Origin of the sequence: Burkholderia paludis (genome assembly GCF_000732615.1) — a bacterium.
Lineage (GTDB): Bacteria > Pseudomonadota > Gammaproteobacteria > Burkholderiales > Burkholderiaceae > Burkholderia > Burkholderia paludis.
On record NZ_JPGL01000067.1, the window covers coordinates 1 to 57,671 of the forward strand.

Here is a 57,671-nt window from a genome sequence, read left to right on the forward strand (position 1 = left end):
TACAATCATGAGCGCCCCAACATGGGCCTTGGTGGCGTAACGCCAAAACAGCGGCTGGCCATGGCCGCTTAGCCTCTACTTCTGACTCGCGTTAAAAGCGGGGGTATTACCATTGGCTCTCGATTCGCTTCATCCGTCAAGAGGCCTTGAACGTAGAGGCGGCGCCACGCCCACACCTGATTGGCATTAATGCCGTGCCTGCAGGCGTCATCCAGGCGCGGATGCCCGATCTGCCTGCTCAGGCCAGCAGCCCATAGGCACGCGCCTTGGCGAGCGCGGCCGAACGACTGCGCACGCCGAGCTTGCCGTAGAGGTTCCTGAGATGCCACTTGACCGTCGGCAGGCTGATCGAGAGCTGGTCTGCCAGGGTCTGATTGCTGAAGCCCTCGTTGACGAGGAGCAGGAGTTCAGTTTCCCGCTCGGTCAGCGGCTGGACCGGGTCGATGGATTCCATGGACGTATCGGCCGGATGAGCGCTGTCGGTGTCGTTCCCGTTGGGATATTGGCCGCAGATCTCGTGAAGCCTGGCGAGAAAATCGATCTCGTTCGGCCGAATCAGCCCGAAATCGCGGGCGCCGGTATTCTCGATGATTTTGCGGACGGCCCGCCGATACAGGATGAACGGGTAGACGAGCGACCCCGCGTGAGCCAGACCGATCGCGCGTGACAGCGCACGCGCCGCTTCCCGCGCGCGGCCCTCCCGGCTGAAGGCGTCCATGGCCGCCAGCAACAGCGATACGCGATCGTTCGTCCGCCCTTGAGTGGTGGCGCGTTTCATCGCCGCCTCGATCGCCTTGTGCGCGTCCTTCAGCAACCCGCGAGCGATCGTCAGCTCGATTCCGGCGAGCAAGCGGTCGCCTCGTTCATGCATTTCCTTGCCGGCCGGGCGCGTGCCGGCTTGTGCGACACCCTGGACAAACGCAGTCGTGTCGGCCTCGGAGTCGGAATGCAGCCGGACGCGCATGCGCTGCGCGGACAACGCGTCCATCACGCGAGGCGCATATCGGCGTGCGATCTCGCCAAGGGCTGCATCGGTCGCGCGGCCACGCTCGCTTTCGGTCGCGCAGGCCACGCACGCACCGAGCCCCAGCTCGGCGGTCAGCGCGATGCCGTGGTGATTGGCGATCTGCATGCTCCGCTCGATCAACACTTGCGCGTCGGAGAATTGGCCAAGGTCGACCAGCGCGCGTGCGTGCACACTATCGATGATCGCCAGGATGGAGGCGTTGGCGTCAATTTCCGCCGCGACACGGGCACGCATCGGGCCCAGGATTCGCGCAGCACTATCCGGACGCGCACGGGACAGTTCCAGGATGGCGCGCAGAATCGCCACCCACGCGCGAACGAACATGCTGCCGGATCGCTCGATCGCACCTTCCGCAACGTCCAGGTGTCGCTCGCACTCGTCGAGGTCGCCCCGGTTCACCGCGACCATCGCGGCCGCTGCCGCGACCGTGCCGACGTGCAGCGGGTCGTGGTGCTCGACATGGTCCAGCCACGACAGCGCCTGCGCGTGCGCTGTTTCCAGCTCGTCGGTCGCCACGGCAAGCACGATGCCGAGGAAATGAAGGTCGGCCGTATCGAGGGGCGCGGGCGGGAAAGGGAGGCTTTCGGCGATGCGTTGATCCAGCATCTGGAATGCCGATTTCGCCTTTTCGTATTGCATCAGGTGGCACAGGGCCCACACATACCAGCCCTGCGCCTGAATCGGCAAGCGGCCGCCCAGCTCGAGCAGGGTTTCGGCCCACGTGACGAATTTCGACATCTGCCCGCAGTCCGCGGCGACGTTTCGCGCGATTCGCCCGATCAGGCGTTCCGCCTGTTCGATGTCCGGCGCTTCCAGCGCGTACCCCAGCGCGCCGACGTAATCCTTGTGTTCCGCATGCCATGACGACGCACGTTTCAGGAGCGCCGTTCGCCTGTCGCGACCGATGCGCTCCTTCGCTTCCTGCAGGAAGTATTCGCGCAGGAGCGTGTGGAAACGAAACCAGCGGTGCCGGCCGCCCACCTCGAAGATCAACAGGTTGCGCTGCAGCAGGTCGTTCAGCCAGTCCCGGGTATCGACGTTGCCGGTCATGAATTCCGCCAGGTCCGCATTGAATTCGCGCACCAGGGCGATCTCCAGCAGGAAGCGCACGCGAGCGGGATCGATGATCGCGAGAACCCGGTCGGTCAATACCCGAGAGATGTCGCGCTGGTCTCCGCTGAAACCGTGAAGCGGGGCAGGTGGAATCTGCGCCGGAGAAAAAGCGCTGCGGAACTGCTTCTGTTCCGACATCAGTACCTGTGCCAGCCGCACGGCCGCCGGCCATCCTTCGGTATGTGCGTGGATGTCGAGAAGCGTGCTGTCGTCCAGCCGGGCGAAACCCGCGAGCGCGAACAATTGTCGTGTCTCGTTCCGGTCGAAGCCGAGCTCGGCCGTTCCGAGCAGCAGCCCGTCCACCTCGAGCTTCATTCGCACCAGGTCGATCGGAAGGTTTCTGACGCTGGAAACCACCAGATGCACGTTCGGCGCGCGATGAAAGGTCAGGCTTTCGATAAACGCCGGGATCATGGGGTCCGCGCATGCATCGAGGTTGTCGATGAAGATCACGGTACGACCCGGCAGCCGGCGCAAGTCGCCGACGATCGCCTGTAGCGCATGGCCCGGATCGGTCATCTCGATCGAATCGGTGAAACCGCCGGCCGTTTCGGCGCTCGGGTCATCGGCCTTTGCCGCCGAACCGGTCATGCCGCGGCGAAGCAGCGCAAACACGGCACGAATATCCCGCTCGCGTTCGTCGAGACCCAGCCAGATGCACCGCTCGCCGCTTGCGCACAGCCAGCGATAGATCGAGCTCAACAGGACGGTCTTTCCATAACCCGATGGCGCGGTCACCACGGTAAGGCGGGGCAGCGATCGCGACCGCAGCAACGTGAGCGCGCGAGTGGGGACGCGCTCGAAGCAGAAATCAGGGGGCGTCACTCTTCCTCGGGACCAATCGTCAGGGTTCATTCGCTTCCGTGTCGTTATCGATGGACGGCGTCGCGCGGCTTGCCGCGGATAGAGGTGCCTCGGCATTGCGTGCTGCTGTTTTGCGGCGCACAAGTTCTTGCGGAGCCGCCACGTGTTCACGGATTTTGGACGCGTACCCATTCGTCGGAACTTCGGGTTTTTCCTAGGAATCAGCCTGTCCTTTAGGATGGGGTCGCGGTATGCGAGCCCGCTTTAAATTGCCCAGTAACGGACGCGTCGACGTCACCCGTGCAAATGACTCAGGGGTGCCGTTGCACGACATTCGGACGGCCACGCCGGGGTGACACGCCCCGATCGTCGATCAAAAGACGGAATGGTCTGTTTGTTACGCGTTGATCTGGATAAACGTCAATTTGGAGCGAGATGATGAGGCTGGAAGGTAAGGTGGCGATCATTACCGGTGCGTCGACCGGTATCGGCAATGCAATTGCCAGGATGTATGTCGTGGAAGGCGCAAAGGTCGTGATTGCCGACGTGCGCGGTGCGCAAGCGGCCGCGTCCGAACTGGGCCAGGACGTCGCGATCGGGGTCGACACCGACGTGGCCGATCCCGATAGCACTCGCGAGATGGCCGCGGCAACCCTGGAGCGCTTCGGCAGGATCGACGTGCTTGTCAACAACGCCGGCATTTTTACGGGGCTCAAGGGCACGCCGATGGAAACGATCTCGGTCGACGACTGGGATCGGCTCTACGCAGTCAACGTCAAGGGCCCGTGGCTGTGCACCAATGCGGTGTCCGGTGCGATGCGTGAAGGCGGCGGCGGGCGGATCGTCAATATCGCGTCGGTCATTGCGCACGTCGGCGTGCCGTTCATGCTGCATTACGTATCCAGCAAGGGTGCCGTCGCGGCGATGACGCGCGCGATGGCGCGCGAGTTCGCGGCGACCCAATCCCGGATCTCGGTCAATGCGATTTCCCCCGGCTACACCCATTCCGCGAACGCGGTGGCCAACGCGCAGCAGCACGAGCAATTCGAAGGCGTGGCGTCGCAGATGCGCACGATCGCGCGCCCGCAGGTCCCGGCCGATATCGCCGGCGCGGCGACCTGGCTCGCGAGCGGCGAGGCGTCGTATGTCAACGGGCAGAACATCATCGTCGACGGCGGCATCTTCATGAGCCTCTGATCGCCTGCCCGAATTTTCGCTATCGCACCTTATCGCGGAGTCAAACACCATGAATGAAAGCCCGACGCGCCCCGCGGCCCCGACCCGATTCCAGAACCGGAACCTGATCGGCGGCCGATGGACGGAGGCGCTTGCCGGCGAATCGATCGGCGTCGAAAACCCGGCGACCGAAGCAATCGTGACGGACATCCCCCGGGGCGGGAAAAGCGACATCGACGCCGCCGTCAAGGCCGCACGATCGACGTTCGAGTCCTCCGCCTGGCGCCGGATGAGGCCCATCGATCGCGGCCGGATGCTCGAGAACATTGCCCGGAAGATCGAGGAACATGCCGGGGAACTGGCGCTGCTGGAGTCGCTGGATACCGGCAAGGCCCTTTCATTTGCCAAGATGATCGATCTGCCGTCGACCGTCGATGTGTTTCGCTACATGGGCGGCTGGTGCTCGAAGCTGGGCGGTACGACACCGCCGATTTCCTTCGACGGGAAGGAATACCACACGTACACGCGCCGCGAACCCGTCGGGGTCGTCGGCGCCATCACGCCCTGGAATTACCCGCTCGCGCTCGGGTCCTGGAAGATTGCGTCGGCGCTGGCCGCGGGTTGCACCATGGTGCTTAAGCCGACCGAGCTGACACCGCTCAGCACGCTCCGGCTGGCCGAGCTTTGCCTGGAGGCCGGTTTGCCGGAGGGGGCGCTCAATATCGTCAATGGCTATGGTCATGAGGCGGGCGAAGCGCTGGCATGCCATCCGGACGTCGACAAGATCACCTTTACCGGATCGACCGCGGTCGGCAAGAAGATCGTCGAGTACTCGCTCGGCAACATGAAGCGCGTGACGCTCGAGCTGGGCGGCAAGTCGCCGAGCATCGTATTCGACGACGCGGATCTCGGTCAGGTGGGGCTCGGCGCGGCGCTAGCGGTGTTCTTCAATTCAGGCCAGATCTGCTTTGCCGCCAGCCGGTTGTTCGTGCAGGACAGCGTCTATGACCGTGTCGTCGACGCGATTGCGGCGGTGGCGTCGCAACTCAAGGTGGGCAACGGTCAGGACGCCGACACCGTGCTTGGCCCGCTCGTCTCCCGCAAGCAGCAGGAGCGGGTGCTGGGTTACGTGCGATCCGGCATCGAACAGGGCGCCAGTCTCGTGTACGGCGGCCAGAAGGTGGGGGACAAGGGTTATTTCGTCCAGCCCACCGTCTTCGCTGATGCCGATCCGTCGATGAAGATCGCGCAAGAGGAGATCTTCGGGCCGGTCGTGAGCATCATCCGCTTCAAGGACGAGGCGGAAGCCATTCGCCTTGCCAACGACACGACCTATGGCTTGGCCGCCAACATCTGGACGCGGGACATCAAGAAGGCGCATCGCGTGGCCCACCGCCTGCAGGCCGGCTCGGTGTGGATCAACTGTCACGGCGTGATCGACCCTGCGGCGCCGTTCGGCGGCTTCAAGCAGTCGGGCTGGGGCCGCGAGGTGTCGGAAGAGGGGCTCGTTGCCTACACGGAGACCAAGACGGTCTGCGCATTGCTGGACGATTGACGGCACATCGCTGCAAGGCGACGTGTTTCGATGGAACTGGAGACCTCAAATGTGGGAATACATTAAGTACTACTTCGCTCCCCTGGTGCAGGTGCTGGCGATATGGGGATTTTATCGGGGGGGCGATTTCACCTGGATCGCGATCGGGGCGTTTCCGGCGATTGCGATTCTCGACGCGCTGCTTCCGCTCGATCTCTCGGAGCGCAGGATGAAGAGTCACTTCTGGGCCTATTTGCCGGTCTGGATTTCGACGGTCCTGCTTCCCGTCATGTACTTCATCTTTGCCCGGTCGGTCGGTCTGCACAACATGACCGCGCTGCAGATGGCGGGGGGCGTCGCGGGGCTGGCATGGCTGTCGGTCGTGCCCGGCGTGCCGGCGACGCACGAGCTGTATCACTCGCGCGGGCGTCTCGCGCGCTTCGCGGGCCGCTATGGTCAGGTCGCGTTTCTCGATTCCATGCGAATGGAAGTGCATGTGGTCGGCCATCACCGGGACGTCGGCACCGAAGAGGATGTCGACACGGCACGGCGGGGAACCAATCTGTACCGCTTCGTCGCCCGCTCGATGTGGGAATCGACGCGCCTGGAACTCAAGCTCGATTGCGATACGCTCGAAAAGCGCGGCCACTCGCGCTGGTCGATCCGGCATTCGCTCTGGCGCGCGATCCTGGCCGTCGTCGTGTTCCTGGGCATCAACTACGCGATCGGAGGCGGGCAGGCGGCCGGCCTGTGCCTGATTGCGATGGTGATCGCGCGCTTCTGGGTCGAGGCCTTCAATTACTACCAGCATTTCGGCCAGGTCCGGGTGGTCGGCACGCCGATCGAGAAGCGGCACGTGTGGAATCACTACGGCACGCTGTCGCGCCTGTACGCGTTCGAAATCACCAACCACGCCGACCATCACCTGAATTCCTACATTCCGTACTACAAGCTCGTCCCGGACAAGGACGTCGTCATGATGCCGAGCATCATCGTGTGCTTCCTGTCGGGTTTCATTCCGCCTTTGTGGTACGGCCGGATCATCAAGCCGGCACTGCGACGCTGGGACAACGAATTTGCGTCGCAGGCGGAGCGTCGCCTGGCCATGGAGCAAAACCGCAGCGCGGGGTGGGACGACTGGTTCGACGAACCGCCGACCCGACCCGGCGCACCGAAAAAGACGGCATGGGCCGGAAGCTGAACGGATACGGAACGGAGACCTGTGTGACGACAACCTCGACTCTCGCGCAGAGCCAGGCCAGAACCCTCCAGCGGCACATGATCGGGCACGGCATGCTGATCCTGCTGGTGGGTCTGCTGGCCGGGGGCGGCCTGCTGGTGAGCCTGACTGGCGGGCTGGAAGTGTGGCCGGGCCGGCTTCTGGCGGTTCGCGTGCCTGGCGACAGTGCGGCGTGGGTCCGCTTCCATATCGGGCAATTGCTCAACGCGTTCCTGATCGTGATGGTGGCGCTGATCCTGCCGGTGCTCGGTGTCGCGCTCACGCTCGCGCGGCGCGTCGGATGGCTCATCGTGGGGACCGGCTGGGCCAATACGCTGTTCTATGCGGCCGCGCTGTTTGCGCCGAACCGGGCGCTCACTTTCGGCGGCAACCGATTCGGGGCGGCCAACGGCGCGTCCTTCATCGGGCTGGTTCCGGCGTTGGTGTTCGCGGTCGTTTCCATCGTCGCGGTTCTGGTCCTGGCCGCGCAGTCGTTCCGACGCCCAGTGTGGCCGGCGACTCAAGATAGGGGGGGTATTTGATGCGAGATTTTCTGAAGGCCGCCTTTGGCCGATCGAAACCCAAGAAACTCCGAATCCTGCCGCAGGATGTGACGGTCGAGGTCGGGCAAGGGCAGACGCTGCTGGAAGCCGCGCTGGCGGGCGGCATTGCCTATCCGCATGACTGCACGGTCGGCACATGTGCGTCCTGCAAGACCCGCCTGAAGCAGGGTAGGGTCCGGGAAGCGACGCCGTTCGGCTATACCTTGTCCAAGCAGGAACTCGACGCGGGGTACGTGCTCGCCTGTCAGGCATTTCCGCGCGACGAACTCACCGTCGTGGAGATCGAGGCGGTCTCGGCCGATCTCCTGCCGGCCGAGAAATTCGTCGCGACGATCGTGGCGACCGATGCGCTGACGCACGACATCCTGAAGGTGACGGTCCAGACCGATCGTGCGGTCAACTACGCGGCCGGTCAGTATGCCAACTTGACGAAGGCGGATGGCGAGCGGGCGCGCTCCTACTCGTTTGCGAGTGCGCCGCAACGCAAGGGTCGGACGACGCTGGAGTTCTATATCCGCAAGGTGCCGGGCGGCGAATTCACCGAAGCCCTCTTCAATGGAGAACTGAACGGGAAATCGCTGGAGATGGAAGCGCCGCTGGGCACGTTCCACCTGCGCGGAGGCGACGCGCCGATGGTGTGTATCGCCGGCGGCAGCGGCCTGGCGCCACTGGTGAGCGTGCTCGAGCATGCCCGGGCCAACCGCATCAAGCGCGAATGCACGCTGCTGTTCGGCGCGCGTACCCAGGGCGATCTTTACCAGCTTGACGCCATCCGGAACATTGCCGGCAACTGGCAAGGCAACTTCCGGTTCATTCCGGTTCTGTCGCACGAACCGCTGGGCAGCGATTGGCGGGGTGCGCGAGGGCTGGTCACCGATCACATCGAGCCTGGGTTCTGTGCGGGCGCCGAGGGCTACCTGTGCGGGCCGCCCGTGATGATCGACGCGGCGATCGCGAGCCTGGCGAAGCAGGGTGTCCCGATCGACAAAGTGTTCTACGACAAGTTTACCGACGGCAGAACAAGCCAGGCGTGACCCGTCAGCCGCGCGGGAAACCACTTCACGTTCCCGGCGGAAGGTGACGTGCGATTGAGAACCACCCGTTGTACCGGAGCGGTGTATCTCGATCGAAAATAATTCGATATCCGAATAAATATTTGAATTGGCGGAACAGCCAGTCATCCCCAACAACGAAGAAAAGACCGGAAGGAGCGGAGGCAGAGCATGAAGGGATCTTATGTCGCCTTGTCAATCGGGTATCTGTTCGCCCAATTGTCGAGCCCGACCGCCAGGGCGCAGGATGCGTTCAACTTTAGTGCCTATGGCGCGGCTTCGCTCGCGATGGGCGGAACGGCCGCGGCCAACAATATCGGATTGTCCGGCGTGATGGTGAACCCGGCAACGCTGGCGCTCGTCGGCGACGGGAACTATGCACAGGTCAGTGCGGGAGTCGTCGTCGCCAATATCAAGGCCAGGAATGAAGCGACAGGAGAGATTGCCGACTCGCGCTCCCGAGGCAGGAACAACGGGCCTTATTTCGCGCCGGACCTGACCTACTTGTGGCGGCAAGGGCGTTACGCAGTGGGAATCGGCGCGTTTGCTTCTTCCGGTGTCGGTGCCGAGTACGGCACGGGAAGTTTCATCTCGCGAACAACGACGAATGGCGTGGATACCGGGCTGTCGAATTTTTCCCGGCTCATGGTGTTCAAGATCCCCTTGTCGGCTGCGTACCAGGTGACCGACAAGCTTACTGTCGGCGGAGCGGTGGAAGCCGTGTGGGGCGCGGCGAACATGGGGTTGTTGTTCGACGCATCCCAGCTTGGCCTGCTTGCTGCCCAAGGCAGGCTGTCGGGCGCGTTGCTGCCGTCGTTGATCGGCATGCCGGGGCTTTCAGGCGCGCAACTCCAGTTCAGCAACAACAAGATCGCCGGCGGCGCGGCCGAGGCCTGGGGCGTGAGCGGCAAGCTCGGCCTGACCTACCAGGCAACGCCACGCACCCGGGTGGGGCTCGCATACCAGTTCAAGACGCACATGGGCGACTTGAGCGGGCACGCCCTGGTTACCGCGGTGAGCGCATCCGCCGGCAATATCCCGATCGGCGGCACCGTTTCCCTCGTCGATTTTCAGATGCCGGCCTCGGTGACGGCAGGGATCAGTCATGACCTGACGAACCGGCTCACCGTTGCGGCGGACTTCCAGCGCGTGTTCTGGCATGACGTGATGAAGGATCTGCGCGTCCGCTTCTCGCAGGACGGATCGGGGCAGGACCTGACGCTCGCGCTGCCGTTGAACTACCGGGACACCAACGTATTTTCCGTGGGGCTGCAATACCGGTATGACGCGAGCTGGGTGTTTCGTGGCGGTTTCCACTATGCGCAGGAGGCGACGAGCAGTCCAGGCCTGGTCGCGATCATTCCGTCGACCCCGACCACCAGCCTGACGGCCGGCGGCGCCTATACGTTCAACCGGGGTGGAACGATCGACTTCGCCGTCGGATATTCGCTTCCCAAGCGCGTATTCAGCAGTGGCGGGATCGGAAGCAGCGTGCCCATATCGGTAACCGATTCGATGTTTCATGTCGCGTGTTCCTACACGGCGCGTTTCTAGGTCTGTTCTGCGATCGCATCGCGGGAGTGAATCATGCACGAAGTCGCTTCAAGTTTTGACGTCATTGTCGTTGGCGCGGGTGCCGGCGGTTTATGCGCGGCCGCCCGGCTCGCGCATCTGGGGTATCGGACGCTGCTCGTCGAGACGCTCGAGCGTGTCGGCGGGCGCGCATCGACCCGGGACGTCGATGGTTTCCTGTGCAATACCGGCGCGCTGATCATCGAAGTGGACGGCGCCGTCGCGCGGACCTTCGAGGATCTGGGCCTTCCGCTCGATCTCCATGTTCCGCGACGCGCGTCGACCGTCCTGCGCGTCGCCGGGAAGGACGTGAACGTGTCGGAAGGCATCGGCGGGTGGCTTCGACATGCCGGGCCGAAGGCGATCGCTGCGATCACGCGTCTTTTCCCTCGGCTTGCGCCCGCCGCGGGGGAGTCGGTCTCGTCGTGGTTGAGCCGGTTTACGCACAGTCCGGCGGTTCGCGGCCTCATTGACAACGCGATCGGCGCGATGTTTGCCGCGAACAGCACGATCTTTCCCGCGGACGTCTTTCTGCACTACTTCACGAAAGACACCGCGTTCCGGAAATTCGGGTTGCCGCCTGGCGGGACGATCGAAGTGTGGAAGCCGCTGGTCGATCTCATCGTTTCCAGCGGGGGAGCCGTCTGGCTCGGGGCTTCCGTGCAGGCACTCACGTTTTCCGACGACGGGTTGGTCAACGGTGCCGTCATCGAGCAGGACGGCGTCGTGCGGACGGTGTCGTGCAACGTTGCGGTAAGCAACATCGGCCCGCTTCACACCGCGCAACTCGCCGTCGACGCAAGGTTTCCCGCGGGCTACGTGCAGTCCGTGTGTGCCGCGACCAATCCCGCCGCAATCATCACGGTTCACTTTGCCAGCCAGCGGCCGCTTGCACGATTTCCCGGGCTGGCTTTATTCGCCAGGACGCGGCGCATGGTGTACGCAGCGAATTTCAGCGCGCCCGAACTCCGGCGAGCACCGGCCGGATGGAACCTGTACTGCGCCGCGTCGGTCCCGCGCCCGCCCTGCGGCCCGTTCGACGTCGAGAAGGAAACGGCCATGTTGCTGGACGACATTCGTGACCATTTCCCCGGCTTCGAGCGGGCGAAGATCGTCGCCATCGACGTCACCGCGCACGAATGGCCTGCGCAGCGGGCCGTGGCGGGATACGACTTGCCGAGGGAGACGCCGGTCGCCAACTTGTGGAACGTCGGTGACGGCGTCAAGCCGTGGGCATCGGGCGGCACGGCGGCTTGCGCGGAAGTCGCGCGGCTCGTGGTCGAAGACGTCCGGACGCGCTACCCGCTGGAGGCGCTGCGCTCGAGCCTGCCGGTGCGTACCGGCGGCGAACATGCCGCCGTACAGGATTGAATCGGACGGGCTCGTCCCGATCGCTGACGACGTACAGGTCAACTGGAGAAGAAATGGTGAAGGTCGCTGTCATTGGCGCCGGCCCGGCCGGATGTACTGCCGCATACACGTTGCGGAAACACGGGCACGAGGTCCTGTTGTTCGAGAGCCAGGAGCAGGTGGGCGGGCGAACGCAACAGGTCCATCGTGACGGATTCAACCTTGGCTCGGGTGCCTTGTTCCTGATGGGCGGCATCTATCCGAGAACCAATGCCATTCTCAAGGAACTCGGACGTTACGGGGATCTGGTTGCCTGGGATGCCAGGACGCATGTCGTGGATTGGGACCGGCAGCGCTACACGGTTGCGTTCGACCAGATCCTGAGTTTCCTGAAACTGCCGGTCTTCGGCGTGTTCGACAAGCTCCGGCTCTGCCTCGGTGTCCTCGGGCAACTGCTGGCTTCCGGTCCGAAGTCCTGCTTCGATGGCGCGGAACTCGCGAAATACGATAACGGCGAACGGCTGGAGAGCTGGTCGTTGCGTGTCCTGGGGAAGAAAGGGCATCACTACATTACCGTTCCGTACATGGGTTTCCTGTACGCCGTGCCGATGAACTGGCTTTCGACACCCTTGTATCAGGCCATCATCCAGCAGTTTTACAAGCTGTCGCTGAAGGTGCCGCCGAAAGGCATGGGGCAAATCTGCGACTGGCTCATTGAAGGCGCGCATGGCCTCGACCTGCGTCTGTCGAGCCCGGTGACGGCGATCCGCAAGCGCGGCCACGATGGCAGCGGCTACAGCGTCGCGTCTAACGGAGAACTGCACGCGGTGGACGCCGTGATTCTGGCTTCCGAGCCCGGGGTATCCGCCGACTTGCTTGACGGGATTGCAGCGGCACAGTCCGCCGAGAAGCTCAGGCAGTGCCTGTATTCCGAGTATGCCCATGTCCAGGTCTGCTATGCGACGAACCCGTGGCCCGATTTCCCGGTAAGCGTTGCGCTACCCGCGAACGATCTCCGCAATTGGGGGGCCTGTGTCCTGCAGAGCAAAAGGCATCCGGATGCGGTGCCGCCTGGCGGGGAAGCCGTGGGGGTGTACTTCTACACGCCGCCGCTGGCGCAAATGACGGATGACGACATCAAGCGTGAAGCCCTGCTTGCGGTAACGGAGGTGTTCGGCGCAGCGCCGGAACCCACGTTCGTACACCTGTTCCGCTACAAGCGAGGGCTCTCGATCGCGGGGCCGGGGCACTACGCAATGCTGAACTCGCTGCATCGCGAGATGCCGGAAGGAATCTATCTGGCAGGTGATTATTTCGCTCACGCAGGTGTTGAGGCAGCCGTGTTGAGCGGCGAGCTGGCTGCGAACCGCGTGATGGGACACGCGTAGGTCCATCGCGTGTCACGAGCGAATGATCTCGTACTGACGATAAATGGAGGACTCCATATAAACGAGAAAACGACGATATTGCTTCCGACTTAACGAGGGATGCTCGGCGGAGTTCCGATGCCGTTCAAGGCATCCTCATGCAAATTCGAAACAGGAGAAAAGTGATGGATTCGACGATGAGCAATCGTGCGTATTTCAAGTATTGGCGGCTCTGTGCCGCGTGCGGCCCGATCTTCCTGACTGCGTTCATCGTGTGTTGGGGCATTCTGGGACACAACATTCCACCGATCCCGGCCGACCGCACCCCGGAGCAGATGGCGGATTTCTTCCGTACGCACTATGGCGAAGTGCGTGCCGGCATGGCTGGCGCGATGTTGTTCGGCGTGCTGTATTTGCCGTGGACCTTGTCGATCACGAAGGTGATGGAACGGATCAACCCGAAGGAAAACGACATTCTTCCGGTCTTGCAGATGTGGGGGGGCGGGATTACGGTCGTGCCGCTGGTGACGTCGTCGGTGTTCTGGCTGACCGGCGCGTATCGCCCGGACGTGCTCTCGCCGGTCACGCTGCAGATGCTCTACGACATGGGTTGGCTGCTGATCGACATGTTCTATGCGATCACGACCATTCCGATGGTCGCCATCGGGGTTGCCGGGCTGACCGATCCTCGCGCGAAACCGCTCTTTCCCCGCTGGGCTTGCTGGTATTCGATCTGGGCCGGGCTGAGCTTTCTGTTCGAGCTGATGATGCCGGTCTTCAAGACGGGGCCGTTTGCACGGCAAGGCTGGTTGAATTTCTGGATCGAATTCCTCGTCTGGTTCGGCTACATCGTCGTGGTCACGCTCTACGTCTTCAAGGCGATTCCGCGGCTGGAGCGCGAGCGCGTGAATCAATCGGCGCCGGCCGGCAAAGCGGCGGTTGCGCCGGTCGCTGCCGGCCTGTCGAATGCGTGACCCGGGAAACCTGAGAGGCGCCATGGATGATTTCAACACACGGGTTTCGATCGACGAGTTCGCGGATGTCGTGCCGCAGGATGCCCGGGCGGCGCTGGTGCCCGGCATCCTGTTCTTCATCATCGCGGATATCGCGACGTTCGGCATTTTCTTCGTGGCCTTCATGATTGAACGACGTCGACAAATCAGCGTGTTCGATGGGGCGTCGCGCAGCCTGAATGTCGAGGCCGGTCTGTTGAATGCGTTGATCTTGATGACGAGCGGCATGTTCGTCGCGTTTGCCGTCGATGCGGCACGGCGCGGGCGGGCCGCCGAAGTGCGGCGGTGGCTGATGTACGGGATGCTGGTCGGCGTGGGGTTCGGCGTCAACAAGGCGATCGAGTACGGCGACAAGTTCTCTCACGGCATCGGCATGCTGACCAACGATTTCTTCATGTTCTATTACGTGCTGACCGGGGCGCACTTCATTCACTTTCTCGCCGGAATGATCGTGCTCGCGGCGCTCTGGTTCCGGGCAGCGCGCGAACCGGTGCACGAGGGGCCGCTGTTCGCATGGATCGAGGGCGGCGCGCTGTACTGGCATATGGTCGATCTGCTCTGGATCGTGATTTTTCCGATGCTCTATCTGGTGGGGCGACAATGAAAGGAGAAGCGCATACCACGCTGGCCGGCGCGTTTCGGGTGTGGTCGTTCCTGATACTGGCCACGCTTTGCAGCGGCTTGCTGGGCGAGCATCACGGCTTCAGCGGCGGATTGACAGCCGTCGTGGCCGTCATGTTCATCGCGGCCATCAAGTGCCGCGCGGTGATGCTGCATTTCATGGAGATCAAGGCTGTCCCGTGGTTGTGGCGCCTCGTGTTCGAGGGATGGATATGGGCGGTATGCGGGGCGATTGTCGGGCTCTGGGCTATCGGCGCGCGTGGATATTGACGCGCGCCCGGCGGCCGCCGATCAGGGGCGGGAGGGCGCATCACGGCGCCCAGGTCCGAGCGGCCGCGGCTGCAGGGAGGCGGTTGCCAGGCGGCCGGGCGGGATAGTGTAATATCCCTCCCGGTTGACTCAGCACATGACGATGACAAAGTTAGTTCCCGAGCGACGCCGCACGCAGGCCGAGAGACGCGAGGAGACGCGTTCGCGGATACTGGAAGCGGCTGTCAGCGAACTGTTGAACAAGGGCTACGCCGGCTTCCGGGTGGAGCAGGTCGCGGCTACCGCCCAGGTATCGCGCGGCGCACAAACCCATCACTTTCCGACCAAGGAAGATCTGGTGATGGCGGCGCTGCAAAAGCTCTACGAAGCGTCGACCGAAGCCAGCATGAAGCTGATCGAGGGCCTGAAGCCCGGCGACGATCTGCTGGATGCGTTGATGCGGGATTCGTCCAAGTTCTACCTGGGGCCGAACTTCATCATTTCGATGTCGCTGCTGAATCTTGGGGATCACGAACCCGGGCTGAGGCAGAAGGTGCGCGCGGTCTCGCGCAAGTACCGGTTGCCGATCGAGAAAGCCTGGCTGGACGCGCTGCTTCGCTCGGGGCTTGCGGAAGAGCCGGCGCGAACCGTCCTGAACATTACGCAGAGCATCTACCGCGGCATGGTGATGCGCCGCTTCCTGCGCAATGATCCCGAATACACGCGTTTCACTGTCGACCAGTGGTCCAAGATCGCACGTGCGTACATGGACCAGAGCAGCGCTTCGTCAAGCTGAAACCGCATGCGTGCGGCCGGTGCCCACGCATTTCCGGTTATACGGCGCCACCCTTGAGGGGTCCGCAGGAGTGGCGCAGCGCTGCTACCGCGCGCGTTCGGGCATTGTCCGCCGGCCCGATCGCAGGGCCGATATATCAGCGCAATTCCGGGAAATCCTCTTCCCAGTATTCGTCGGGCAGCCGCGCGGGCTCAGCCGTGCGCTCCATCTCGCGACGCCGCAGCTCGATGCGGCGGATCTTGCCGGAAATCGTCTTGGGCAATTCGCTGAACTGAATGCGGCGAATGCGCTTGTACGGCGCGAGTTTCTCTCGCGAGAAACGAAACACGGTGCGCGCAAGTTCCGGACCGATCTCATAACCCTGTCGCACCGTGACGAAGGCTTTCGGCACCGATAGCCGCAACGGGTCCGCGCTAGGTACGACGGCAGCCTCGGCAATCGCCTCGTGTTCGATCAGCACGCTTTCCAGTTCGAACGGGCTCAGGCGGTAGTCCGACGACTTGAAGACGTCGTCCGCGCGGCCGACGTACACGAAGTAGCCGTCGTCACGGCGCATGGCGACATCGGACGTGTGATAGAAGTGATTGCGCATCGCTTCCGCCGTTGCCTTCGTGCTGTTGGCGTATCCGGACATCAGGCCAAGCGGACGCGATGACAGCGACAGCGCGATCTCGCCTTCGTCGACGACCTGGTCGTCCGCATCGACCAGTTCGACGTGGAAACCCGGCATGGGCCTTCCCATCGATCCGGCAACGATCGGCTGGCCCGGTGAGTTGCCGATCTGGCAGGTCGTCTCGGTCTGGCCGAACCCGTCGCGTATCGTGATGCCCCACGCATGACGCACGCGCTCGATGATCTCCGGATTCAGCGGCTCGCCTGCGCCGACGATCTCACGCAGCTTGACCGGATACGTGGCGAGCGGCTCCTGCACCATCATCCGCCAGACGGTCGGCGGGGCGCAGAGCGTCGTGACGCCGCACCGCACCAGCACGTTCAGCGTGTCTTTCGGCACGAAGCGCGCGTAGTCGTAGACGAATACGCATGCCTGCGCATTCCATGGTGCGAACAGGCAGCTCCACGCGTGCTTTGCCCATCCCGGAGAACTGATGTTCCAATGGATGTCGCCGGGTTGCAGGCCGATCCAGTACATCGTCGACAGGTGCCCGACCGGGTAGCTCTGATGCGTATGCTCGACAAGCTTCGGTTTCGACGTCGTCCCTGACGTGAAGTACAGCAGCAGCGGGTCGGTCGCTTGCGTCGGGCCGTCCGGCTCGAATCGGGCGCACGCGTCATACGCGGCCGCAAGATCGATCCAGCCTTCAACCCCGCTCGGGACGGTGCCTGCGGCGAAGCGCTTCACGTCGGCAGCGAGCTCGTCGAATTTCGCGACCAGGCTGGCGTCGACCACGATGTAGCGCACGCCGCCGGCCTCGATGCGATCTCGAACATCGTCCGGCGACAGCTGTGTCGTCGCGGGCAGCACCACGGCGCCGAGCTTCATCGCGCCGAGCATCACATCCCACAGCTCGACCCGGTTCGGCAACATCAACAGCAGGCGATCGCCGCGCGCGACACCTTGCGCGCGAAGAAAGTTCGCCATGCGCGCCGAGCGGTCGGCCATCTGCGCGAACGAGAATCGTGTTCCGCCGGCGGCGGCGTCCTCGATGATCCACAATGCCGGATTGTCGTTGTCGCGGGCGATCACGTCGAAGTAATCGAGTGCCCAGTTGAACGTGTCGAGCCGGGGCCACGCGAATTCCTGGCGTGCGCGCTCGTAATCGGTGCGATGCCGCAGCAGCAGATCGCGTGCATCGAGGAAAGCCTTGGTGGAAGGGGGAGAGTGGGTGGTTGTCATCTCATGCTGTCCTGTGTAGCTGGATTACTGCGGGAAACTGAAACGGGTGATCGTGTTTCGGTCAATCGCCGGTGCGATGGACGTTCTCGTGAAGAAATTCGCGGGTTCTCTCGAACGCCTCCGCGACATTTCCCGGCGCGTCGCACAGCCAATCGCCTGCCCGGTGGAGCCCTGGTCCCGCAAGATGGGTGTACACGGCCGGCCCCGATGCGGCGCGTTCGAGTGCGTACCATTCCCCGGGTGAGTATTGGGAGTCGATCTCGCCGCGATGAACCAGCGTCGGCGTGTTCGTTTCCTCGTCGATCCAGGCTGGATCGCTCATGCCGCAGTGAACGACACAGGGGGCCGACAGGGTCCGCGCGGCGCGCAGCGCGATCGCCGCTCCCCATCCATAGCCGACGATCGCGACGTCACCCGCGTGACCAATGGCGTCGGCTGCCGTTGCGACAAGCCTCGTGGCCGTCTCGCCGCCGAGTCGCCATGCCAGTGCGTTGCCGAGAAGGCGGTTGGCAGGCGCGTAATCGAGTTCGACTTCCGGTCGAATGCTGTCGAACAATGCGGGCACGACCGTCAGGTATCCGTCGGCCGCGTGCCGTTCGGCGACGTGACGCATATCGGCGTTAACCCCGTATATCTCGTGAACGAGAACGATGCCGCCGACCGGCCTGTCGTCGGGTTGTGCCAACCAGCCGTTCATCGGGCCGTGCGCGGTCACCAACGTGATCCAATGACTCATCTGCACCTCTTTCAACAATAGAAAGCGAACCTCGCTTGTGTCGAAGCCGCAGGGGAACGTCGCTGCAGCCGGTCATCTCCTAGGCGATTCGCCGCCGGCGTCGAGCGGATCTCGACGAGGTCGTTCGCGTGCCGTGCGGCGTCCGCTCTTCGGATGGCAACATCGATGACGAAGCGCATCATAGAAGCTCGAGCTGCGTTTCGCAATATACAAACAGACTGGATTGTCTGTTTGTTGTGGATTTGCAAGAGCGAACGGGCGAACCTGCCTTGCACTGCCGCATCGACGTTATGTGCCCGCTTCGCGATGCGAACGACGAGCGCAGCAGGGGGCGGCACGTGTGCCTCCGCGTCGCAGTGAAAGGCCTGCCTGGCGTGCTCCCGCGCCGCTTCGAAGTTTCTGCCACGCATTCGCACGTCGATGCGCCAGCTTCGCGAACGATGCGCCGACAGGCCCGACAACATCGATTTCGGCAGGTGTTCATCGGCCTTCGCCGCCCACTGGATTGCTGCGCCGCAGAAGCGAAAGCGCACATTTCTCGTTGACAGGTGTGACAGTCGGCACAACAATTTCAAAAAAACAGACGGGTTAGTCTGTTTGTTTGAATGGATGGTCGGGCAATCAATTCAAGTCACGCGGAACCGGAATGAAAGAAGGCATCAAGGAAATCGTGATCGTTGGCGCGGGCCAGGCCGGCGCGACGGTAGCCCTCGGCTTGCGTCGTGGTGGATTCGACGGCGAGATCACGCTGGTGGGCAACGAAGCGTATCTGCCGTATGAGCGGCCGCAGCTGTCGAAGGAAATGTTGCGACGTGACCGGAGCGAGATCCGGTCGATCAAGACCGAGGTCGAATTCGAAGGCCAGCGGATCCGCCTGGTCCTGGGTCACAAGGTCGTCAAGACGGATGCGGATCGCCGGCACATCGTGCTGGACGACGGCCGCGAGATCGCGTTCGACCGGTTGGTGATCGCAACCGGCGTGAAACCGCGCCGCTTGCCGGGGAGGCTGGGCGATTCGAAACGCGTGCGCTGCCTGCGCACCGCCGACGATGCGGGCCATCTGCGTGCGGGCCTGGAAGCCGGCATGCCACTCGCGATCGCGGGCGGCGGCGTGATCGGCCTGGAAGTCGCGGCGGCCGCACGTGCATTGGGATGCGAGGTCACGGTGATCGAAGCCGCCGACCGGCTGATGTCGCGAAGCGTGGACGAAACCGTGTCCCGTTATCTCGACCGCGCGCATCGCAGCAACGGCGTGGACATTCGCTACGGCGTGCACGCGACGGAGCTTCCCGACGATGGTCGCCTGACGCTGTCCGACGGCAGCACCGTAGCCGCGCATAGCGTGCTGGCCGGCATCGGTGTGATTCCCAACATCGAAGGTTTCGACGATCTCGGCATTACCGACGCTGCCGGCGTTCGCGTCGATGCGTATGGCCGGACGGAGATCGACGGGATTTTCGCTACCGGCGATGTCGCGTCGCAACCCATCGGCGATGGATTCGGACGGGTGGAAACCTGGGCCAATGCACAAGACCACGCGCTGAACGTCGTCAGCAACCTGCTCGGCGAGCCCGTGGCGTACACGTCGCCGGTCTGGTTCTGGTCGGATCAGGGCGAGATCAATCTTCAGGTGGCCGGTAATGCGACGCGAGGCAACCGGATCGTGCGCGGCGACGCGAATGCGGACACCTTCAGCGTCTTCTGGCTCGACGACGGTGACCGCGTGACGGGGTGCGCGACAGTGAATTCACCCAAGGACATGGCAATGGCGCGTCGCTGGGTGAAGCAGGGAAGCCGGGTCGACCCGCGGCGGCTCGCCGATCCGGGCATTGCAATCCGCAGTTGTGCGTGCTGAACACGCAAGGTCAGAACCACGAGGAAAAGACCATGGAGAGAGACACGAAGTGGGTGGAGGTTGACGAAGCACGCCTCCAGTTCAAGGTAAGGCGGGAGGCATTCGTCAGCGACGGCATCCTGGCCGATGAATACGAAAGGATCTTCGATACCTGCTGGCTCTATGTCGGACACGTATCGGAGTTCAAGAAGCCCGGCGATTTCGTCACGCGTACGATCGCGCGCCGCAACCTGCTGGTGACGATGGGAACGGACCAGCGGATTAATGCGTTCTTCAATACGTGTCCGCATCGCGGTGCGACGGTTTGCCGGGATCGCGCGGGCAATTCGAAAAACTTCCAGTGTTTCTATCACGGCTGGGTTTTCGGCTGCGACGGCAATCTGAAGAGCCAGCCGGGCAAGGAGCGCTATTGCGCCGATTTCATCGCGAGCGGGGCTGGCAATCTCGTGCCCGTGCCGCGCTTCGACATCTATGCCGGCTTCTGCTTTGTCAGCTTTAACGCGGAAGTGGAGCCGTTGCCCGATTACCTGGCGGGCGCCAAGGAGTACCTCGATCTGGTGTCGAAGTACTCCGAGAGCGACATGGCGATCTCCAGCGGCACGCAGGAATATGCGATTCGCGCGAACTGGAAATTGCTGGTGGAGAACAGCGTCGACGGCTATCACGCCGTGAGCACGCATGCGACTTACCTCGACTACCTGAAGAACACGAACGGCGGCCTGACGAGCGCGAAGCTCGAGGGCCGCAGCCACGACCTCGGCAACGGCCACGCGGTGCTCGAATACACCGCGCCGTGGGGGCGGCCGATCGCGTCATGGGTGCCGCTTTGGGGCGAGGAAGGCAAGGAGGAGATCGACCGGATCTTCGCGCGCCTCGTCGAATTGCACGGCGAGGAGATGGCCGACCGCATGGCGCACAAGAACCGCAATCTGCTGATTTTCCCGAATCTGGTCATCAACGACATCATGGCGATCACGGTTCGCACGTTCTACCCGCAGGCGCCGGACTACATGCTGGTCAATGGCTGGTCGCTGGCACCCAACGAAGAGTCCGACTGGGCGAGGAAGTTCAGGCTCAGCAACTTCCTCGAGTTCCTCGGGCCGGGCGGATTCGCCACGCCGGACGATGTCGAGGCGCTGGAGTCGTGCCAGAACGGATTCAGCAACCATCGCCTGGTTCCGTGGAGCGACATCTCCAAGGGCATGGGCAAGGAGATGCCGAACTACGACGACGAGCTGCAGATGCGCGCTTTCTGGACGCGCTGGAACCAGACCATCGGCGGCGCGCCGGCTCGGCAGCCGGATGCCGATCGGCCCGCGCCGGCTCAAGCAGCCTGAGGACACGCCCATGAATGCCGTCACACTCGAAAGCGCGCCCATGCGCGTCCCCTCGTCGAGCGACTTCGCGCCGTACGTCACGCGCACGGAAGTGGAAGACCTGCTTTACCACGAAGCGGAACTGCTCGACACCTGGCAGCTCCACGACTGGCTCGCCCTGTTCGCCGGCGACGGTTGCTACTACGTGCCGTCGACCGATCTGCCGCGCACCGCGAGCGCGGACGACAGCCTGTTCTATATCGCGGACGATCCGGTCCGGTTGCGCGAACGCGTGATCCGGCTGATGAAGAAGACCGCCCATTCCGAGTACCCGCGCTCCAGGACGCGCCACCTGGTGAGCAATGTTCGCATTCTCGAAGCCGGCCCGGACGAGATCAAGGTGGCCGCCGCGTTCGTGACGTACCGGATCAAGTTCGGCAACAACGATGCTTATGTCGGCAGCACGTACTATCGCCTGCGACGCGTCGACCAGCAGCTCAGGATCGTCGAGAAGCGCTGCTTCCTGGACCTCGAAGCGCTCCGCCCGCACGGGCGGGTGAGCATCATTCTTTGAAATGGGGTGACCATGGATATCACGCTTCCGTTTCGCTACAAGAAGCTCGGCTACGCCGCGATCAACGTCACCGACCTGAGCCGTTCGGTCGCGTTCTACGAACAGGTCGTCGGCCTCGAGGTGGTGCAGCAGGATGAAGCGATTGCCTACCTCCGATGCAGCCGGGACCATCACAACGTCGTGCTCTGCCAGGCGGCCGGGCACGGCCTCAAGCGCGTCGGCTTCGAGCTGGAGCAGGAAAGCGACGTGCGGGCTGCGTTCGCGCATTTCGAGCAGCTCGACATGGCGCCGGTATGGGTGCCGAAGGACGAAGCCCGACGGATGAAGCAGGGGCCGGGCTTCCGCGTACGGGAACGGCACAGCGGCCTGCTGTTCGAGTTGTTCGCGGGCAGCATGCACCTGAGCAAACCGTTCGTGCCGACGGTCGCGAAGATCGCGCGGATCGGCCATATCGTGATCGGCGCGGAGAACTTCGAGGCGAGCCGGGATTCGCTGGTTCGGGATTTCGGCTTCCGGATTTCCGATCTGATCGAGGATCGCATCGTGTTCATGCGCTGCCATCCGAATCCGTTCCATCACACGTTCGCCGTCGGTCCCGCGAGCAGCAGTCACTTCCATCACGTGAACTTCATGGTCACGAATATCGATGACATCGGGCAGGCGCTCTACCGGATCAAGAAACATGACGTAAAGGTGGTGTTCGGCCCGGGAAGGCATCCGCCTTCCGACAGCGTGTTTTTCTACTTTCTCGATCCGGACGGCATCACGGTGGAGTACAGCTTCGGGATGGAAGAGTTTGCGGAACACGGCGCACGTCCGCCGCGCTACCTGGAGCCCGTGCCCGAATCGCTCGACGTCTGGGGCGCGGTACCGGATGGCGAGTTCGGCCGCAGCGGCCCGATCGAACGGGACGTGGCCGTCATCGCTGCGCCCATGATGCAGAAAGTGATCGGTTGAGCGCCATGAAGAAAACAGAAACCAATCTGGAAGGCCAGGTGGCGGTGGTGACCGGCGGCGCGCACGGCATCGGATTCGGCATCGTCGAGCGCTTGCTGCAACTGGGTGCAAGCGTCGTGGCGTCGGACATCGATCGGGCGTCGCTGTCGGCGGCGCGCGAACGGCTCGCGAAGTCGTTCGGCCGTTCGATCGCGACGCACGCGGCGGACCTGTCGAAGGAGCGCGGTGCGCAGGCGCTGCACCGTGCGGTCGCCAGACGATTCGGCGCCGCGCAGATTCTCGTGAATTGCGCGGGCGGCGGTGTCATTCGTCCGTTCCTGGAACACACGCCGGAGACGCTCAAGGCGACTATCGACCGGAATCTCTGGACGGGCATCTGGTGCAGCCGGATTTTCCTGCCCGGCATGCTCGCCGCGAAGTACGGCCGGATCGTGAATATCGGCGCCGACTCGGTTCGCAACGGGCTGCCGGCCCACGCGGGATACAACGCGGCGAAGGGCGGCATGCATGCCCTGACGACCGGACTGGCGCGCGAGTTCGCATCTAGTGGCGTGACCGTCAACACGGTGGCCCCGTGCGCGGTGAATACCGAGGCCTGGGTCATGGTGAAGAAGTCGAACCCGCGGCTCGCGCAGGAATTCGTGGACGTCATCCCGGTCGGCCGGGTGGGCGAAATCGAGGAGGTTGCTTCGATGGTGGGGTATCTGGCGTTGCCGGAAGCGGCGTTCGTCACCGGGCAGGTGATCAGCGTCAATGGCGGCAGCACGATGCTGTGAGGATCAGGATGAATACGATCACTGAATTGACAGACCTGTGTGCAACCGACGAAGTGGCAGACGGCGACATCCGCCGCGGGACGCTGCCGTCGGGGCACGCGGTGGCGATCTACTGCGTCGACGGCGCGTTCTACGTGACCGACGACATCTGCTCGCACGGGGATGCATCGTTGTCGGAAGACGGTTCGCTGGAAGGTTACGAAGTCGAATGCAGCTGGCATTTCGGGCGTTTCGATATTCGCAACGGCCAGCCTTGTGCGATGCCGTGCGAGCATGCGATCCGCACCTGGCCGGTGACGATCGAAGGCGGCCGCGTGTTCGTCGATGCGGGAGCCCACGCGCCATGAGCGGCGTCGATCTCACCGTCCTCCAGCGTCGCGTGCGCGTTGCGGCGCGCGCGCTCGCGCGCCATGGCCTGGTGCAGGCATGGGGCCATTGCAGCGCACGAATCGACGACGCGTCGTTTCTGGTCTGCGCATCGCGGCCGATGGGGCAGATCGCCCCGGGAGAGCCGGGCACGGTGGTGCCGATCCACGCACCGCTGCCGCCCGGTGTGCTGGGCGAGGTGCGCATTCACCAGCAGGTCTACAGGCTGCGTCCCGACGTCGGGGGCGTATGTCGTGTGATGCCGCCCAACGTCGTCGCGCTGTCCACGCTCCGGCTCGTGCCCACGCCCCGTCATGGCGTGGGCGCATTCAATGCGGCCTGCAAGTTCTGGGACGACCCCCGGCTGCTGCGCGACGACGGGCTGGCCGCGCAACTGGCCGCCCGCCTGGGCGATGCGCCGTCGCTGGTCATGCGCGCAAATGGCGCCATCACGGTCGGACCGGGCATCGAATTGGCCACGGGCTTCGCATGGTGTCTCGAAGACGCTGCTCGGATCGAGGGGCTCGTGCGGTCGATGACCGGCGACCGGATTGCCGATGCGGAGGGCCTGACGCCCGACGAGGTCGGCGCGCGGCAAGTCAGCTCCGGCGCGGTATTCGAACGTCTGTGGGAATTCCTGACGGCAGGGGACCCCGAGGCTGCGGCGAACGAAGCCGGGTTCCCCGTTCCACTCTGGGGGAGCGGGTCGTGATGGCCGGCGATCCGTAATACCCCGCTACAACCCTGAGCGGCACGTCGCGGTGCCTGCTTCTACTCGAGGAACATACGATGAGTCTCTGGCTTGATTTGCTCGGCGCGGAAATCCGCTACGTCGACACGAAGACCTTCGGCACGATTCGAATCGCCGAGGCCGGGAAAGGCAATCCCGAAACGATCATCTTCCTGCACGGCATCAATGGCCATCTGGAAGCGTACGCAAAGAACATCGTCCCGCTGTCGAAAGACTTTCATGTGGTCGCGTTCGACTATGTCGGGCATGGCTTGTCCAGCAAGCCGGTTCGGGAATACAGCCCGATCATGCTGGCCGGGCAACTGGGCGAACTGATGGACGCCCTCGGGATCGAGGCCGCCCACCTCTCGGGCGAGTCGCTCGGCGGCTGGGTGTCCGGCCATTTCGCCGCGGCAAACCCCCATCGCGTGCGACGCCTGATGCTCAATACGGCTGGCGGCATTCCGATCGTTACCGACAAGGGCAAGCAGGATCTGCAGACCTTCATCGGGCTGAACAAACGCAACATCGACAACACGCCGACCTACGATTCCGTCCAGGCGCGCATGCACTGGCTGATGCACCCGAACAATCGCCATCTCGTCGACGACGAACTGGTCGATTTGCGCCTGCGCATCTACTTGCGTCCCGAAAGCCGCGCCGTGCTGCCGAAGCTCAACGAAATCCTCGCGCGCCACGATGAGTACCTGATTCCGCTCGACCGGCTGCCGGCGGGAACGCTGTTCCTGTGGACGCACGACAACCCGATCCACGACACCGAATCCGTGAAGGCCGCCCACGCACGGGTGCCGGGAAGCCTCCTGTATTTCATGAAGGGCGACGCGGCCCACTGGCCGCAATACGAGGCGATCGACGAGTTCAACGACCTCGCGATCCGATTCTTCAAGACCGGGAAGGTGGAGTGAGCATCCGGAAATGACCGAAGAAAACACCATTGCAGAACGACTGTGGAGCGCGCAGCAGCGTAACGAGCCGTGTCCGCCGGTCCGCGATCGCCTGGAGGGCATGGATGAGCACGCGCAGGCGGCGTTCGCCTATGCGGTGCAGCAGCTCAACATCCAGCGTCAGTTGTCGGCGGGCCGGCGAATCGTCGGCAGGAAAATCGGCCTGACATCGCTGGCGGTGCAGAAACAGCTTGGCGTCGACCGTCCGGATTTCGGCACGCTGCTGGACGACATGGCGATCGTCGACGGCGAGCCGATCGATACGTCGCGTCTGATGCAGCCGAAGGTCGAGGCAGAGATTGCGCTCGTACTGAACAAGGATCTCGTCCACGAGCGCAACACCGTTGCCGATCTGATCGATGCGACGGCCTATGCGCTGGCGGCGATCGAGGTGGTGGACAGCCGAATTGCCGGCTGGAACATCCGCTTCGTCGATACGGTAGCGGACAACGCTTCGTCGGGCTTGTTCGTGCTCGGCACGCAGCCGGTTGCGCTGTCGACGCTCGACCTTGCCGGGTTATCGATGCGAATGACCTGCGGGGCGGAGACGGTGTCGCAGGGCATGGGAGCCGCGTGCCTCGGCAATCCGCTGAACGCCGCGCGTTGGCTGGCCGACACGCTGGTCGAAGTCGGCACGCCGATGCGCGCGGGCGACGTGATCCTGACCGGCGCATTGGGGCCGATGGTACCGGTGCAGGCGGGCCTGACCTATACGGCGCACATCGACGGCTTCGCCCCGGTGCGGGCGATCTTCTCCTGACGAGGGTTTTCACATGATTCATCACACGCACAAGGCCGCGATCATCGGTTCGGGCAACATCGGCACCGACCTGATGATCAAGATCATGCGTCACGGCAAGCACCTCGAGATGGCGGCGATGGTCGGCATCGATCCTGCGTCCGACGGTCTCGCGCGCGCCGAGCGGCTCGGCGTCGCCACGACGCACGAAGGCGTCGAGGGGCTCGTACGCCTGCCGGTGTTCGACGAAATCGATTTCGTGTTCGATGCCACCTCGGCCGGCGCGCATGTGAAGAACGGCGCATTGCTGCACGCGCTGAAACCCGGTGTCCGCGTGATCGATCTCACGCCTGCCGCGATCGGCCCGTATTGCGTGCCGGTCGTGAACCTCGACGCGCACCTCGATGCGCTGAACGTCAACATGGTGACGTGCGGCGGCCAGGCGACGATTCCGATGGTCGCGGCCGTCTCGCGCGTCGCGAACGTCCATTATGCGGAGATCGTCGCGTCAATCAGCAGCAAATCGGCGGGGCCCGGCACGCGCGCCAACATCGACGAGTTTACCGAAACGACATCGAAGGCGATCGAGGCGGTCGGTGGCGCGACCAAGGGCAAGGCGATCATCATCCTGAACCCGGCCGAGCCGCCGCTGATGATGCGCGACACCGTCTACGTGCTGTCCGAGGCCGCGAACCGCGGCGAGATCGCGGCGTCGATCGAAGAGATGGCGAAGGCGGTGAGCGCGTACGTGCCGGGGTATCGGCTCAAGCAGAAGGTGCAGTTCGACGAGATTCCCGCGAGCGCGCCGCTCAGCATTCCGGGGATCGGAAAATTCAGCGGCCTGAAGACGTCCATCCTCATTGAAGTGGAGGGCGCGGCGCACTACCTGCCGGCCTACGCGGGCAATCTGGACATCATGACGTCAGCCGCGCTCGCCACCGGCGAGCGCATGGCGCGATCGATGCGTGTCGTCTGACTGGAGCACGGGCATGAACGAGAAACTCTATATTTCCGACGTGACACTGCGTGACGGCAGCCACGCGATTCGCCATCAATACTCGATCGAAAACGTTCAGGCGATCGCCCGCGCGCTGGATCGCGCGCACGTCGACAGCATCGAGGTCGCACACGGCGACGGCCTGCAGGGATCGAGCTTCAACTACGGCTTCGGCGCGCACAGCGATCTCGAGTGGATCGAGGCGGTGGCCGACGTCGTCGAGCACGCGCAGATCGCCACGCTGCTGCTCCCCGGCATCGGCACGATTCATGACCTGAAAGCCGCATACGGTGCGGGTGCGCGCGTGGTGCGCATCGCGACGCATTGCACCGAGGCGGATATCTCGAAGCAGCACATCGAGTATGCGCGCGAACTCGGGATGGACACGGTCGGCTTCCTGATGATGAGCCATATGACGACGCCGGAGAAACTGGCCGTCGAGGCGAAGAAGATGGAAAGCTATGGCGCGACCTGCATCTATGTCGTCGACTCGGGCGGCGCGCTCAGCATGAACGACGTGCGCGACCGCTTTCGCGCCATCAAGGCGGTGCTGAAGCCCGACACGCAGACGGGCATCCATGCGCACCACAACCTGAGCCTGGGTGTCGCGAACTCGATCGTCGCCGTGGAGGAGGGTTGCGACCGCATCGATGCGAGCCTCGCCGGCATGGGCGCCGGTGCGGGAAATGCGCCGCTGGAGGTGTTCATCGCGGCCGCGGAGCGCATCGGCTGGCGGCACGGCACGGATCTCTACACGCTGATGGACGCGGCCGACGACATTGTGCGCCCGCTGCAGGACCGCCCGGTACGGGTGGATCGCGAGACGCTCGCGCTTGGTTATGCGGGCGTGTATTCGAGCTTCCTGCGCCACTCGGAAGCGGCCGCGCGGAAATACGGCCTGAAGACCGTGGACATCCTCGTCGAGCTTGGCCGGCGGCGCATGGTGGGCGGGCAGGAGGACATGATCGTGGATGTCGCACTGGATCTGTTGCGCGACACTGCGTAACGCCGAAGCCGCAAGCGTGGGGCAAACACCGGACGCGTCGGTCGAGCCGTTGTTTCGCTCCCTGACGATATCGCCGCGCGACGGAGATCCGCATTGTCAGAATGAGGCCACCAGAGATCAGCGTCACGAAATAAAAGAGACGAGCCTGTATTGAATGAACACGTGCACTTCGGCAACGCAGCTTCAATGGCGATCTGCCGGACGTCTCTTGTTCAGGAATAAAAAAAAGCCGTCGGATAGAGGTGAAGGAGACACATGAGGCATCAACGAGCAGCGCTATTCGCAATAGCGGGGAGTATCTGCGCCCCCGTATGTGCACAACCGGCCATTACCTTGTATGGAATCGTCGATACCGGCGTGGAGTTCTTCACGCATGCGTCAGCCACGGGCGGTGCAATGGTGCGATTCCCGACGATCAGCGGCGGTGACCTGCCGTCGCGTTGGGGGATACGTGGCGAGGAGGATTTGGGCGGTGGAATCAAGACGGTGTTCACGCTCGAAAGCGGTTTCGCGCCGGCCAACGGCACCTTGCTTCAGAACGGCCGCTTGTTCGGCCGCCAGTCGTTCGTCGGGATCAAGGGTGAGTGGGGACAGGTGACCATTGGGCGGCAGATGAACATGACGATGTACGGGATGGCCGATGCGGACGTGATCGGTCCGGCAGCGTTCAGCCTGGGGTCGTTCGACGGCTATCTTGCCGCGGCACGCGCCGACAACAGCATCGAATACCGCGGCACATTCTCGGACCTGACGCTGGGCGTCAGCTATTCGTTCGGACGCGACGGCCTGCCGGCCGGCAATTGCGGCGGGCAGTTGCCGGGCGACATGATGTCGTGCCGCGCCGTGACCGCCATGCTGAAGTATGACCGTCCTGCCTGGGGCACCGCGCTCATTTACGACGAACAGCGCGGCGGCGCAGGTGCAACTGCGATAACGGTCGTGCCGGGCGTGCGCGGTGTCGCGTTCGGCGGTTCAGGCGATAGCGACCGGCGCTATCAGGTAAACGGCTACGTTCTCGTCGGGAACGTGAAGGTCGCGGGCGGATGGGTGCACCGGGAAATCAACGGAGATGTCATGACCGTGCGAACGGATCTCGGCTACCTCGGCGCATCGGTGAGCTATGTGGCGTGGACCTTCGACGCCCAGGTCTCTCATGTCAGGAATCGCTCGTACGATGCGGACGGAACGATGGGTGTGGTGCGCGCCAACTACCGGCTTTCCACGCGGACTTCCGTCTACGGCCTGGTTGCGTACATGAAGAACAGCGGTAGCGGTGCGGTTTACTCGGTTTCGGCGAGCAGTCCTGTTACGGCCGTTCCTGCCGCGGGCGTGGGGCAGGCGGGAGCAATGGTCGGTATCCGGCACCTGTTCTGATCGCGGCATCGACGCGCCGGGCGTATTGATATGCCTTCTGAAGGTGGTTTGAGAGTCGGAAGTAGTCGAATAATAAATTCGGACTGCTGTTAATTTTATTGATGAAAACAGGTATCGGGAAATCGTTGCCGGCGCGTGGTTACTGGAGGAAATGATGAGCGAAGAAGCACAGGCAAGCGGGCCGTGTTCAGGGCTGCGCGTTCTGGAGTTCGGATCGATGGTGTCGGCGCCGTTGGCCGGTCAGATCCTGGCGGACATGGGTGCGGAGGTCATCAAGATCGAGCCGCCGGAAGGCGATCCGATGCGCCGTGTCGGACCGTTCCACAAGGGCATGGGTGCGCTGTTCATGACGGTGAACCGGGGCAAGAAGAGTGTGGTTCTGGATCTGAAATCGCCCAGGGATCTGGAACAAGCGGTCGGGCTGGCGCTGTCGGCCGATGTGTTGATCCACAACATGCGCCCTCGTGTGATGGACCGTCTCGGCCTTGGATACGACGCGCTACGCGATGCCAACCCCAGGCTCGTCTACACGTCGATCTCCGGGTTCGGCGAGTCAGGGCCGTATGCGTCCCAGCCTGCGTACGACCACGTTCTGCAGGGTATGACCGGCGTCATGTATCTCCAGGGGCGTGGCGATACGCCGGAACCCATCCGCAACCTGCTGGTGGACAAGTCCACCGCGACGATCACGGCGAGTGCGGTTCTGGCGGCGCTGCTGCACCGAACGCGCAACGACGGACGCGGGCAGCGCATCGATGCGTCGCTATTGAACGCCTTTTCGTGGTTCGGGCTTACCGACAATATCGGGAACCACACGTTCCTGACGCCGGACGCCCGGAAGGCGTCTCCTCTTGACATCCATCACCCGCTTCGAACCAGCGACGGATGGGTCATCGGCCACATCCAGACCGACGACCAGTTTGCGGCGGCCTGTCGCCTTTTCGGGCGAGAAGACCTGCTCGATGACGAAACGTGGAAGTCGCCGGCGAAAAGAATCGAACGAAATGGCGAAATGTGGCAACTGCTCGGCAGGCGGGCGACTGCGATGACCCGCGCCGACGTTCTGGAACGCGCGAAAGCCGAGGGTGTGGCGCTTGGTCCGATCTACACACTGGACGAATTCTTCGAGGATCCGCAGGTCCGGGCCAGCGATATCTATGTCGATCACGAAGACCCTGAATTCGGCGTGATTCGACAGATGAATTTTCCGGTGCGTTTCGAACGCTCGACGATCGACGTCAGAAGACGCGCACCGGTTCTTGGCGAGCATACCGAAGAAGTGACAGGCATGACGAAACAACAAGAGAGGCGTTCGTGACCGTTTTTCCCGGCGCCGCTTGCTGATGCCGGTTGCATATCGACGAGCATCGCGGAAATGACTTGAACTGCATCGTGCAGGAGAACAGGAGAGACACGTGATTACTTTCGATTTGAGCGAAGAACAGGAAATCGCACGATCCGCGATGAGAAGTTTCGCGGAAGGGGAGTTGCGGCCGATCGCGCAGAAGCTGGACCGCGAGTCGGCCATTCCGGCGTCGACGCTGGATTTGCTGTGGTCGACCGGGCTCGCCCAGATGCAGGACACCGAGAACAAGCGTCAAGGCTCGGTTCTCAATGCGATCGTGCTCGAGGAACTGGCCGCTGCCGACGCGACGCTGGCGCTCGCACTCGCAACACCGATTGCATTCGAGCAAGCCATCATGGGGCAGGGGTCGGTGGCACAGCGTCAGGCTCTGCTGCCGCTCTTCCAACGCAACTCGTTTCATGCCGCCGCGATTGCGGTGATGGAGCCGCACGTCGACGCCGATGTCTCGATGCCGAAGACAGAGGCCGTTCGCGATGGCGACGGGTGGCGGCTCACGGGACGCAAAACCCTGGTGCCGCTTGCCTCCGCCGCCAGCCATTTCCTGGTCATTGCTCAAGCTGACGGCAAACGCGCGGCCTTCATCGTCGATCGCGCCGCGCCGGGCGTTCGCGTGGAGGTGCCCGTTCCGACCGTCGGACTGCGCGCGCTCGCGATGAGCGACGTGTGTTTCGACGACGTGCAGATTGCACCCACGGCGCGCCTGGGTGAACACGCGGACGCCGACATTCAACGCATTGTCGATTCGTCGCGCGCGGGTCTTGCCGCCGTGATGGTCGGCTTGTCGCGCGGGATCCTGGAATACGTCATCCCTTACGCGAAGGACCGCGTGGTGCATGGCGCGGCGCTGGCGAGCAAGCAATCGGTGGCCTTTCGTATCGCGGATGCGTACATCGATGTGTCGGCAATGCGACTGATGGCATGGCGTGCCGCTTTCGAGCTGGGGAACGGCCAACACGCCACGCGCTCGGCCCGACTTGCCTACACCTATGCCGCTCGTCAGGCGATGCTGATCGCGGACGAGGGTTTGCAGATCTTCGGCGGGCACGGATTCGTGCGCGAGCATCCGATCGAAATGTGGTATCGCAATGCCCGGGCCGTCTCGATGCTCGAAGGCGTCGCAGGGATCTGACATAAACCAAGGAGATCGAACATGGTTGACTTTACGCTCACGCCGCGGGACGAGCACTTGGTGAGCATGGCTCGCGAGGATGCGAAGATTGCCCGGAAATATGCACGGTACTACGATCAGAATCACGAAGAACTGGAGCCGGTTGCGCTTCCGGAATCGGCGGATCGTCCGGATCCTTATGCATTGCTCGACGCGGATCCTGCCGGAACGAGCGGCCCGATCGTGACGCAGTCCCTGCTGTTTCTGGAGCATCCGGACGTTCGCATGAGGCGCGACACGAGCCGGTTCCTGGGAACCAGGATCATCGAATATGCGGGGACGCCGGATCAGGTCGACCGGTTCGGCGACAAGCTGCTTTCGATCGCGATCTCGGAGCCGGGCGCCGGCTCCGATCCGCGTGCGATGGCCGGGCACGCGCGCTACGACGAAGCCACGAATGAGTGGGTACTCAATGGCGAGAAGATCTATTGTTCTGGCTTCGGCGAAGCGGCAGGTGCGGTCGTATTGCTGAAGGGGCCGCCGGATGAACGGGGTATCCGCCCGTTCCACTCGTTCGTGGTCGAGAAGAACATGCCGGGTCTGGTGCTGCTTGGCCAGGTCGACAAGATGGGCATACGCGCATGGGACACCGCGGATTTCGTGCTGCAGGACTGTCGGGTGCCGCCGACGCACAAGCTCGACGCGGATCTCAAGCGTACGTTGATGGTGTTCAACGGGTCGCGCGCGATGGTGACCGCCTTTGGGTTGAAGACCGCCAGGAATTTGCTCGACGAAGTCCGGGATACGTTGCTCGACGAAGGACGCGCGATCGATTACGAATGCGGGCGCAATGCGCGCTCCGCGGTACAGGATCGCATCATCGCTCTTGAAGCGCTGCACGACGCGACGGAACTGATGATCCTGCATGCGAAATGGGCCGAGCAGCAGAACGGCGTGACCGACGAGCGAACGATGATCGAGGCCTCGATGGCGAAGGCGCTAGGCGGTACGGCTACGCGGCGCATCAGCCAGGATTGCATGGAGATCCTCGGCCCGCTCGCGTTGACGGAGGCGCGACTGGCCGAGAAGTGGTTTCGCGACGCCCGCATATTCGATATTTTCGAAGGTGCGGGCGAGGTCAACCGTCTGATCGTTGCCCGATGGCTGCTTGGATATTCGAACAAGGAACTGAACTAGGATCGGTTGACACGGGAGACGCGCTGTGAGGAAACGACGATCGAAGATCGATTGAGCCTAGACGACCAAATACCGGGGGGATTCCGGATAGGCGGCGTGAGCCCGCAGGCCGATGCCGAAGCAGGTTTTTCCTCCCCCCGGACTTTGCATTTCCGATCGTCCGAACGGCCGAACAGCCGCCTCCCGTGCTCGACTGGAACAGCGTGGCAAGCTGCCGAATCTGAAACAGTGAACCCATTTGGAGGTCGACATCGAAAGTGTAGGTATCCAGATGAGTGTGTCAGGATTTGCCAGGGTAAGCAGTCGGGTTGTGTTCGTCACGAATTGAATGAGCGTGATAAGTCGTCATTCTCGGCCTCATTTTGTGACCCGGTGTCGATTCCAGCACTGCACTTTCCGCCTGCTTTTTCGTGCCCTGTCTCACAGCGCTCGATATCTCGAAGCACAAAGAGAACTTCGCCCTGGGCGCGCAGCTTGATCGCGGCGCACATCCAGGCGCGAAGGGAGACGAGCAGCGCGTCGATGCGGCTCGTCAATCGGGGCGACAATGCACAGAAGTTGCTTCTCGTGGCAATTGGCGCGTGTGAGTGGGTTCACCATGGAAACGCGATGTCGAGTGTTTCTCGGTTATCGCCGAGGAACAGCGACGGAAGGAAACGCGACAGGAACATGAACGCGTTATAACAATGCATGAGTAGTGCACGGCGGGGATGTCAGAATTTCCGTGTTCAAGACGAGGTTGAGATTCAGGCGGATGGTCGAATGAATCGATCTGCAGAAAAGATAGCGAACGGGTTCATGGCTGTCTTCCAGTCGTGAGCGACATGTCCCCAGTCAGCCGTGATGTTGCGAAGTGCTAGCCAAATTGGTTTCGTTGCCGCCTTGTCGGTCGGGAAGTGGCCCCTGGTCTGGACGATCTTGTGTAGCTGCGAGTTGATATTCTCGATGGCGCTCGTAACCGGCATGATCTAGCCGGTACCTCGCGTTTCCGCGCCGAGCGGTCAGTATAAAAATTTGGAAATTTCCCGCGTAACTCTTGTAGATTGGGCATTCAAGAGCTTGCGTGAATACCGATCCACATCAAGGAATCTCATAGCACTCGAATTCCGGATCCGGATGTATGACGTTGATTGTGGGTAGAAGCCGTGCCGAATTTCTCGCCTGTCAATCCGGACCGTTTCCTGCGACGGAATCTTCTTCCCATTGCGCCAGAAGCTCGGCGGGGATGGCCTTGACGACTTCCGCGTAGCGTTTGCCAACGAACTGTTCGGCGCGTTTCAGCAATACCGGGATCGGGCTGCTGGGCTCATGCATCTCGAACCATTGTCGTGCCGCACGAATCAGTGCCAGCGCCTCCTGTCGGTCGTCGGGCGGGTCATCGGTGCGCGACGCTGCACCCGACGGCCGGTCGGCATCGATGTATTCGTCGTTGTACTGATCGGGAAAGGCGTCGGTCGTATGCGCGTCATCCATCGTGCGCCGATCGTGACCGTCGGCGTCAGGCTCCGATGCGGTATCCCGTACCGATTCGATGCGCTGCTCGCCCTGCTGCAGGAGTTGAAGAACGCGCATCAAGGACGAGAAGTCGGGCAGATACGCATCCAGAAACTCAGTGCACCACCTGTCGATGGCGGCGAGATTCGACATGGTCTCGTCGAAAGCTTTCATCGTTGCCGGCTGTTGCAGGCGCAGATCCTGCAACTGCTGAATGACCGAATCGGGTGCGAGGGCGTCGGCCGGGCGCGGATGCGCGAAAGCGCGTTCGACGTCGCGCACCTGCAGCCGAGTGGCGGTCGACTTCACCAGCACGATCTCCCGTACGTCGGCCAGGAGTCCATCGGGGTCGGCGAGCCCCTGCAACGCATTCATCCGCATGTCCAGCACGGCCTCGCGATCGTCTTCGACGCCCGCCTGCGGATGGATCTGGTCGGGAAACGTCTGCAGCCATGCGGCCAGAAGCCCGGTTCCTTCGGCAAGACCTGCTGCGCCGCCCAGCCGTGCGCGGCAACGCGTATGGATGACGGCGACACGCATATCCTTCGTGCGCAGCATGAGCCGCCGGCAATCCCGCTCGATCTCGCTCCAGTTCAGCGGGTCGGCTCCGCCGACGAAATTCCCGTATTGCACATCCTGCTTGGGTGCGGCGCTCGCGAACAGCACCACGAAATCGTGGTCGTATTCGAGATCCGGGCCGCAGGGCGCAGCGTCGCTCACGGGCGCGAGCCAGTCGAGGTGCGGCTTGCCTGCTGCGGGTGTCTGGCCGGGCTGTTTCGGTGCGGCGGATGGCTTCTTGCTCATGGTCTTTTCAGGAATGCGTGGCGCGACGATCGAAGTGGCGTACATAGCGCTCGGGCTCGAAGCGCATGCCGGTAATCGGCTTGTGTGGAGACGGACGGCCCAGCCACCCGGACCAGCCCATGCGTTGCTGTCCGCCCATGACTGCTGCGGGCGCGCTTTCGGGTTTGATGCGCAGCTCGAGCTCCCATTCCAGCTCGTAGCCGACAAACGCTCGTACCCATTCGACGAGCCGTGGCAGATCCTCGCCCTGTGGCGTAAAGCGCAGATAGGCGTCGAGATCCACCGGTCCGATCACGATGCGAAACCGATGCTGGCGATCCGGCGCGACGCGGCCGAGCATCGCACCTTGCCCCATCGTTGCGGCCGCTCCAGGGCGCCCCATGCGGCCGCGATCGGCAGGATCGATTTCAATCCAGTGAAATACGTTTTCTTCGATGGCGACCGGCACGTTGAAGTAACGTTCGAGCGTGGCACGCAAGCCGTCCGGATTACGCGATTCGCGCACGAGGTGCGCCGATGCCGCCAGACGCGCATGTGAAGGAAGGGGGCGCTGGCCAATCTCGTCGACATCCTGTCCGGTGAGGCTGGCAACGTAGAACGAGAACCGCTCTTCATTCGTCCGGTCGAGGCCGGCGGCCGACTGGGCCGAGGCCCATGCGCGATAGAACAGCGTAAAAAAGCGATGGTGGAAGATGTCGAAGAAATCCACTGTCGTCACGTCGCGCCGGCTATCCTCACGATCCTTCGCCATCTCGGTGACGTGAATCGGCAGCGGACCGTTGGGACCGAGCATTCCAAGGCCGAACAGGCGCACCTTCAGTCGCCCCTCGGCTTCCTGTACGCTCGCGAGCTCGCGCGGCGCAAAGGCAAGGCTTGGCTGCTGCCCGAGCCGAAACGGTTCGGCGCGCGGCCGGCGAGCGGTGCCGATCGGGTCGATCGCCGGGTTCGCGCCGATGCGTCGCAACAGCGACAGAAAGCCAAACCGCCACGGTTCGGCCTGCAACCGCTCAAGCAGTTCAGGCGAAAGCGTGCTGTCGCGCAACAGGGCCGGTAGCGTCGCGCGCTTCATCACAGCACTCCGCGCGTGCCGGTGCGCACGGGCCAGCGGGCAATCCGGCCACGCTGCATCGAATGCAACTCGGTTTGAGTAAAGCTGTTGATCGAGACGTGCCGCGCGAGCCAATGCTCGAGGATGACGCCGAAGAGATAAGGGCTCACGCCGGAAAAGCCGGTTTCGTCGACCGTCAGCGCACACTCGATGCCGCGCCCAAACGTCATTGGCCCCGTTCCCGGCAGCTTGCGCGTCACGGGGCGCGTTTTGACGCCGACGAGGCTTTCCACTTGCCGGCCTTGCCCGGAGTCACCGTCGGCCAGGTACAGGCGAAGCAGGTCGCGCAATCCTTGACCGCCTTCACGATGATCGAGCTCGTCGAGCGGCAGGTAGTTGAAATTGAGCTGGCGGATCAGGCGCCACGCCATTTCACGCTCGGCGTACGGCGGCAGCGGAGGGCTCGGCGACCGGATGAGGCCGATGCTCTCGACCGGAGCCGATTCGGCCGTCTCCAGATCGTGCACGCCGTCGCGCGGCACGAGCGTGGCGAGATCCCGGTTCGTCAGCAGGGCATCGACGGACAGAAAGCGGATGTTCTCGTTGTACGGTGCCTCGTTCTGATCGACGAGCGACAGAAAGGCCTCGGTTCCGACGTACGGCGTGCGCGTGCCGTAGCGGCGTGCCGAATCGGACACGAGCCGTCGTTCGCGTCGCATCGAGAAGTAGCGTCCGTGATTGCCTTCGTCGTTGTTCAGTGTCTGGTAGAGCGGGCGGAACTCGAGCTCCGCGGACGTCGCAGCCGCACGGCCGTATACATTCTCGACGGCGAACACCTCGTAATCGAGGGGGGCGAGCCGCGCCGGCACGAGATGGAACTCGGTTTCGCGCGGCGAGATCTCGATCCGGTCGGTGTGCTTGCTGAACAGATTGATGACCGGCGTGCAGAACAGGGCGAAGCGGGATGCGTCGACGAGGTTGCCCAGCTCGGCGGGCGAGCGATCGAGCAGCACGACGATTTCCACCTCGCGTCCGCCCACTCTCGAGAAGCCTTCGGCCAGACCGTTCAGGGCGAAGAACCAGAACCTTGCCGGACACGCGAAATACTCGTGCAAAAGGTTGTGCCCGTGAAACTTTGCCCATGTCAGGGGCAGCAGGTTCTGATCGGTGCGCAAGCCTTCGTGATCCACCGCATTGCCGGTGACTGCGACGGGCGGGCGACCGGGGGCGCCGAACTCGCCGGGCGCGCCGATCACGGAAGCGATTGCGCCGGCATGCAGCAACTCGAACAGATGGGAAGCGACCTGCTCGTCGCCCGCCAGATACACGGGAAGCCGGTCGAGTCCCTTCAGATCGGCGATCCGCATGTCGCCGGTCGTGGCCAGCCGCAGCCGCAACGCGCCGCGTACCTGGGTGTCGGGCGGGACGTATCGGGAGAGCCCCGGAATATCCGGCGGAATGCCGGTCAGGCGCGCTTCGGTAATCGTGAGCGGCCACAACGTCACGTCCTGTCCGCTCGTGAACTGACATGCGGTCCTTTCCCCTTCGGGAATGCGGGCGGTGAACGATGTTCCGCGCGCGATGCGGTACCCCCCGACGAGGTTGCCTTCGGTCCGGCCGGGATACAGCCGGGCGACTGCAATCGATGGCGTCGGCGCAACGTAGTTCGGATAGATCACCTCGAGCAGCCGCTCGGTAAACCGCGGAAACTCGGCGTCGAGCTTGATCTGCATGCGTGCCGCCATGAAGCTGAACGACTCGATCAGCCGCTCGACATACGGATCGGCTACCTCGCCGGCCTGCATGCCCAGGCGCCGCGCGATCTTGGGGTGTGCATGCGCGAATTCGGCAGCCAGCTCGCGCATGTAGATGAGTTCCTGGTTGTAGTAGTCGAGCAGTCGCGGGTCCATCGGTGTGGTCTCGTTGTTGTCGTTGGGTCGCGCGGTGGCTAGCTGGTGCGCATGCCGGTGATGCGGATCTCGCTCGTTTCGAGATCCAGCGAGCTTTGCACCATGAATTCGAGCGGATACGGATCCATGTGAATCAGGCCGCGAACTTCGAATGCGAGGACGTTGTGGTGATCGCCCGCGGCGTCATGACTCGGGCGGGGGGACACGACGAGCGAATCGGGAAGCAGTCGAGGTTCGAAATCGGTAATGGCCTGCCGAACCATCTGCTCGACATCGTTCCACTGCCGCGAGGCGATAAATGCTCCCGCTAGCGGCGGCACCCCGAAGTTGACGGTCGATGCCGCGGCGTGTGGATGGCGCGTGCGATCGATCTGGTCCTCGATGCTCGTGGTATTGAGCAAATAGGCAAGGTCGCGTTGCACGATGTCGCGCATTTGTTTGCGCGTAACCGTATATTCCTCGGGAGCTTCGGTCTGCCGATGCGGTGCATCGTCGCGAAGCCGGTCGAGCAAGGTCGGCATCAGGTGCGTATTCGCTCGTCGAGGCGTACGAACCGCGAGCCCGTCCACTGGCGAGCGTTTCTTGCGTTCAGTCATCGACTTGCTCGCCGAGGGAGACGGCGCCGGCGACACGCGTGCCGAACTCCGCGTTTGCCAGTTCGAACAGGCCGAAATCGCCCTGATCCGTCGCCCAGGTCTTTTGTCCGAGTGCGGTGATGCCGGTGCGCCCGTTTTCCCGCCAGACGGTGGTGTGCCCGAGGCGCATGGCATCGTCACCTGCCTCGGAATTCGGATACCGAGCCGGCATGAAGCCGTGAACGATCGCGCCGTCGACGAGGGTGAGGGTGCAGGGCGCCCAGACCAGGTCGATCGGCTTCGTCGGCGGCGATACGCGCCACGCCGCCAGATCGGCGAACGGCACCCATCGGTAGTGTCCGGCCGTGATGACCTCGCAGACCGGTCCGAAACGGGAATCGCTGTCGACGATCCAGGTTGCTTTTCCTTCAGGAATCCGAATTGGACGGCTCGGTGCGACGTCGAATACGGTCTCCCGCGCGTCATCCGCCTGCTCGGTCTGGCCGTTCGCCGCAAAGCGCAGGGCGTCGAGCAGACCATCGACCCAGGCTGGAGGCTCCAGTACGAAGCCCGGACGTTCGTGTCCTTCGACCACTTGCCGACGCCAGCGTTCGGCCCGGATCAGGTCGCGATATACCTGAGCCGTTGCCGCCTGATCCGGTTCGAGCCTTGCCCACGTCTGCAACTGTTGAATCGCCCGTGTCCATTCACCGGTGACACACATGAGCTGGAACAGCGCCCAACGATGGGCGGCCGTGGTCGGCTGCGCCCGCAGGCGGGCCGAGACGCGCTCGATCTGTTCGGCGAGCGAAGCCTCACTCAGGCGAAGGGTGAGGGGAGTGTCGGGGGCTGTGAGCCGGGTCATCCTTCGTCCTTCTGCGAGGGGGCGGAGAGCGGACTGTCCACGGTCAGCGCGTGGTGTTCGCGCCGCGTGAGCGCGGGCGGTAGCGCCGGACCGCGTCGAGCCGCTGCGGCTTGAAATTCGGGTGGCGCGAACAATCGCAACACCTCCGGAATAGGGACGATGTCGAATGCGGGTTCGGCGTGCCCGTCCAGTTGTTCGAACTCGTCGTTGAGCGTGCGATCGCCGAACAACAGGGCTTCGATCGAATCGGATTCGCCGCCGCTACCGGACGTGTGGCGGGGAGCAGACGAATCCGGCCTGGCGACAGGCGCCTCGGTTTCCTCTGCCGCCGGCGCCCACTCCGGACTGATCGCTGCGTTGGGATCGTTCAGGGTGCGCCAGTATTGCGCGTGCAGCGTGTCGATCAGCGCATCGGCGCTCGCAGGTGCAGTGTGGGGGGCATGGCCCGATGGGCTCACATGTGCCGAGGTGCTGTCCCGGAATCCGATTCCCAACTGTTCGAGCACGTCCCCGTCACCATGAGGAAGATCTCCCATCTCGCTCGCCACAAGGTCGAAGTCTGCCTGGTCGGAAGTGTGCAGCGCGTGCGCATTGCCGAGTAAAGGCTCGGTGTGCAAGGGCGCCGGTTGACGGCGCCACCGGAAGCGTAGAGAGCGCATCTGGGAGTCCGATGACAAGAAGTTCGCATTTTAAACATGAGTGCTGGCGTCTCGTCCATCTTGATATTGATAATCCGCGCGGTGAATTCGTGGGTGGGGTATTTTTGAGATTAGCGCCTAAGTGTAAAAAACAGTTAAATGAAAGATCGGATTCGTTGAAAATCAAGAAGTAATCGAGGTTATGGTGAGGGATTGCCTGTATACGTTCTAATTTTATTTAGAGATAACAATGGCTTACGGTATGTGTTGTCGGTGTGATGTACCTTCCGATAACGTGGTCCGGCAGATGGATTGCTGCCGGGAAAGCGTGGAGATTCGGTGCATTGATCGTGATTCGTTCTCGCTGTTATTGACATGAATAATGCGTTGACGGCCTTCCTGTTTCATGTTGATAATGCGAAGCTCGTGCGGTTCGGGTGGTTTGAATTGCATCGGTGAGAGAGCGATATATTGAGAACTTTCGGCTCCATCAGGTCAGGTTTTTGAGTTAGTAATCCTGACAGGAGTGACAGGTGTTCTGGCCGTCGTAGTAAAAATAAAGACCAACATGACGATTTCACGTCAAGCACTATTCGGTAAGCTCGGGGTCCAGCTTTACCGTGGCATTGAATCCGCAACGAACTTCTGCAAGTTGCGCGGGAACCCGTTTGTTGAACTCGTCCACTGGCTGCATCAGTTGCTGCAGCAGCCGGATGGTGATTTTCAACGAATCGTGCGCCATGCCGGCATTGATCGGGATGCGCTCGAGCGCGACCTGGCGCGCGCGCTGGCCGCGTTGCCCGCCGGCGCAAGCTCGATCAGCGATTTTTCATGGCATATCGAATCGGCGATCGAGCGCGCCTGGGTGCTCGCGACGCTCGAATACGGCGACCGCTGCGTGCGCGGTGCGTGGCTGATCGGGGCGCTCGTGTCCACCCCCGACCTGCGGCGGGTGCTGCTTTCCATTTCTCCTGCCTTCGGCAAGATTCCGGTCGATGGTCTCGACGACGTGCTGCCGGCCTGGATCGCGGGCTCGCCGGAGGCTGCCGACGCTCCTTACGACAACACCGGGTTGTTGCCCGCCACGCCGGGCGAGGCGTCCGGCGCGATGCAGCACGGGCAAAAGAGCGGCTCGCTTGAACAGTACTGCACGGATCTGACGGCGCACGCCGGGGCCGGCGAGATCGACCCGGTCATCGGCCGCGAGCTCGAGATTCGCACGATGATCGATGTGCTGTTGCGTCGCCGGCAGAACAATCCGCTGCTGACCGGTGAGGCGGGCGTTGGCAAGACAGCCGTGGTGGAAGGCCTTGCGCGCGCCATCGCATCCGGCAATGTGCCGCCGAAACTGAAAGATGTGCGCCTGCTGAGCCTCGACGTCGGGGCCCTGCTTGCCGGTGCCAGCATGAAAGGCGAGTTCGAAGCCCGTCTGAAGGGGCTGCTCGAAGCGGCCGCCAGATCGCCCGTGCCCGTGATTCTCTTTATCGACGAGATACACACGTTGATCGGCGCGGGTGGCCAGGCGGGCACGGGTGACGCCGCGAACCTGCTGAAGCCGGCGCTGGCGCGCGGGACGATTCGCACCATTGGCGCGACCACATGGGCCGAGTACAAGCGGCATATCGAGAAGGATCCCGCATTGACCCGGCGCTTTCAGGTGCTGCAGGTCGCGGAGCCGTCCGAAGCCGCGGCCATCGACATGGTCCGGGGGCTCGTGCAAACGTTTTCGACGCATCACGGTGTCGTGGTGCGTGATGAAGCAATCCGCGGCGCGGTGACGTTGTCGCATCGCTATATTCCGGCACGCCAGTTGCCGGACAAGGCGATCAGCCTGCTCGATACCGCCTGCGCCCGGGTGGCGCTGTCGCAACATGCGACCCCGCGCGAACTCGACGACGTGCGTCAGCGTCTCGCAGCCGCGCGTGCGGAAGAAACGCTGCTCGTACGGGAGGCGCGTATCGGCCTGGAGGCGGACAAGGCACTGGCCGACGTGCGCGCACGCATCGACACGCTGGTGACGGAAGCGGCTGCGGTTGAAGCCCGTTGGCGCGACGAGGCTGCGGCTGCGCAGGCGCTGCTTGCCGCGCGTGAAGCCGTGGAGGGAGAGGTCGAAACCGGGCGACCGACGCTCGGCGCGCTGCGCGAACTCGAACGCGCGCTGGCAACCCTCCAGGGCGATACGCCGCTCGTGTTTCCGGAGGTGGGCGAGGCGATCGTCGCGGAGATCGTGTCGGACTGGACAGGCATTCCCGTCGGCCGCATGGTCACCGACGAGATCGCGGCCGTGCGCCGGCTGCCTGAAACGCTGGAGGCGCGCGTGATCGGGCAGACGGATGCGCTTCGTCTGATCGGCGAGCGCGTGCAGACCGCACGAGCCGGCTTGACCGACCCGAAGAAACCGCTCGGCGTGTTCCTGCTGGCAGGACCGTCGGGCGTTGGCAAGACTGAAACCGCACTGGCGCTGGCCGAGGCGTTGTACGGTGGCGAACAGAACCTGATCACGATCAACATGAGCGAGTATCAGGAGGCCCACACCGTGTCGGGTCTGAAAGGGGCGCCGCCCGGATACGTCGGTTACGGTGAAGGCGGGGTGCTGACCGAGGCCGTGCGCCGACGTCCGTATTCAGTGGTCCTGCTCGATGAGATCGAGAAAGCCCATCGCGACGTACACGAAATGTTCTTCCAGGTGTTCGACAAGGGCTACATGGAAGATGGCGACGGCCGTCACATCGATTTTCGCAACACGACGATCCTGCTGACCAGTAACGTCGGCTCCGACCTGAGTGCGAGCCTGTGTGCCGATCCGGCGCTCGCGCCGGACATGGACGGCTTGCGGGACGCGCTCGTCCCCGAATTGCTCAAAGCCTTTCCCGCCGCCTTTCTCGGGCGGGTGGCGGTCGTGCCGTACCGGCCGCTTGCCGACGACGGGCTCGCCCGCATCGTTCGCCTGCATCTGGGGCGTGTGGTCGAGCGCATGGCCGACAGTCACGACATCACGCTCACGTTCGACGACGCGGTGGTCGACTACATCGTCGGCCGCTGTCTCGTACAGGAAACGGGGGCGCGCGTGCTCATCGGTTTTATCGAGCAACACATCCTGCCGCGCCTGTCCGCGCTCTGGCTCGATGCTTTCACTTCAAAGGCCCCGCTGGCGCATATCGAGATCAGCGTCGCCGATTCTTCCGCACCGCCTGCACAAGCACTGACGTTTGAGGCGATGCCCTTCCATGTCGCCGAGCTGTCGCATTGAGCTTGGGAGTTCTCTACCACCGTCTGGAGATTGTTCATGTCCGCTAGCAGTTCGCAGAAATTCATCGCGCGCAATCGTGCGCCGCGTGTGCAGATCGAGTACGACGTCGAGGTTTACGGCTCGGAGAAGAAGGTCGAACTCCCGTTCGTGATGGGCGTGCTGGCCGATCTGTCCGGCAAGCATCCGGTCGAGCCGCTCCCGGCCGTGACGGATCGACGGTTCCTGGAAATCGACATCGACAATTTCGATGAGCGCATGAAGGCGATCCGTCCGCGCATCGCGTTTGCCGTGCCGAACACGCTGACGGGTGAAGGCCAGATGATGGTCGACATGACGTTCGAGAGCATGGAGGATTTCTCGCCGGCCGCGATCGCCCGCAAGGTCGAACCGCTGCGTCAATTGCTCGAGGCACGTACGCAGCTTGCGAATCTGCAGACGTACATGGATGGCAAGTCGGGCGCCGAAGCGCTCGTGACGCAACTGCTGCAAGACCCGGCATTGCTCAAGTCGCTCGCCGCCGCGCCGAAGCCCGAGCGTCACGATGGTGACGCGGCCGAGGCAAACGAAGCGAACTGACCGACGAACCGACCGAGGAAGACCACCATGGCGAAACAGCAAGCACAGGCCGTCCAGGCGCACGCGGCAACTCAATCCGATTTCACGCAACTGCTTGAAAAGGAATTTCGTCCGAAAACCGAGCAGGCGCGCGAGGCCGTCGAATTCGCGGTGCAGACGCTGGCGGAACAGGCCCTGTCGCAATCGATCACGATCAGCGACGACGCGTACAAGAGCATTGCGGCCATCATTGCGCAGATCGACCACAAGCTCTCCGAGCAGATCAACCTGATTCTGCACCACGAGGATTACCAGGCACTGGAATCGGCCTGGCGCGGCCTGAACCACCTCGTGTCGAACACGGAAACCGACGAGCATCTCAAGATCCGCGTCCTCGATGTCTCGAAGACCGAACTGCATCGCACGATGCGCCGGTACAAGGGGCTGGCATGGGATCAAAGCCCGCTGTTCAAGCAAATCTACGAGCAGGAATACGGTCAGCTCGGCGGCGAACCGTACGGATGTCTCGTCGCCGACTACTATTTCGACCACACGCCGCCCGACGTCGATCTGCTGGGCTCCATCGCGAAGGTCGCGGCAGCCTCGCACACGCCGTTCATTACCGGTGCCGCTCCGTCCGTGCTGCAGATGGAGTCCTGGCAGGAACTCGCGAATCCGCGTGACCTGACGAAGATCTTCACGCAGAACCTCGAATACGCTGCCTGGAATTCGCTGCGCAACACCGAAGACGCGCGTTACGTGGGTCTCGCGATGCCCCGGTTCCTCGCGCGCTTGCCGTACGGCGCCAAGACCAATCCGGTCGACGAGTTCGATTTCGAGGAAGAAACGAACGGCTCGGACCACAGCCGCTACGGCTGGGCGAATGCTGCGTACGCGATGGGCGTCAATATCAACCGTTCGTTCAAGCAGTATGGCTGGTGCTCGCTGATCCGCGGCGTCGAGTCGGGCGGTACGGTCGAGAACCTGCCGTGCCATACGTTCCCGACCGACGACGGCGGCGTTGACATGAAGTGTCCGACGGAGATTGCGATTTCGGATCGCCGCGAAGCCGAACTGTCGAAGAACGGTTTCATTCCGCTGGTGCATCGCAAGAACACGGATCACGCGACCTTCATCGGTGCACAGTCGCTGCAGAAGCCGGCCGAATACCACGATCCCGATGCAACGGCCAACGCGAACCTGTCCGCGCGTCTGCCGTACCTGTTCGCATGCTCGCGCTTCGCGCATTACCTGAAGTGCATCGTGCGCGACAAGATCGGTGCGTTCAAGGAGCGCGAGGACATGCAGCGTTGGCTGAATGAATGGGTCATGCACTACGTCGATGCGGATCCGGTCAACTCGTCACAGGACACCAAGGCGCGCCGGCCGCTTGCCGCAGCCGAAGTCCTCGTCGAGGACGTCGAAGGCAATCCCGGCTACTACCAGGCGAAATTCTTCCTGCGTCCGCACTTCCAGCTCGAAGGTCTGACGGTTTCGCTGCGACTCGTGACGAAGCTGCCGTCGATCAAAGAAGCCGCTTGAGGGTGAAGGGCCTGTTCGGCCGCGCGTAAAGCCATCACTCTCGTGGTGCGCGGCATCTTTTTATTTATTGAAGAAAAGGAGTACTACAGATGGCGCAGGATATTTTTCTGAAGATCGACGGCATCAACGGCGAGTCGCTCGACGACAAGCACAAGGACGAAATCGAAGTCCTGAACTGGGACTGGGAAATCCTCCAGGAATCGTCGATGCATGCCGGCAGCGGCGGCGGCGCCGGCAAGGCGACGGTCAAGGATCTCACGTTCGAACACAACATCGATCGTGCGAGCCCGAACCTGATGAAGTACGCGCTGACGGGCAAGCACATCGACCAGGCGACGCTGGTGATGCGCAAGGCCGGCGGCAACCCGCTCGAATACCTGAAGGTCACGATGAGCGATGTGATCGTCACGCGCGTCAAGCCGTCGGGAAGCAAGCTGGACGCTGAAAAGAGCCGCGAGACGGTGTCGCTGTCGTTCGCGAAGGTGAAGCAGGAGTATGTCGTTCAGAACGCGCAGGGCGGCAGCGGCGGCGCCGTCACGGCCAGCTACGACATCAAGGGCAACAAGGAAGCGTAAGCCGGGGATGCACCGCGCACGGGCGAAGGATCGGCTTCGCCGTGTGCGGTGCAGCTTCAGGTTACTCAAGGGCCGCGCGAGAGCGCGAGCCCGCCATGCGTCGTGCGCAAATGAAGGATCGGCTTCCTTGTGCGCGGCGCAACTAGAGGTTCATCTGGATGGATTCAGCATGCGTTCGATTCTGACTGTTGCCGCGCTCGCCGGTGTCGTGTTGCTTTCGGCCTGTGCGAGCGGCGAGCCGAAACCGAAGGAACCGATCCGACTCGAAATGACCGTCGACGCCGGGGCTGATGTCAATCCGGACGACCGCGGGCGGGCGGCACCGATCGTCGTACGCATTTACGAGCTGAAGAACGACAACGCGTTCAAGGCAGCAGACTTCTTCACGTTGCAGACCCAGGACAAGACCGTGCTGGCCGATGACGTTGTCAAACGCGACGAGTTGCAGTTGCGTCCCGGCGATCGCCAGACGATCGTGCGGCGTCCCGGCGCGGATACGACTGCCATTGGCGTGATCGCGGCCTATCGCGATCTGGGGAATTCCGTCTGGCGCGCGGTGTACACGATGCCGATCGCCCCCGACAAGGCGTGGTATCGCATCTCCACGCCGAAGCTGAAACTCACTGTCGATCTTGATGCCAAGGCGGTCAGGATCGAGGAAGCCAGGAAATGAATCACATCGCTCAACGAAACGGACGATACGCATGAGTTGGTACGCCAAGGTCGCCTGGCAGGAGGGGTTGTTTTTCCGTCCGCAACTGTTCCAGCAACAGGATCGTTACTTCGAAAAGTATGCGCACATGCGTGCGGCCCCCTTGTCGCCGTTCTTCTTCGGCTTCGCGCACTATGCGCTCGATCTGGAGTCGCTGGCGCTGGGCAAGGTGATCGTCAAGTCGGCCGCCGGCGTGTTCGCCGACGGCTCGCCGTTCGACGCACCGGGAAACACGCCGCTGCCGCCGCCGCTGACGATCCGGCCGGAGCACCTCGATCAGGTGATCTATCTTGCGGTGCCGGTCCGGCTTCCGAATTGCGAAGAGACGACGTTCGAGAACACACCGGATTCGCTGGCGCGCTACCTCGTGTTCGATACCGAGCTGCGCGACACGAATTCGATCGGCCTGGCGCCCGAGCCGGTTCAATTGTCGAACTTGCGCCTGCGCCTGATGCCCGAAAAGGAGCTTGGCGACGCGTGGATCGGTCTTGCGCTCACGCGCGTGAGGACCATTCGCGCGGATGGCAGCATTGAGCTCGACGATACGCTGGTGCCCCCCGTTTCAGGCTATGGCGCGAGCGGCCTGCTGACGAGCTGGGTCACGAAAATTCACGATCTGGCCCGGCTGCGCGCGAACGCACTGGCGCAGCGGCTGGCGGGCACCGACGACACCACGGCAAGCGCCGCGACGGTTACCGATTACCTGCTGCTGCAAATCCTGAACCGGTATGAGCCGCTGCTGCAGCATATGTTGCGCGTGCCGACGACGTCGCCGGCCGAAGTCTATACGCTGCTGATCAGCATGGCGGGCGAGTTGTCGACGCATTTGCGCACGGACACCCGCCGGCCCCTCGATTCGCATCCCCCGTACCAGCACACGGCGCCGCACCTGTGTCTCAAACCGATCGTCGACGATACGCATCGGCTGCTGAATGCCGTGCTGGTGCGCAGTGCGCAAAGCATTGCGCTCGAAGACCGCGGCCACGGCATGCGAAACGCCGTGGTCGATCCGGTCGACATGCAGGGATTTACCGCGCTGGTGCTCGCCGTGCACGCGGCCATGCCGCCGGACGTGTTGCAGCAGCAATTCCTCGCACAAGCGAAGGCCGGACCCTCCGACAAGCTGCCGAGCCTCGTGCGCAGTCACCTGCCCGGCATCGGCTTGCAGGCGTTGCCGGTGCCGCCGCGGCAGATCCCGTTCAATGCCGGCTACATCTATTACGAGCTGACCCAAGGGGGACCGCTCTGGGACGAGGTGGTGCGGCACGGTGGTCTTGCGCTGCACGTGGCGGGCGACTTCCCGTCGATCAAGCTGGAACTGTGGGGCGTACGTACGTAAGTACGCATCGGCAACCATGAAATCACGAACCACGATCTGCTACGTCCCGTCATGAGCAATTCATCTACCGGCACCGATGTGACCGAGGAACGGCACTCGCCCGTTTTCGCCCGGCCGTCGTCCGCTTCTTCCAGGGAGGCAGCCGTTTCCTTTCGGGATCGGCTCGCGGCCGTCGAGCAGGCGCCCAATCCGTTGCGTGAAGCGGCGCGGCCGCTTCTGCGTGCGCTCGCGGATATGCCGGATCACCTCGTTGCGGAGGAGACGTTCGCGCTTCGCGATCTTCTCGAACAGGAGGTGCGCACGTTCCAGAAGCTGTGCGAGCAGGCGAACATTCGCCGCGACCACACGATCGGCGCACGCTATTGCCTGTGTACGGCACTCGACGAGGCTGCAACGCAGACCACTTGGGGGAAGGGCGAGTCGTCCGGCATCGAATGGATCAAAGGTGGTCTTGCGACCACCTTCCACGAGGACCGGCAGGGGGGCGAGAAGGTCTACCTGCTGATTGGCCGACTGCTCGCCGAACCGCGCGAGCATCGAGACCTGCTTGAAGTCATCTACGAGATTCTCAGCCTGGGATTCGAGGGGCGCTATCGAGGGGACGCGAACGGAAAGCGCAAGCACGATGCCGTTCGTCAACGTCTCTATAGCGAAATCACGGCACAGCGCGGGATCGCCCCCACGGCACTGTCGCCGCACTGGCAGTCGGACGTGAAGGGAAAGCGCGCGTCTTTCTATGATTTCCCGGTGTGGATCACGGTTGCGTTCCTGTCGGTGCTGCTCCTTGGTCTCTTCGGCTGGTTCAAATACGAACTGATGAGCCGCAGCGCGGGCGTGGAAAAGCAGATCGCCAACATCGGTCGGATGACGCCGCCACCCGCACCGCCTCAATTGCATTTGAAGCAGTTGCTCAAGGACGAGATTGCGGCGGGCACGGTGAGCGTCGACGAGGATGCACGCCACAGCGCCGTGACGTTCCGGGGCGACGCAATGTTTCCGCCCGGTGGCGTCACGATCAAGAGTGCCATGGCGCCGCTTATCGCGAAGATCGCGGGTGAGACCGTCAAGGTGCCGGGCAAGGTCACCGTTCTGGGTTACACGGACAACCTGCCGATCCGGAGTCGCCAGTTTCCGTCGAACGAAGCGCTGTCGGAGGAGCGGGCGACGCAGGTGATGCAGATGCTGCAGGCCGCTGGCGTGCCGGCCAACCGACTCGAAGCGGTTGGCAAGGGCGACGCCGATCCGATCGGCGACAACAGCACCGCCGCGGGACGCGCGCAAAACCGGCGCGTCGAGATTGTCGTCGCGCAATAGGCCGGAGCCGTTTTCGGAATAAACCATGAAGAAGTTTCAGTCCTTTATCACGTCGCGCCAGTTTCTCGCGTTCCTCGCGCTGATCGTCGTGGCGCTGATGATCTGGTTCATCGGACCGTTCTTTGCGTTCGGCGGTCTCAAGCCGTTGGCCGGTGCCGGCATGCGAGTGTTGCTGATTGCACTGGTGCTCGCGGGCATGCTGCTTTGGCTCGCTGGCTGGTCGACGAGCATCGTGTTCGTCGCGCTACTGTGTCTGCTGATCTGGTATGCAGCTCCGCTGCTGTCGTTCGGACACACGTCGCCGTTCGAATCCGTATCGGCCCGGCTCGGTGCGATCGCGCTGGTATGGGCGGTGTTCGCGCTGTTCTGGATGTTCCGGCTTTGGCAGAAGATGCGCGAAGACGAGGCATTCCTGAAGAAGATGCTTCGCTTCGGCGACAGGAAGGAAGCATCCCCCGCTGCACCGCGCCTCAAAAAAGTCGAAATCATCGTAGCGAGCGCACTGGCGCGGCTGAAGTCGATGCGCACGGGTGCACGAGGGCCGGGCAAGCTGTTTCAGGGCAAGCGCTATCTGTACGAACTGCCGTGGTACATCACACTCGGTTCACGTGGGGCGGGCAAGACGAGTGCGCTGCTCAACGGTGGCCTGACGTTTCCGATCGCCGAGCAAATGCAGCGGGCGGCCGGAACGTCGTCCAATGACGCGGCTGCCGTGGACTGGTGGTTGACCAACGAGGCGGTGCTGATCGACACGGCCGGCTATTACACGCGCCCCGGCACCTCGACCGTGAAGGAGGGAGAGGGGCTGGCCGCACCGTCGGACCGATCGACCGCCGCTTACCCCGACAGCGAAACAGCGGCCGGAGCCGATGACGACAGGAAGAGCGAAACGCCTGGCGATTCCCAGGCGGCCGCGGTCGCCAGATCGAGCGTCGCCTTCGTTCCGCTGCGTGCCGGCTCCGAACAGCACAAGGCGCTCGATCACGCGGAATGGCTCGGTTTCCTCGGCATGCTGCGTCGCCACCGGCCGCGTGCTCCGATCAACGGCGCGCTGCTGGCCGTCGATCTTGAATCGCTGGTCGATGCCGACGAGCAGAAACGTCTCGCGGAGGCGTCGGCGCTGCGCGCTCGACTGGGCGAACTGCGCAATGAGCTGGGCATCCGCTTCCCGGTCTACGTGCTCGTCACAAAAATGGACCGCCTGACCGGGTTTGCCGAGTATTTTGCCGGGCTGGCGGCGGAGAGCCGTGCGCAAGCCTGGGGCTTTACGCTGCCCTACGGCAAGGAAACCGTCGTCAAGGAAGGTCTGCGCGCACGTTGCCACCATGAACTGACACAACTGTCGGACCGACTGTCGGGGATGATTCACACGCGTCTTCAGGATGAGGACGAAACCCACAAGCGTCGACAACTCGCCGCGTTGCCGGAGGAGTTCGCCGCGCTGATCGGGCCGCTCGTCGACCTGATCGACCGGGTGTTTCTCGATTCGCGCTACGACGATACCCAGTTGCATTCGACGCTGCGAGGCGTCTATTTCACGAGCGCGCAGCAAGGCGGGAAGCCGGTCGTCGCGGAACGGGACACGGTCGTGCAGCGTCTTGCTTCGAAACAGGAGCATTCGACGGGTTTCGGCTCGCACGAGGGTAGCCGAAGCTACTTCTTGCACGACGTCCTGACCCGGGTCGTGTTTCCCGAGGCGCACCTGGTCAGTCCCAACCTGCGCTGGGAATACCGCTACCGATTGCTGCGGCTGATCGGCCACGCGCTCGCGTTGCTGCTGTTCGTCTGGCTCGCGCTCGGACTGCGCGCGAGCTTTGGCAACAATAGCGACTACCTCGACGTCATCGGCCGCAAGGTTCAGGCCCTGGCGGCTCGCGTGACCCAGTTGTACAAGGAGCCCAAACCGGAGGCCGTGCCCGACACGCTGACGGAAGCGCGTTATTTGCCGACCTTTCCGAATCTGGACCTGTCCAATCCGGGCAGTACCTGGCGTTACGGTCTCTATACGCCGCCGAACATCGTGGCGCAGAGCAGCAGGACCTACGACGCGCTGGAAGACAACCTGCTGGTGCCGCAGATCGTGCACCGGATGGAAGACGTGATGTCCGGGGCCATCGCCAGCAAGGACTCGAAGACTGCCTACGATGCATTGCGTGTCTACCTGATGCTCTACGACAACGCGAAGTTCAATGCCGGCGACGTGAAGACGTGGGTACTCGACGACTGGGCAAAAAACGACAGTGCCGCAATTTTCGGCGGGCGGGCGTCGATGGTCGATCACGTGCAGCAGCTCTTTTCCGGCGAACGTGTCGTGAAATCGCCGCTTATCCGCAACGATGCACTGATCCAGCAGGCTCGGGCGTTTCTGGACGGCAGCAATGCGACCGATCGCCTGTACGAGCGTGCGAAGGCCGCGATGCTGAAGGAGTCGCCGGACGAGTTCACGCTGCTGCGTGCGGTCGGGCCGCAGGCCGGCACCGTGTTCACGCGGGCGAGCGGCCAGCCGCTGTCGCGGGGCGTGCCGGGTCTGTTCACCTTCGACGGCTATCGGAACCTGTTCGATAAACGTCTCCCCGAGTTCGTCCAGATCGCGCGTGACGACGATGCATGGGTGATGGGGCGCTCGTACCTGGGCGATGCTCAAAAAAAAACGGCTGAGATCGTGAGCACGGCAACCGGCACGGACGATGCACTGACGGACGCCGTTCGCCGCGAGTATCTGATGGAGTATGCGCAGCAGTGGGATGCGTTTCTCAACGACATCCGGACGGTGAGCGGCACCAGCCTGGCATTCAACCTCCAGGTGCTGCGCAGCTTCGCCGCACCTGATTCGCCGCTGGGCCGCCTTGCCCGTGCGGCCGTGCACGAAACGACGCTCACGGCACCGGTGACCGGCACGGACGGGTCTTTTTTGCAGAAGGCGGCCGACCAGCTCAATCAGAAGGCCGACAAGGCACTGGGTATTCGTGCCTCGGAGCGTGTCGAGCGTGATGTGGTCGACAACCATTTCGCTGCGCTGCGCGAGGTCGTGACCGGGAATGCCGATAGTCAGGCGGGGCAGCAAGCAGCGGCCGCGCAGGCCGGCAAGACCGGGCTCGATGGCGTGACGAACCTGCTGAACGATTACTACACGGCGCTGACGGTTTCCGACAACGCATTGTCGAACAACAGCATGCCGCCGGCGAGCGACACGGCCGCAAAGCTCAAGATGACCGCCAACACGATGCCGGCGCCTTTCCGGGCAGTGCTGATGCAGCTTGCCGCGGACGGTTCGCACGAGGTCAATCAGGGGATCGGTCAGTTGCTGTCGCGGCAGATGCAGGCGGTCGTCGGCGACACGTGCCGACTCACCATCGAAGGGAACTATCCGTTCTCTCCCGACAGCAAGCGCGACGTCAGTATCGACGACTTTACCCGTGTGTTTGCGCAGGGTGGCGTGATCGACGACTTCTTTGTGAAGACGCTGGCGCCGTTTGTCGATGCTTCCGCGAAGCCCTGGCGCTACAAGACGCTGGCGGGCGCAACGGAGCCCGTGCAGGGGCCGGACCTGGAGCCGTTCGAGCATGCAAAGGCGATCCGGGATGTCTTTTTCAACGATCCCGGCCACAAGCAGCTGACATGGAAGGCCGACATCCGGATTCCCGAACTGGATCCGACCATCACCAGCCTGTCGCTCGACATCGACGGGCAGACCTCGCTCTATCAGCACGGTCCGGTCGCGCCGTTTGCCGTGTCGTGGCCCGGGCCGCGCGGTGGCGTCCATACGGAAATCACGGCGAATCCGCGCATTCGTCCCGATACGTCGACGATCGGGACCGATGGCCCGTGGGCGCTGATGCGCTTGCTCCAGCGGGGGCAGGTAGTCGAGACCGCCACGCCCGGCCGCACCCGAGTCGCATTCGATTTTGACGGGCGCAAGGCGGTGCTCGACATCTCGAGCGCCGGTAGCGTGGCGAATCCGCTAACGAGCGATGTGCTGAGGACTTTCCGCTGTCCGACTTCGATGCCGGTGTTCAACCTGTCGGATAGCGGTCCGCCCCCGGGGCTACCGCGCGGTACGACGCCGGGCAGCCCGGCGAATGTCACCCAATAACGCGTGAGGGCACACAGGGTGACGATCTCGACAGTCGATACACGCAAGCACGCCGGGATTCTGGCGTCGCCGCCGCTCGGCGCGCGACTCGACGCAGCCGCGCAGGCAGCCAATCCGTTGCTGGAGTCGGCGCGGATCCTGCTGATGGCGTTGGCCGATACCCCGAAGGCGCTGGAGCCAGGCGCCGTTGCACAGCGGCGAAAGTGGCTCGAACAGGAACTGCGCATGTTCTTGCGGGTTTGCCGCGAGTTGCAGATTCCGTCAGACCACGTCGTGAGAGCGACCTATTGCCTGAGCGCGGCACTCGACGAGGCGGCCATGCAGACGCGTTGGGGCAGGGGCGAGGGCGCCAGTGTCGAGTGGCAGACGAACAGCCTGGCAGTGGCGATGGGCCACGATCGACAAGGTGGCGATCGTGTCTTCCACGTGATCAACGAAGTGCTCGGGAACCCGCATGGCCATCTCGACCTGCTCGAACTGTTTCAGAACGTCCTCGATCTCGGCTTTCGCGGGCGATACCGCTTCGAGCACGACGGTTCGATACGCCTGTGGAATATCCGCGAGCGTCTGCACGGGGTCGTGATGGCAGGCGGACAGAGCGTGGCCCCCGTTGTTATGGACGATGCGACGGTCGAGCGCGTCGGTGCGGCCGATCGGATGGGTGAGGCGACACCATCGGCGAGACGAACGGTTGATCCGTGGGTACGTCCGGCGCGTCGGCGTCGGTCGGGTTGGTGGATCGTCATCGGTGTTGCAACGGCATTGCTGGTGGGAGTGGGAGGTTACATCGCGGTTGGCAAGCTGGAGCGTGCGGACCCGTCCGTTCACCCGTCGACACCGATCGATCGACTGGATCAGGTGTTGCGTGCGCAACTGCGCGATGAAATCGCTGCCGGAAACGTGGCGTTGATCAGGAATGCTGCCACCGACAGTGTGACGCTCCGGTTCAACGGAATGTATGCGTCGGGTGACGTCACGGTCGCACCGTGGTGGGCGTCGATGATGGCGTCGGTCGGGCACGCGATTGCGAGTTCGTCACCGAACGCTCACGTGCTGGTAACCGGCTATACCGACAACCTTCCGGCGAACCAGACGCAACAGGGCTCGAATCACGTTCTTTCCGAGGCACGTGCGCAGCAGGTTGCGCAGATTCTCGTGGCGGCAGGCGTGCCCAAGGATCACATCAGCGTAACCGGCCAGAGCGATGCAGCGCCGCTGGCCGATAACGCCTCGAAGGAGGGGCGATCCAGAAATCGTCGCGTCGAAGTCACCGTATCAAGCTGAATCACGAGTCGATGTGCGGCGGATTGGCTGATGCCAAAGGGAAATGAAGTATTTTTTTGAAAAGGATTGTGGAAATGTTTTCAAGGAATCACAAAGTAGTTGCGGCATGCCTTCTGGCGATAGCGGCTATTCATGCAAGTTCAATTTTTGCCGCAAGCGGGTTCCAGGTAGAGGTCAACGTCACCGACGCGTTGTTGAAGAACCCGCACTCGAAGCTCTGGAAGCAGGATCCGTCCGCGGGAAGTCCCGACTACAAGTACCTTGTGGTGGGCCGTCGACCCGATGGCGCAGTGATGGTCTTGTATCGTCAGCCAGATCTGACGAACGAAAGGAAGATTCGTCTGAGCGGCGCGCTATTCAAGTGTGGAATCAAGAGGGACTGGCCGATTCTTTTTATCGACAGCGCAGCCGATGTCAAAAAGCAACTGGAGCATCCGTTCCTGGATGATCCCTCGCATGAGGGAATTTCGTTCATGGAAGGATCTGATGTCGCTATTGTTTATCAGGCAGTCTGCGGAGGATAGCGGGCTAATGGATTGTGTTCGCCAGTAAAGAATTGTGTTGGAACTAAAAAGGCAAGTGGTGTGGCGTTGATTGGAATGTCAGGTATTTGAGTGACTGATGTTGATGATTGAATGATCAATGATTTTTAACTGATGAATGAGTCGATATTTTTGATTGTCAAATATCGAAAATTCATGCCTTCCGTGTTGGTGCTCGTGCCGCCGCCGTGTAATTTCTGAAGGGCGTCGTATTGCATCAATCGAGATGGGCGAATCTGTGCAGACACGCGAAGCGTCAACACGATGAAGTGAATCGAGGCGCTGCTCTTGCTGAGACGAGGAATTCATGTACTTACCCACGCAGTCCCGTGTCGTGTCGATCAAGGGTATGGCGTTGCCTGAGGTCGCTGGAGAGGCGATTCTCCTGCCGATCAAGCTTCGGGGTAACGAAGCGCTCGGCGAGCTTTCCGAATTCACGCTGGAACTCAAGACCTTGAGCATACCGACGCTGCCCGTCTATGCGGCGCGCGAACGGATCCAGGCGGACAAGCTGATTGGCACCGAACTGACCATCTCGATTGAATTCGACGGAAAAGGCACGTTCGTTCCCGGTGTGCCCGGCGGCGCGGGGTTGGGTAATCTGGGTGCGGGCAAGCGTGAAATCATCGGCTTGATTACCGAGTTGTCGTTTGTTGGCGAAGACGATCGCTACGCGTACTACGAGATGAGCGTGCGCCCGTGGTTGTGGCTGGCGACGCTCAATCGAGAGAACCGGATCTTTCAGAACCAGAGCGTCGTTGAAATCACGGATGCAGTGCTCGGTTCGAGCCTGTATCCGTTCAAGTACGAATTGCGGCTCGGTGCCAATGGCCTGAACGGCGTCTATCCGGCACGCGATTACGTACGACAGGTGTGGGAATCGGATTTCGAATTCCTGACCCGGTTGTGGAGCGAGTGGGGCATCTATTACTTCATGGATGGCTCGACGCTGGTGCTGTGCGATGCATCAGGGTCACATAAGCCGCACGGGGACATGTATGACACGATTCTCTATCACGCTCCGGCCGGCGCACGCGTGGACGAGGAGCATATTCACCGGCTGGCCGTGTCCCGGTTGTTGACGCCGGGATCGGTCAGCGTGATCGACTACGATTCGACGCAATCTCGGGCCAGGCTGTCCAATACAGTCGATCGGCACAGCGATATTGCTTTCGATAATGCGGAGCACTACGCCTGGGGCGACTACTCGCAGCCGCTGGCAGGCGCGTCGGGTCTGACTGGCGTACCGAACAAGGTTGCGCAGGAAGCGCAGTACCTGGCGGGCGTGCGTGTCGATGTCGAGCGTTGCAAGGGGTTACGTGCGAAGGGGCGAGGCAATCTGCGCGGGCTCGCGGTGGGGCATACCTTGCGTGTCCAGGGCCACCCGCAGGCCAGTACGAACGCCGAATTTCTGGTGATCGCGGCCACGATCGAGATTCACAACAACGATGAAATGACGGGCGGTGATCCGTACCAGTGCGTATCGGATTTCGTGTTGCAGCCGGCCAGCGCGATCTTCCGAAGCCCGTTGCAGCCCAAGCCGCCATGCGGACCGGAAACTGCCGTAGTGGTGGGTCCGGAGTCCCAGCCCATGTGGATCGACGGCTATGCGCGGGCCAAGATTCAGTTCGTCTGGGACCGGCTCGGCGAGCAAAACGAGAACTCCAGCTGCTGGGTGCGCGTGTCGTCACCCTGGCAGGGCAACGGATTCGGCTTCGTGGCACTGCCCCGCATCGGGCAGGAAGTGACGGTGAGCTA

The 57,671-nt window shown here is 62.8% G+C and carries 48 protein-coding genes and 1 pseudogene (1 of these 49 running past the window's edge); 38 read left to right on the forward strand and 11 right to left on the reverse strand.

The genetic code is table 11. The features are described 5' to 3' along the window. Positions 1-238: 238 nt before the first annotated feature. Complete coding sequence (locus GQ56_RS0131610) at positions 239-2,842, reverse strand: LuxR C-terminal-related transcriptional regulator (RefSeq protein WP_031402462.1); 2,604 nt, start codon at positions 2,840-2,842, stop codon at positions 239-241. Positions 2,843-3,382: 540 nt separating this feature from the next. On the opposite strand from GQ56_RS0131610, the gene GQ56_RS0131615 reads away from it, so the two are divergent. The 12 genes from GQ56_RS0131615 to GQ56_RS0131670 all read left to right on the forward strand — a co-directional run bounded on the left by GQ56_RS0131615 (position 3,383) and on the right by GQ56_RS0131670 (position 15,456). Continuing rightward, positions 3,383-4,141 (forward strand): SDR family NAD(P)-dependent oxidoreductase, encoded by a 759-nt coding sequence (locus GQ56_RS0131615; RefSeq protein WP_031402463.1) that lies wholly within the window; start codon positions 3,383-3,385, stop codon positions 4,139-4,141. 49 nt (positions 4,142-4,190) lie between these two features. Continuing rightward, entirely contained in the window at positions 4,191-5,675 is a 1,485-nt protein-coding gene (locus GQ56_RS0131620) for an aldehyde dehydrogenase family protein (RefSeq protein WP_031402464.1), read from the forward strand. A 49-nt stretch (positions 5,676-5,724) separates the two neighbouring features. Then, entirely contained in the window at positions 5,725-6,855 is a 1,131-nt protein-coding gene (locus GQ56_RS0131625) for an alkane 1-monooxygenase (RefSeq protein WP_043301703.1), read from the forward strand. Positions 6,856-6,878: 23 nt separating this feature from the next. Beyond that, positions 6,879-7,415, forward strand: a complete 537-nt coding sequence (gene styC / locus GQ56_RS0131630) for a styrene-oxide isomerase StyC (RefSeq protein ID WP_152601920.1) — start codon at positions 6,879-6,881, stop codon at positions 7,413-7,415. Further along, positions 7,415-8,470, forward strand: coding sequence for a 2Fe-2S iron-sulfur cluster-binding protein (locus tag GQ56_RS0131635; RefSeq protein WP_031402467.1), 1,056 nt, complete (start codon positions 7,415-7,417; stop codon positions 8,468-8,470). Before styC ends, GQ56_RS0131635 begins: the two co-directional genes overlap by 1 nt. A gap of 189 nt (positions 8,471-8,659) precedes the next feature. Further along, positions 8,660-10,042 carry an OmpP1/FadL family transporter gene (locus tag GQ56_RS0131640; protein ID WP_031402468.1) on the forward strand — a complete coding sequence of 461 codons (1,383 nt, stop codon included), beginning with the start codon at positions 8,660-8,662 and terminating at the stop codon, positions 10,040-10,042. Positions 10,043-10,075: 33 nt separating this feature from the next. Then, positions 10,076-11,431, forward strand: coding sequence for a phytoene desaturase family protein (locus GQ56_RS0131645; protein ID WP_052007370.1), 1,356 nt, complete (start codon positions 10,076-10,078; stop codon positions 11,429-11,431). Positions 11,432-11,484: 53 nt separating this feature from the next. Then, complete coding sequence (locus tag GQ56_RS0131650; protein WP_031402470.1) at positions 11,485-12,798, forward strand: protoporphyrinogen/coproporphyrinogen oxidase; 1,314 nt, start codon at positions 11,485-11,487, stop codon at positions 12,796-12,798. Between the two features lie 164 nt (positions 12,799-12,962). After that, complete coding sequence (locus GQ56_RS0131655) at positions 12,963-13,751, forward strand: hypothetical protein (protein WP_031402471.1); 789 nt, start codon at positions 12,963-12,965, stop codon at positions 13,749-13,751. Between the two features lie 22 nt (positions 13,752-13,773). Further along, positions 13,774-14,394, forward strand: coding sequence for a cytochrome c oxidase subunit 3 (locus GQ56_RS0131660; protein WP_052001541.1), 621 nt, complete (start codon positions 13,774-13,776; stop codon positions 14,392-14,394). Next, positions 14,391-14,681 carry a cytochrome C oxidase subunit IV family protein gene (locus tag GQ56_RS39675; RefSeq protein ID WP_043301704.1) on the forward strand — a complete coding sequence of 97 codons (291 nt, stop codon included), beginning with the start codon at positions 14,391-14,393 and terminating at the stop codon, positions 14,679-14,681. Before GQ56_RS0131660 ends, GQ56_RS39675 begins: the two co-directional genes overlap by 4 nt. Positions 14,682-14,823: 142 nt before the next feature. Then, entirely contained in the window at positions 14,824-15,456 is a 633-nt protein-coding gene (locus GQ56_RS0131670; RefSeq protein WP_031402474.1) for a TetR/AcrR family transcriptional regulator, read from the forward strand. 136 nt (positions 15,457-15,592) lie between these two features. Here GQ56_RS0131670 and GQ56_RS0131675 read toward each other — a convergent pair whose 3' ends face one another. The 3 genes from GQ56_RS0131675 to GQ56_RS44950 form a co-directional block, all read right to left on the reverse strand. After that, on the reverse strand, positions 15,593-17,311 hold the full coding sequence (locus tag GQ56_RS0131675) for an AMP-binding protein (RefSeq protein WP_031402475.1): 1,719 nt from the start codon (positions 17,309-17,311) through the stop codon (positions 15,593-15,595). Positions 17,312-17,372: 61 nt separating this feature from the next. After that, the gene (locus tag GQ56_RS39680; protein ID WP_043301708.1) at positions 17,373-18,047 is read right to left on the reverse strand and encodes a dienelactone hydrolase family protein; all 675 of its coding nucleotides are present in this window, start codon (positions 18,045-18,047) and stop codon (positions 17,373-17,375) included. 11 nt (positions 18,048-18,058) lie between these two features. Further along, entirely contained in the window at positions 18,059-18,580 is a 522-nt protein-coding gene (locus GQ56_RS44950) for a hypothetical protein (RefSeq protein WP_152601922.1), read from the reverse strand. A 113-nt stretch (positions 18,581-18,693) separates the two neighbouring features. Here GQ56_RS44950 and GQ56_RS0131685 point away from each other — a divergent pair, with 113 nt between their 5' ends. The 15 genes from GQ56_RS0131685 (at position 18,694) to GQ56_RS0131755 (ending at position 33,373) form a co-directional block, all read left to right on the forward strand. Next, the gene (locus GQ56_RS0131685) at positions 18,694-19,902 is read left to right on the forward strand and encodes an NAD(P)/FAD-dependent oxidoreductase (protein WP_031402477.1); all 1,209 of its coding nucleotides are present in this window, start codon (positions 18,694-18,696) and stop codon (positions 19,900-19,902) included. A 32-nt stretch (positions 19,903-19,934) separates the two neighbouring features. Continuing rightward, on the forward strand, positions 19,935-21,239 hold the full coding sequence (locus GQ56_RS0131690) for an aromatic ring-hydroxylating oxygenase subunit alpha (protein WP_031402478.1): 1,305 nt from the start codon (positions 19,935-19,937) through the stop codon (positions 21,237-21,239). 10 nt (positions 21,240-21,249) lie between these two features. Next, on the forward strand, positions 21,250-21,792 hold the full coding sequence (locus GQ56_RS0131695) for an aromatic-ring-hydroxylating dioxygenase subunit beta (RefSeq protein ID WP_031402479.1): 543 nt from the start codon (positions 21,250-21,252) through the stop codon (positions 21,790-21,792). Between the two features lie 12 nt (positions 21,793-21,804). Beyond that, positions 21,805-22,749, forward strand: a complete 945-nt coding sequence (locus GQ56_RS0131700) for a VOC family protein (RefSeq protein WP_031402480.1) — start codon at positions 21,805-21,807, stop codon at positions 22,747-22,749. A gap of 5 nt (positions 22,750-22,754) precedes the next feature. Beyond that, entirely contained in the window at positions 22,755-23,525 is a 771-nt protein-coding gene (locus GQ56_RS0131705) for an SDR family oxidoreductase (RefSeq protein ID WP_031402481.1), read from the forward strand. Between the two features lie 8 nt (positions 23,526-23,533). Then, on the forward strand, positions 23,534-23,872 hold the full coding sequence (locus GQ56_RS0131710; protein ID WP_031402482.1) for a non-heme iron oxygenase ferredoxin subunit: 339 nt from the start codon (positions 23,534-23,536) through the stop codon (positions 23,870-23,872). Beyond that, on the forward strand, positions 23,869-24,603 hold the full coding sequence (locus GQ56_RS0131715; RefSeq protein ID WP_031402483.1) for a class II aldolase/adducin family protein: 735 nt from the start codon (positions 23,869-23,871) through the stop codon (positions 24,601-24,603). The genes GQ56_RS0131710 and GQ56_RS0131715 overlap by 4 nt, the downstream gene beginning before the upstream one ends. 77 nt (positions 24,604-24,680) lie before the next feature. After that, positions 24,681-25,547: an alpha/beta fold hydrolase gene (locus tag GQ56_RS0131720; protein ID WP_031402484.1), complete on the forward strand. Its 867-nt coding sequence runs from the start codon at positions 24,681-24,683 to the stop codon at positions 25,545-25,547. A gap of 10 nt (positions 25,548-25,557) precedes the next feature. Next, entirely contained in the window at positions 25,558-26,346 is a 789-nt protein-coding gene (locus GQ56_RS0131725; protein ID WP_031402485.1) for a 2-keto-4-pentenoate hydratase, read from the forward strand. 13 nt (positions 26,347-26,359) lie between these two features. Then, positions 26,360-27,301 carry an acetaldehyde dehydrogenase (acetylating) gene (locus GQ56_RS0131730; RefSeq protein ID WP_031402486.1) on the forward strand — a complete coding sequence of 314 codons (942 nt, stop codon included), beginning with the start codon at positions 26,360-26,362 and terminating at the stop codon, positions 27,299-27,301. 13 nt (positions 27,302-27,314) lie between these two features. Further along, a complete protein-coding gene (dmpG, locus tag GQ56_RS0131735; protein ID WP_031402487.1) occupies positions 27,315-28,328 on the forward strand; it encodes a 4-hydroxy-2-oxovalerate aldolase in 1,014 nt (337 codons plus the stop codon). A gap of 255 nt (positions 28,329-28,583) precedes the next feature. After that, on the forward strand, positions 28,584-29,702 hold the full coding sequence (locus GQ56_RS0131740; protein ID WP_031402488.1) for a porin: 1,119 nt from the start codon (positions 28,584-28,586) through the stop codon (positions 29,700-29,702). A gap of 154 nt (positions 29,703-29,856) precedes the next feature. Beyond that, positions 29,857-31,020, forward strand: a complete 1,164-nt coding sequence (locus GQ56_RS0131745; protein ID WP_161788593.1) for a CaiB/BaiF CoA transferase family protein — start codon at positions 29,857-29,859, stop codon at positions 31,018-31,020. 97 nt (positions 31,021-31,117) lie between these two features. Continuing rightward, the gene (locus tag GQ56_RS0131750) at positions 31,118-32,197 is read left to right on the forward strand and encodes an acyl-CoA dehydrogenase family protein (RefSeq protein ID WP_031402490.1); all 1,080 of its coding nucleotides are present in this window, start codon (positions 31,118-31,120) and stop codon (positions 32,195-32,197) included. 21 nt (positions 32,198-32,218) lie between these two features. Further along, positions 32,219-33,373, forward strand: coding sequence for an acyl-CoA dehydrogenase family protein (locus tag GQ56_RS0131755; RefSeq protein ID WP_081895001.1), 1,155 nt, complete (start codon positions 32,219-32,221; stop codon positions 33,371-33,373). 746 nt (positions 33,374-34,119) lie between these two features. Here GQ56_RS0131755 and GQ56_RS42250 read toward each other — a convergent pair. The 7 genes and pseudogenes from GQ56_RS42250 to GQ56_RS39685 form a co-directional block, all read right to left on the reverse strand. Next, positions 34,120-34,329 (reverse strand): annotated as a pseudogene (locus tag GQ56_RS42250) (IS256 family transposase); the annotation flags it as partial. A gap of 208 nt (positions 34,330-34,537) precedes the next feature. Then, the gene (locus GQ56_RS0131765) at positions 34,538-35,671 is read right to left on the reverse strand and encodes a type VI secretion system protein TssA (RefSeq protein WP_031402492.1); all 1,134 of its coding nucleotides are present in this window, start codon (positions 35,669-35,671) and stop codon (positions 34,538-34,540) included. 7 nt (positions 35,672-35,678) lie between these two features. Beyond that, on the reverse strand, positions 35,679-36,740 hold the full coding sequence (gene tssG / locus GQ56_RS0131770; protein ID WP_031402493.1) for a type VI secretion system baseplate subunit TssG: 1,062 nt from the start codon (positions 36,738-36,740) through the stop codon (positions 35,679-35,681). Continuing rightward, positions 36,740-38,629 (reverse strand): type VI secretion system baseplate subunit TssF, encoded by a 1,890-nt coding sequence (tssF, locus tag GQ56_RS0131775; RefSeq protein WP_031402494.1) that lies wholly within the window; start codon positions 38,627-38,629, stop codon positions 36,740-36,742. The genes tssG and tssF overlap by 1 nt, the downstream gene beginning before the upstream one ends. 38 nt (positions 38,630-38,667) lie before the next feature. After that, the gene (gene tssE / locus GQ56_RS0131780) at positions 38,668-39,225 is read right to left on the reverse strand and encodes a type VI secretion system baseplate subunit TssE (protein WP_031402495.1); all 558 of its coding nucleotides are present in this window, start codon (positions 39,223-39,225) and stop codon (positions 38,668-38,670) included. Beyond that, positions 39,218-40,069 (reverse strand): type VI secretion system accessory protein TagJ, encoded by an 852-nt coding sequence (locus tag GQ56_RS0131785; protein ID WP_031402496.1) that lies wholly within the window; start codon positions 40,067-40,069, stop codon positions 39,218-39,220. Before GQ56_RS0131785 ends, tssE begins: the two co-directional genes overlap by 8 nt. Next, entirely contained in the window at positions 40,066-40,728 is a 663-nt protein-coding gene (locus tag GQ56_RS39685; RefSeq protein WP_034199895.1) for a TagK domain-containing protein, read from the reverse strand. Before GQ56_RS39685 ends, GQ56_RS0131785 begins: the two co-directional genes overlap by 4 nt. Positions 40,729-41,275: 547 nt before the next feature. On the opposite strand from GQ56_RS39685, the gene tssH reads away from it, so the two are divergent. The 11 genes from tssH to GQ56_RS0131845 form a co-directional block, all read left to right on the forward strand. Next, complete coding sequence (tssH, locus tag GQ56_RS0131795; protein ID WP_031402498.1) at positions 41,276-43,957, forward strand: type VI secretion system ATPase TssH; 2,682 nt, start codon at positions 41,276-41,278, stop codon at positions 43,955-43,957. A 36-nt stretch (positions 43,958-43,993) separates the two neighbouring features. Beyond that, positions 43,994-44,533 carry a type VI secretion system contractile sheath small subunit gene (gene tssB / locus GQ56_RS0131800; RefSeq protein WP_031402499.1) on the forward strand — a complete coding sequence of 180 codons (540 nt, stop codon included), beginning with the start codon at positions 43,994-43,996 and terminating at the stop codon, positions 44,531-44,533. A 27-nt stretch (positions 44,534-44,560) separates the two neighbouring features. After that, positions 44,561-46,054, forward strand: coding sequence for a type VI secretion system contractile sheath large subunit (gene tssC / locus GQ56_RS0131805; protein ID WP_031402500.1), 1,494 nt, complete (start codon positions 44,561-44,563; stop codon positions 46,052-46,054). A gap of 89 nt (positions 46,055-46,143) precedes the next feature. Further along, positions 46,144-46,629: an Hcp family type VI secretion system effector gene (locus tag GQ56_RS0131810; protein ID WP_031402501.1), complete on the forward strand. Its 486-nt coding sequence runs from the start codon at positions 46,144-46,146 to the stop codon at positions 46,627-46,629. Between the two features lie 169 nt (positions 46,630-46,798). Then, on the forward strand, positions 46,799-47,302 hold the full coding sequence (gene tssJ, locus GQ56_RS0131815) for a type VI secretion system lipoprotein TssJ (protein WP_031402502.1): 504 nt from the start codon (positions 46,799-46,801) through the stop codon (positions 47,300-47,302). Positions 47,303-47,333: 31 nt separating this feature from the next. Further along, complete coding sequence (tssK, locus tag GQ56_RS0131820) at positions 47,334-48,680, forward strand: type VI secretion system baseplate subunit TssK (protein ID WP_031402503.1); 1,347 nt, start codon at positions 47,334-47,336, stop codon at positions 48,678-48,680. Between the two features lie 51 nt (positions 48,681-48,731). Continuing rightward, a complete protein-coding gene (gene tssL / locus GQ56_RS0131825; protein WP_043301705.1) occupies positions 48,732-49,994 on the forward strand; it encodes a type VI secretion system protein TssL, long form in 1,263 nt (420 codons plus the stop codon). Positions 49,995-50,019: 25 nt separating this feature from the next. Further along, the gene (gene tssM / locus GQ56_RS0131830) at positions 50,020-54,087 is read left to right on the forward strand and encodes a type VI secretion system membrane subunit TssM (protein ID WP_031402505.1); all 4,068 of its coding nucleotides are present in this window, start codon (positions 50,020-50,022) and stop codon (positions 54,085-54,087) included. 18 nt (positions 54,088-54,105) lie between these two features. Next, entirely contained in the window at positions 54,106-55,371 is a 1,266-nt protein-coding gene (icmH, locus tag GQ56_RS0131835; protein WP_031402506.1) for a type IVB secretion system protein IcmH/DotU, read from the forward strand. Positions 55,372-55,445: 74 nt separating this feature from the next. After that, positions 55,446-55,895, forward strand: coding sequence for a hypothetical protein (locus tag GQ56_RS0131840; protein ID WP_031402507.1), 450 nt, complete (start codon positions 55,446-55,448; stop codon positions 55,893-55,895). Between the two features lie 325 nt (positions 55,896-56,220). Beyond that, on the forward strand, positions 56,221-57,671 hold part of the coding region annotated (locus GQ56_RS0131845; RefSeq protein WP_052007373.1) for a type VI secretion system Vgr family protein (this coding region is incomplete at its 3' end). Its footprint extends 1,093 nt past the window's final position; 1,451 of 2,544 annotated nt are visible.

Excerpts from the sequence above, each read along its gene's own strand:
- GQ56_RS0131635 (WP_031402467.1), top strand. The coding sequence starts at position 7,415 with ATGCGAGATTTTCTGAAGGCCGCCTTTGGCCGATCGAAACCCAAGAAA.
- GQ56_RS0131755 (WP_081895001.1), top strand. The coding sequence starts at position 32,219 with ATGGTTGACTTTACGCTCACGCCGCGGGACGAGCACTTGGTGAGCATG.
- GQ56_RS0131740 (WP_031402488.1), top strand. The coding sequence starts at position 28,584 with ATGAGGCATCAACGAGCAGCGCTATTCGCAATAGCGGGGAGTATCTGC.
- GQ56_RS0131645 (WP_052007370.1), top strand. The coding sequence starts at position 10,076 with ATGCACGAAGTCGCTTCAAGTTTTGACGTCATTGTCGTTGGCGCGGGT.
- GQ56_RS0131710 (WP_031402482.1), top strand. The coding sequence starts at position 23,534 with ATGAATACGATCACTGAATTGACAGACCTGTGTGCAACCGACGAAGTG.
- GQ56_RS0131810 (WP_031402501.1), top strand. The coding sequence starts at position 46,144 with ATGGCGCAGGATATTTTTCTGAAGATCGACGGCATCAACGGCGAGTCG.
- GQ56_RS0131620 (WP_031402464.1), top strand. The coding sequence starts at position 4,191 with ATGAATGAAAGCCCGACGCGCCCCGCGGCCCCGACCCGATTCCAGAAC.
- GQ56_RS0131675 (WP_031402475.1), bottom strand. The coding sequence starts at position 17,311 with ATGACAACCACCCACTCTCCCCCTTCCACCAAGGCTTTCCTCGATGCA.
- GQ56_RS0131650 (WP_031402470.1), top strand. The coding sequence starts at position 11,485 with ATGGTGAAGGTCGCTGTCATTGGCGCCGGCCCGGCCGGATGTACTGCC.
- tssB (WP_031402499.1), top strand. The coding sequence starts at position 43,994 with ATGTCCGCTAGCAGTTCGCAGAAATTCATCGCGCGCAATCGTGCGCCG.
- GQ56_RS0131720 (WP_031402484.1), top strand. The coding sequence starts at position 24,681 with ATGAGTCTCTGGCTTGATTTGCTCGGCGCGGAAATCCGCTACGTCGAC.
- GQ56_RS0131840 (WP_031402507.1), top strand. The coding sequence starts at position 55,446 with ATGTTTTCAAGGAATCACAAAGTAGTTGCGGCATGCCTTCTGGCGATA.
- tssF (WP_031402494.1), bottom strand. The coding sequence starts at position 38,629 with ATGGACCCGCGACTGCTCGACTACTACAACCAGGAACTCATCTACATG.
- GQ56_RS39675 (WP_043301704.1), top strand. The coding sequence starts at position 14,391 with ATGAAAGGAGAAGCGCATACCACGCTGGCCGGCGCGTTTCGGGTGTGG.
- tssE (WP_031402495.1), bottom strand. The coding sequence starts at position 39,225 with ATGACTGAACGCAAGAAACGCTCGCCAGTGGACGGGCTCGCGGTTCGT.
- GQ56_RS0131660 (WP_052001541.1), top strand. The coding sequence starts at position 13,774 with ATGGATGATTTCAACACACGGGTTTCGATCGACGAGTTCGCGGATGTC.
- GQ56_RS0131685 (WP_031402477.1), top strand. The coding sequence starts at position 18,694 with ATGAAAGAAGGCATCAAGGAAATCGTGATCGTTGGCGCGGGCCAGGCC.
- tssC (WP_031402500.1), top strand. The coding sequence starts at position 44,561 with ATGGCGAAACAGCAAGCACAGGCCGTCCAGGCGCACGCGGCAACTCAA.
- GQ56_RS0131745 (WP_161788593.1), top strand. The coding sequence starts at position 29,857 with ATGAGCGAAGAAGCACAGGCAAGCGGGCCGTGTTCAGGGCTGCGCGTT.
- tssJ (WP_031402502.1), top strand. The coding sequence starts at position 46,799 with ATGCGTTCGATTCTGACTGTTGCCGCGCTCGCCGGTGTCGTGTTGCTT.
- GQ56_RS0131705 (WP_031402481.1), top strand. The coding sequence starts at position 22,755 with ATGAAGAAAACAGAAACCAATCTGGAAGGCCAGGTGGCGGTGGTGACC.
- GQ56_RS0131640 (WP_031402468.1), top strand. The coding sequence starts at position 8,660 with ATGAAGGGATCTTATGTCGCCTTGTCAATCGGGTATCTGTTCGCCCAA.
- GQ56_RS0131690 (WP_031402478.1), top strand. The coding sequence starts at position 19,935 with ATGGAGAGAGACACGAAGTGGGTGGAGGTTGACGAAGCACGCCTCCAG.
- dmpG (WP_031402487.1), top strand. The coding sequence starts at position 27,315 with ATGAACGAGAAACTCTATATTTCCGACGTGACACTGCGTGACGGCAGC.
- GQ56_RS0131715 (WP_031402483.1), top strand. The coding sequence starts at position 23,869 with ATGAGCGGCGTCGATCTCACCGTCCTCCAGCGTCGCGTGCGCGTTGCG.
- tssM (WP_031402505.1), top strand. The coding sequence starts at position 50,020 with ATGAAGAAGTTTCAGTCCTTTATCACGTCGCGCCAGTTTCTCGCGTTC.
- GQ56_RS0131655 (WP_031402471.1), top strand. The coding sequence starts at position 12,963 with ATGGATTCGACGATGAGCAATCGTGCGTATTTCAAGTATTGGCGGCTC.
- GQ56_RS0131785 (WP_031402496.1), bottom strand. The coding sequence starts at position 40,069 with ATGACCCGGCTCACAGCCCCCGACACTCCCCTCACCCTTCGCCTGAGT.
- GQ56_RS0131725 (WP_031402485.1), top strand. The coding sequence starts at position 25,558 with ATGACCGAAGAAAACACCATTGCAGAACGACTGTGGAGCGCGCAGCAG.
- GQ56_RS0131765 (WP_031402492.1), bottom strand. The coding sequence starts at position 35,671 with ATGAGCAAGAAGCCATCCGCCGCACCGAAACAGCCCGGCCAGACACCC.
- GQ56_RS0131625 (WP_043301703.1), top strand. The coding sequence starts at position 5,725 with ATGTGGGAATACATTAAGTACTACTTCGCTCCCCTGGTGCAGGTGCTG.
- GQ56_RS0131730 (WP_031402486.1), top strand. The coding sequence starts at position 26,360 with ATGATTCATCACACGCACAAGGCCGCGATCATCGGTTCGGGCAACATC.
- GQ56_RS39685 (WP_034199895.1), bottom strand. The coding sequence starts at position 40,728 with ATGCGCTCTCTACGCTTCCGGTGGCGCCGTCAACCGGCGCCCTTGCAC.
- GQ56_RS39680 (WP_043301708.1), bottom strand. The coding sequence starts at position 18,047 with ATGAGTCATTGGATCACGTTGGTGACCGCGCACGGCCCGATGAACGGC.
- GQ56_RS0131700 (WP_031402480.1), top strand. The coding sequence starts at position 21,805 with ATGGATATCACGCTTCCGTTTCGCTACAAGAAGCTCGGCTACGCCGCG.
- GQ56_RS0131695 (WP_031402479.1), top strand. The coding sequence starts at position 21,250 with ATGAATGCCGTCACACTCGAAAGCGCGCCCATGCGCGTCCCCTCGTCG.
- tssL (WP_043301705.1), top strand. The coding sequence starts at position 48,732 with ATGAGCAATTCATCTACCGGCACCGATGTGACCGAGGAACGGCACTCG.
- GQ56_RS0131670 (WP_031402474.1), top strand. The coding sequence starts at position 14,824 with ATGACAAAGTTAGTTCCCGAGCGACGCCGCACGCAGGCCGAGAGACGC.
- GQ56_RS0131615 (WP_031402463.1), top strand. The coding sequence starts at position 3,383 with ATGAGGCTGGAAGGTAAGGTGGCGATCATTACCGGTGCGTCGACCGGT.
- tssK (WP_031402503.1), top strand. The coding sequence starts at position 47,334 with ATGAGTTGGTACGCCAAGGTCGCCTGGCAGGAGGGGTTGTTTTTCCGT.
- tssH (WP_031402498.1), top strand. The coding sequence starts at position 41,276 with ATGACGATTTCACGTCAAGCACTATTCGGTAAGCTCGGGGTCCAGCTT.
- tssG (WP_031402493.1), bottom strand. The coding sequence starts at position 36,740 with ATGAAGCGCGCGACGCTACCGGCCCTGTTGCGCGACAGCACGCTTTCG.